Annotated in this window: 35 protein-coding genes and 1 pseudogene (1 of these 36 cut by a window edge); 23 read left to right on the top strand and 13 right to left on the bottom strand. The window is 67.2% G+C overall.

The genetic code is table 11. The annotated features are described in order from the left end of the window. A pseudogene (locus HH110_RS16200) lies at window positions 1-110 on the top strand (IS110 family transposase); the annotation flags it as partial. Between the two features lie 131 nt (window positions 111-241). Here HH110_RS16200 and HH110_RS16195 read toward each other — a convergent pair. Beyond that, window positions 242-1129 carry an energy transducer TonB gene (locus HH110_RS16195; RefSeq protein ID WP_176990624.1) on the bottom strand — a complete coding sequence of 296 codons (888 nt, stop codon included), beginning with the start codon at window positions 1127-1129 and terminating at the stop codon, window positions 242-244. After that, window positions 1126-2076, bottom strand: a complete 951-nt coding sequence (gene gshB, locus HH110_RS16190) for a glutathione synthase (RefSeq protein ID WP_123730425.1) — start codon at window positions 2074-2076, stop codon at window positions 1126-1128. The genes HH110_RS16195 and gshB overlap by 4 nt, the downstream gene beginning before the upstream one ends. 246 nt (window positions 2077-2322) lie before the next feature. Here gshB and pilG point away from each other — a divergent pair, with 246 nt between their 5' ends. From pilG to HH110_RS16155, 7 genes are all read left to right on the top strand, one after another. Then, window positions 2323-2724: a twitching motility response regulator PilG gene (pilG, locus tag HH110_RS16185; protein WP_121039045.1), complete on the top strand. Its 402-nt coding sequence runs from the start codon at window positions 2323-2325 to the stop codon at window positions 2722-2724. An 18-nt stretch (window positions 2725-2742) separates the two neighbouring features. After that, on the top strand, window positions 2743-3105 hold the full coding sequence (locus HH110_RS16180; RefSeq protein WP_123730426.1) for a PleD family two-component system response regulator: 363 nt from the start codon (window positions 2743-2745) through the stop codon (window positions 3103-3105). Continuing rightward, a complete protein-coding gene (locus HH110_RS16175) occupies window positions 3105-3635 on the top strand; it encodes a chemotaxis protein CheW (RefSeq protein WP_176990623.1) in 531 nt (176 codons plus the stop codon). The genes HH110_RS16180 and HH110_RS16175 overlap by 1 nt, the downstream gene beginning before the upstream one ends. 43 nt (window positions 3636-3678) lie before the next feature. Then, window positions 3679-5715, top strand: a complete 2037-nt coding sequence (locus tag HH110_RS16170) for a methyl-accepting chemotaxis protein (protein WP_176990622.1) — start codon at window positions 3679-3681, stop codon at window positions 5713-5715. A gap of 94 nt (window positions 5716-5809) precedes the next feature. Beyond that, window positions 5810-12439: an Hpt domain-containing protein gene (locus HH110_RS16165; protein WP_176990621.1), complete on the top strand. Its 6630-nt coding sequence runs from the start codon at window positions 5810-5812 to the stop codon at window positions 12437-12439. Beyond that, entirely contained in the window at window positions 12405-13745 is a 1341-nt protein-coding gene (locus HH110_RS16160) for a chemotaxis protein CheB (protein WP_176990620.1), read from the top strand. Before HH110_RS16165 ends, HH110_RS16160 begins: the two co-directional genes overlap by 35 nt. 29 nt (window positions 13746-13774) lie before the next feature. Continuing rightward, window positions 13775-14248 carry a chemotaxis protein CheW gene (locus HH110_RS16155; RefSeq protein WP_176990619.1) on the top strand — a complete coding sequence of 158 codons (474 nt, stop codon included), beginning with the start codon at window positions 13775-13777 and terminating at the stop codon, window positions 14246-14248. A gap of 74 nt (window positions 14249-14322) precedes the next feature. On the opposite strand, the gene HH110_RS16150 is transcribed toward HH110_RS16155, so the two are convergent. Together HH110_RS16150 and bioA are read right to left on the bottom strand one after the other, a co-directional pair. After that, window positions 14323-15057: a 16S rRNA (uracil(1498)-N(3))-methyltransferase gene (locus HH110_RS16150; protein WP_176990618.1), complete on the bottom strand. Its 735-nt coding sequence runs from the start codon at window positions 15055-15057 to the stop codon at window positions 14323-14325. Next, complete coding sequence (gene bioA / locus HH110_RS16145; protein WP_176990617.1) at window positions 15048-16439, bottom strand: adenosylmethionine--8-amino-7-oxononanoate transaminase; 1392 nt, start codon at window positions 16437-16439, stop codon at window positions 15048-15050. Before bioA ends, HH110_RS16150 begins: the two co-directional genes overlap by 10 nt. Window positions 16440-16489: 50 nt before the next feature. Between bioA and nudE the strand changes: the two genes are divergently transcribed. The 9 genes from nudE (at window position 16490) to HH110_RS16100 (ending at window position 23676) form a co-directional block, all read left to right on the top strand. Further along, on the top strand, window positions 16490-17038 hold the full coding sequence (nudE, locus tag HH110_RS16140; protein WP_121039027.1) for an ADP compounds hydrolase NudE: 549 nt from the start codon (window positions 16490-16492) through the stop codon (window positions 17036-17038). Then, a complete protein-coding gene (cysQ, locus tag HH110_RS16135; RefSeq protein ID WP_176990616.1) occupies window positions 17035-17838 on the top strand; it encodes a 3'(2'),5'-bisphosphate nucleotidase CysQ in 804 nt (267 codons plus the stop codon). Before nudE ends, cysQ begins: the two co-directional genes overlap by 4 nt. A 16-nt stretch (window positions 17839-17854) precedes the next feature. Further along, window positions 17855-18667 carry a nucleoside triphosphate pyrophosphohydrolase gene (gene mazG / locus HH110_RS16130; protein ID WP_176990615.1) on the top strand — a complete coding sequence of 271 codons (813 nt, stop codon included), beginning with the start codon at window positions 17855-17857 and terminating at the stop codon, window positions 18665-18667. After that, window positions 18664-18987, top strand: a complete 324-nt coding sequence (locus HH110_RS16125) for a YnfA family protein (RefSeq protein WP_176990614.1) — start codon at window positions 18664-18666, stop codon at window positions 18985-18987. The genes mazG and HH110_RS16125 overlap by 4 nt, the downstream gene beginning before the upstream one ends. 95 nt (window positions 18988-19082) lie before the next feature. Beyond that, complete coding sequence (locus HH110_RS16120) at window positions 19083-20045, top strand: SPFH domain-containing protein (protein WP_046272684.1); 963 nt, start codon at window positions 19083-19085, stop codon at window positions 20043-20045. Window position 20046: 1 nt separating this feature from the next. Then, window positions 20047-20478, top strand: coding sequence for an NfeD family protein (locus tag HH110_RS16115; RefSeq protein ID WP_176990613.1), 432 nt, complete (start codon window positions 20047-20049; stop codon window positions 20476-20478). A gap of 85 nt (window positions 20479-20563) precedes the next feature. Beyond that, complete coding sequence (gcvT, locus tag HH110_RS16110; RefSeq protein WP_176990612.1) at window positions 20564-21676, top strand: glycine cleavage system aminomethyltransferase GcvT; 1113 nt, start codon at window positions 20564-20566, stop codon at window positions 21674-21676. A 98-nt stretch (window positions 21677-21774) separates the two neighbouring features. Further along, window positions 21775-22170, top strand: coding sequence for a glycine cleavage system protein GcvH (gene gcvH, locus HH110_RS16105; protein ID WP_176990611.1), 396 nt, complete (start codon window positions 21775-21777; stop codon window positions 22168-22170). Window positions 22171-23097: 927 nt separating this feature from the next. Then, window positions 23098-23676, top strand: coding sequence for a hypothetical protein (locus HH110_RS16100; RefSeq protein WP_176990610.1), 579 nt, complete (start codon window positions 23098-23100; stop codon window positions 23674-23676). Between the two features lie 137 nt (window positions 23677-23813). Here HH110_RS16100 and HH110_RS16095 read toward each other — a convergent pair whose 3' ends face one another. Both HH110_RS16095 and HH110_RS16090 read right to left on the bottom strand, forming a co-directional pair. Next, a complete protein-coding gene (locus HH110_RS16095; RefSeq protein WP_241696606.1) occupies window positions 23814-25151 on the bottom strand; it encodes a serine hydrolase in 1338 nt (445 codons plus the stop codon). A gap of 223 nt (window positions 25152-25374) precedes the next feature. After that, window positions 25375-26964 (bottom strand): GMC family oxidoreductase, encoded by a 1590-nt coding sequence (locus HH110_RS16090; protein ID WP_176990608.1) that lies wholly within the window; start codon window positions 26962-26964, stop codon window positions 25375-25377. A 200-nt stretch (window positions 26965-27164) separates the two neighbouring features. Here HH110_RS16090 and HH110_RS16085 point away from each other — a divergent pair, with 200 nt between their 5' ends. Both HH110_RS16085 and HH110_RS16080 read left to right on the top strand, forming a co-directional pair. Next, window positions 27165-28502 carry an NTP/NDP exchange transporter gene (locus HH110_RS16085; RefSeq protein WP_176990607.1) on the top strand — a complete coding sequence of 446 codons (1338 nt, stop codon included), beginning with the start codon at window positions 27165-27167 and terminating at the stop codon, window positions 28500-28502. A 31-nt stretch (window positions 28503-28533) separates the two neighbouring features. Next, window positions 28534-28890 carry a DUF1304 domain-containing protein gene (locus HH110_RS16080; RefSeq protein ID WP_176990606.1) on the top strand — a complete coding sequence of 119 codons (357 nt, stop codon included), beginning with the start codon at window positions 28534-28536 and terminating at the stop codon, window positions 28888-28890. Between the two features lie 87 nt (window positions 28891-28977). Here the strand turns inward: HH110_RS16080 and HH110_RS16075 are convergent, their stop codons facing one another. The 3 genes from HH110_RS16075 to HH110_RS16065 form a co-directional block, all read right to left on the bottom strand. After that, window positions 28978-29448, bottom strand: a complete 471-nt coding sequence (locus tag HH110_RS16075) for a hotdog fold domain-containing protein (protein WP_176990605.1) — start codon at window positions 29446-29448, stop codon at window positions 28978-28980. A 70-nt stretch (window positions 29449-29518) separates the two neighbouring features. Beyond that, window positions 29519-31996, bottom strand: coding sequence for an acyl-CoA dehydrogenase (locus tag HH110_RS16070; protein ID WP_176990604.1), 2478 nt, complete (start codon window positions 31994-31996; stop codon window positions 29519-29521). Next, window positions 31993-32913, bottom strand: a complete 921-nt coding sequence (locus HH110_RS16065; protein WP_176990603.1) for an alpha/beta fold hydrolase — start codon at window positions 32911-32913, stop codon at window positions 31993-31995. The genes HH110_RS16070 and HH110_RS16065 overlap by 4 nt, the downstream gene beginning before the upstream one ends. A 139-nt stretch (window positions 32914-33052) precedes the next feature. Here HH110_RS16065 and HH110_RS16060 point away from each other — a divergent pair, with 139 nt between their 5' ends. Next, window positions 33053-33655, top strand: coding sequence for a TetR/AcrR family transcriptional regulator (locus HH110_RS16060; RefSeq protein WP_019185113.1), 603 nt, complete (start codon window positions 33053-33055; stop codon window positions 33653-33655). Between the two features lie 129 nt (window positions 33656-33784). On the opposite strand, the gene HH110_RS16055 is transcribed toward HH110_RS16060, so the two are convergent. The 3 genes from HH110_RS16055 to HH110_RS16045 all read right to left on the bottom strand — a co-directional run bounded on the left by HH110_RS16055 (window position 33785) and on the right by HH110_RS16045 (window position 39004). Then, window positions 33785-36613, bottom strand: coding sequence for a TonB-dependent receptor (locus tag HH110_RS16055; protein WP_176990602.1), 2829 nt, complete (start codon window positions 36611-36613; stop codon window positions 33785-33787). 517 nt (window positions 36614-37130) lie between these two features. Continuing rightward, the gene (locus HH110_RS16050; RefSeq protein ID WP_176990627.1) at window positions 37131-37955 is read right to left on the bottom strand and encodes a hypothetical protein; all 825 of its coding nucleotides are present in this window, start codon (window positions 37953-37955) and stop codon (window positions 37131-37133) included. Between the two features lie 152 nt (window positions 37956-38107). After that, window positions 38108-39004, bottom strand: a complete 897-nt coding sequence (locus tag HH110_RS16045) for an Hsp33 family molecular chaperone HslO (protein WP_176990601.1) — start codon at window positions 39002-39004, stop codon at window positions 38108-38110. 79 nt (window positions 39005-39083) lie between these two features. Between HH110_RS16045 and mtgA the strand changes: the two genes are divergently transcribed. Genes mtgA through HH110_RS16030 form a run of 3 tightly spaced genes read left to right on the top strand, consistent with a single transcriptional unit; the run spans window position 39084 to window position 41283 of the window. Continuing rightward, window positions 39084-39833, top strand: a complete 750-nt coding sequence (mtgA, locus tag HH110_RS16040; RefSeq protein WP_176990600.1) for a monofunctional biosynthetic peptidoglycan transglycosylase — start codon at window positions 39084-39086, stop codon at window positions 39831-39833. A 39-nt stretch (window positions 39834-39872) separates the two neighbouring features. After that, window positions 39873-40892 carry a glycosyltransferase family 2 protein gene (locus tag HH110_RS16035; protein ID WP_176990599.1) on the top strand — a complete coding sequence of 340 codons (1020 nt, stop codon included), beginning with the start codon at window positions 39873-39875 and terminating at the stop codon, window positions 40890-40892. After that, on the top strand, window positions 40852-41283 hold the full coding sequence (locus tag HH110_RS16030) for a CBS domain-containing protein (protein ID WP_176990598.1): 432 nt from the start codon (window positions 40852-40854) through the stop codon (window positions 41281-41283). The genes HH110_RS16035 and HH110_RS16030 overlap by 41 nt, the downstream gene beginning before the upstream one ends. Before the next feature lie 63 nt (window positions 41284-41346). Here HH110_RS16030 and HH110_RS16025 read toward each other — a convergent pair whose 3' ends face one another. Continuing rightward, on the bottom strand, window positions 41347-42729 hold the 3' portion of the coding sequence (locus HH110_RS16025) for an AsmA family protein (protein WP_176990597.1). It continues 600 nt past the right edge of the window; only the last 1383 of its 1983 coding nucleotides appear in the window; its start codon lies off the right edge, out of view — the gene reads right to left on this strand; it ends in the stop codon at window positions 41347-41349.

Raw genomic sequence — 42729 nt, 5'->3', positions numbered from 1 at the left:
AAGCCAAAGGCAAGGCGAGCAAGGTGGCGCTGGTAGCGGTCATGCGCAAGATGCTGGTCATCCTCAACGCCCGCAAGCGGGACGCCGAGGCCGCGTTGGTCTGCACCTGATAAGACAGTTGCTACCTGCACATTACGTATCGGGACCTGCGCCCTGCGTATCGGGCTGCGCCTTTCGTATCGGGGGTAGAGCCACGCCATGCGTGGCTGCGCTCTGCGCTTGATCCGGGCCCTGCGCCCGATCAGCGGTCGTCGCGCAGCTCACCACCCGGCAGGAACACCCAGGTGCGGGTCACCTGCAGGATGTCGATCGCATCCTCGGTCTTGGGCAGCGGCGGGAACGGCTGGGCCAGGGTGATCACCCGCAGCGCGGTTTCATCCAGCAACGGCGTGCCGCTGGACTGCAGGATGCGCGCGCTTTCCACCGTGCCATCGCGGCGCACACCGACCGTGATCACGACCTGGCCGCCGAGCCGGCGGGCGCGGGCTTCATCGGGGTAATTCAGATTGCCGACCCGCTCGGCGCGGTCGACCCATGCGCGCAGATAGTTGGCGTAGGCATATTCGCGGGTGCTGGCCGAGACGAACTTGCGGTTCGGGCGCTTGGCGTACTGCGCCGAGCGCAGATGTACTTCGGCCGCCAGCCGCGCCATCTCCACGTCACGCTGCTCGCGCGCGGTCATCGGTGCGTCCGGGCGGGGCTGCTCAGGCAGCGGCTGTGGCTGCGCCTCGGCGATGGTGTCGGTGCCATTGCGGCTGTTGACCACGCGGGTCTGCGGCGGCGGCACGCTGGCTGCCTCCTGGCGCTGCTGCGGCACCGGCGACAGCCCGGCCTGTGCCTGGGGCACGATCCCGGCCTGGTTGTCGCGCGGGCGCTGCGCCTTGTCGTGGTCGCCACCGCCCTGCTGGTTGGCCTGGGCCAGGAAATCGGCCTGCTTGGGCGTCAGCGGGGTCTGGGTCTGGCTGAAGATCACGTCCAGGGTCGGCACCAGCGGCGCGCTGTCGCTGACCGCGAAACCGACGCCGAGGATCAGCAGCGCATGCACGAGCACCGACAGCGTCAGGGTCGCGCCCAGCCGCTGGGATTCGCGCGCCTGCCACGTCGGCACCGGGACGACGCTGGCGCTCATCGCGGCAGGCCGGCCTCGATCGCGTCGAACAGGGTGCCGGCGATGTTCAGCCCGAACTGGGCATCCAGCTCGCGCACGCAGGTGGGGCTGGTGACGTTGACTTCGGTGAGGTAGTCGCCGATCACGTCCAGGCCGACGAAGCGCATGCCGCGGCGCTTCATTTCCGGCCCGACCTGGGCGGCGATCCAGCGGTCGCGCTCGCTCAGCGGGCGGCCTTCGCCGCGGCCGCCGGCGGCCAGGTTGCCGCGGAACTCATCGCCCTGCGGAATCCGTGCCAGGCAATAGTCGACCGGCTCGCCATCGACCAGCAGGATGCGCTTGTCGCCGGCGGTGATGTCCGGGATGAACTTCTGCGCCAGGGCCAGCGTGCGCTCGCCGTCGGTCAGGGTTTCCAGGATCACGTTGAGGTTGGGGTCGCCGGTGCCGCTGCGGAAGATCGACCGCCCGCCCATGCCGTCCAGCGGCTTGAGCACGGCCTGGCCGTGTTCGAGCACGAAGGCCTTCAGGTCGGCGTTGCGGCGGCTGACCAGGGTCGGCGGGCAGCACTGCGGGAACAGCAGGGCGGCCAGCTTCTCGTTGTAGTCGCGCAGGCCCTGCGGGTCGTTGACCACCATCGCACCGGCCTGCTGGGCGACGCTGAGCACGTGGGTGTCGTAGATGAATTCGGCATCGACCGGCGGGTCCTTGCGCATCAGCACGACCTGGCCGGGGCCGAAGACCGTCTGGCTGAACTCGCCCAGGGTGAACCAGTCGTTCTTGTCCTCGCGCACCTGCAGCGGGGCGGTGCGGGCGATGGCCTGGCCGTCGCGCAGGGCCAGCCCGCCGGGGCTGACGTAGTGCAGGGCATGGCCGCGGCGCTGGGCTTCCAGCAGCATCGCGAAGGTGGTGTCCTTGGCAATCTTGATATGGGCGATGGGGTCCATCACCACGATGACATTCAACGGCATGGTCGCAACCTGGCGGGCAGGCCGATGATGGTAGCGACTATGGCCCGGCAATGCCCGCCCCGGGGGCCGGAACGCAGTGTCCGGCCGGCCCGGGTTTGCGCAAACGGCGCGGGGCGGGCGCCGCCCGGGCCGCTGGCGGCGGGGCCGCGGTGGGTCTGCTTGAAGCGCGCGCCGGTATTGGGATATAGATACGCTTTCGCAGCGACGCCGGGGATCTGGCAAGCGTCGCGCGCTTGGGGAAAGGTAATGACTGAATACATGGCTGCGGGTGGGGAACTCGCAGGGCTGCGCGTGATGGTCATCGATGATTCGAAGACCATCCGCAGGACTGCGGAAACCCTGCTGAAGCGGGAAGGCTGCGAGGTGGTGACCGCGACCGATGGTTTCGAGGCCTTGGCCAAGATCGCCGACCAACAGCCGCAGATCATCTTCGTGGACATCATGATGCCGCGGCTGGACGGGTATCAGACCTGTGCGCTGATCAAGGGCAACCAGCTGTTCAAGTCGACGCCGGTGATCATGCTGTCGTCCAAGGACGGCCTGTTCGACAAGGCGCGCGGCCGCATCGTCGGCTCGGAGCAGTACCTGACCAAGCCATTCACGCGTGAAGAACTGCTGGGTGCCATCCGCACATACGTCAACGCCTGACCAGGGGGGAAAGGCACAATGGCTCGAATCGTACTGATCGAGGATTCACCGACCGACCGTGCGGTGTTCACGCAGTGGTTGACCAAGGCCGGTCATGAAGTCCTGGAAGCGGACAACGCCGAGGACGGGCTCAAGCTCGTGCGCGAGCAGTCGCCGCAGCTGGTACTGATGGACGTGGTCCTGCCGGGCATGAGTGGCTTCCAGGCCACCCGTGCGATGGCGCGCGACGCGGCCATCAAGCACATCCCGGTGGTCATCGTCAGCACCAAGGCGATGGAAACCGACAAGGCGTGGGGGCTGCGCCAGGGGGCGGCCGACTACATCGTCAAGCCGCCGCGCGAGGAGGAACTGATCGCGCGGATCAACCAGTTGGTGGTCTGATGCGCTCTCCTTTCGACATCCTCCAGGCTTACGAACGGCGCAGCCTGGCCCATGCCGTGCAGCTGCCCGAGCGGCAGTTTTCGCAGGACCTGTGGCGCGGCGTCGGCTACCGGGTCGGCAAGCGCCGGCTGGTCTCGGACTTCCGCGAGGTGGTGGAAATCGTGCCGATGCCGCCGATCACCCCGGTGCCCGGCGCACAGCCGTGGCTGCTGGGCGTCGGCAACCTGCGCGGCAACCTGTTCCCGGTGGTGGACCTGAAGTTCTTCCTGGAAGGCGAGCGCACCGTGCAGCAGGAGGGCCAGCGCGTGCTGATCATGCGCCAGGCCGGCGGCGACGTGGCGCTGACCATCGATGAACTGTTCGGCCAGCGCAGCTTCGCGCTGGACCAGGACATCGTCGCCGGCGATCTGGCCACCGGCCGCTATGCGCATTTCATCGACCGCGCCTTCCACGGCGATGGCCATGACTGGGGCGTGTTCTCGCTGTCGCTGCTGTCGCGTACCCCCGAATTCAGGCAGGCCGCAGCCTGACCGCAGGCGCCTGTCTCTCCGTATTGAAGATCGAGGTTGAACGATGAGTACTGCTTCGGAATCCGCCAAGGCCGGCAAGCTCGGTTCGGTGGGCACCAATTTCTGGCTCGGCCTGCTGGCCGTGTCGATGATCGTGTTCGGCGTGAACACCGGCGTGGCGACCTGGCAGGGCAGTCGCCTGGCCAGTGCCAGCACCGATGCCGCGAACCTGCAGGTGCTCTCGCAGCAGCTGGCCAACCAGGGCCGTGAAGCGGTCTCGGGCAACGCCCAGGCGTTCACCGCGTTCAAGCTGACCAAGAGCGACATCGAAAGCACCGTCAGCGCCCTGCAGGGCCGCTACGGCGCCGAGACGAACGTGTCCGGCCCGCTCAATGCGCTGATCAAGACCTGGGAGCCGCTCGGCAAGAGCGCCGGCCAGTTGGTTGCCAGCGAACCGGCGGTGCTGGCGCTCGCCGGCAATGCCAACAACTTCGTCAACGGCGTGCCCGCACTGCAGGCACAGCTGAACGAAGTGGTCCGTGCGATGTCGGCCAGTGGCGCGCCGTCTTCGCAGCTCTACAACGCCCTGCAGCAGGTCGTGGTGGTCGGCTCGATGGCCCGCCGCGTGACCGAAATGCGCGCCGGTGGCGCCAATGCCGCGGCCGCGGGTGATGCGCTGGCACGCGACTCGGTGGTGTTCACCCAGGTGCTCGATGCGCTGCGCAACGGCAACGAGGAACTGGGCATCGCCGCGGTCCGCAACGGCCCGGCGCTGGCCGCGCTGGAACAGTCGCAGAAGCAGTGGGACACGATGAAGCAGGACGCCGATGCGATCCTGGCCAGCTCGCGCCAGCTGTTCTCGGCGCAGTCTTCGGCCGCGGCCCTGACCGGTGGCTCGGCGGACATGCTCCGCGACAGCAAGAAGCTGTTCGAGGCGTTCTCCTCGTTCGGCTCGCTGCGCGACACCCGCCTGTTCCCGAACTTCTGGCTGGGCGTGGTGTCCGGCGCGTTCTCGCTGATCGCCATCATCGGCTTCGTCGGCAGCACGGTGCGCAGCCGTTCGCGCGAGCAGGAGCTGCGTTACCAGACCCAGGTCGAGTTCAACAGCCGCAACCAGCAGGCCATCATGCGGCTGCTGGATGAAATCAGCTCACTGGGTGAGGGCGACCTGACGGTGAAGGCCTCGGTGACCGAGGACATGACCGGCGCCATCGCCGACGCCATCAACTACGCCGTGGACGAACTGCGCCACCTGGTGACCACGATCAACGACACCTCGGCCAAGGTCGCCGTGTCGACCCAGGAAACCCAGGCCACCGCCATGCAGCTGGCCGAAGCGGCCGGCCACCAGGCCAACCAGATCACCTCCGCGTCGGACCGGATCGGCGAAATCGCCTCGAGCATCGAACAGGTCTCGCGCAACTCGGCCGAGTCGGCCGAGGTGGCGCAGCGCTCGGTGATCATCGCCGCCGAAGGCGCCGGCGTGGTCCGCGAGACGATCCAGGGCATGGACCAGATCCGCGACCAGATCCAGGAAACCTCCAAGCGCATCAAGCGGCTGGGTGAGTCCTCGCAGGAAATCGGCTCGATCGTGGAACTGATCAACGACATTTCCGAGCAGACCAACATCCTGGCGTTGAACGCCGCGGTGCAGGCGGCGTCGGCCGGTGAGGCCGGCCGCGGTTTCGCCGTGGTGGCCGACGAAGTGCAGCGCCTGGCAGAACGCACGTCCGGTGCGACCCGACGGATCGAGAACCTGGTGCAGGCCATTCAGGCCGATACCAATGAAGCGGTCAGCTCGATGGAGCAGACCACCGCCGAAGTGGTCTCCGGTGCGCGCCTGGCCGAAGACGCCGGTACCGCCCTGACCGAAATCGAGCGCGTCTCCAACGCACTGAACAACCTCATCAAGAACATCTCGATCGCTGCCCAGCAGCAGTCGGCCGCGGCATCGGACATCACCCGCACCATGGGCGTGATCCGTCAGATTACCGGCCAGACCTCGCAGGGCGCGGGACAGACCGCCGAGTCGATCGGCCACCTGGCACAGCTGGCGGCCGACCTGCGCCGCTCGGTTGCCGACTTCAAGCTGCCGGCGTGAGCCGCGGGCAGGGCGGAGAGGGAAGGAACAAGCAGATGATGCATCGCGAGAAATCACCGTACGCCATGTGCGCCGAGCTGCCGGGAGACCTGGCATGAGCACGCTGCGCGATGCCATGAGCCACGCCGCGCTGGGCTGGGTCAAGCCGGAGCTGGACGAGACCCTGCGCCAGGTGCGCAACGAGGTCGAGTACTACGTGGAGGACCCTGCCGATGGCAGCCGCATGCGCTTCTGCGCCGGCTACCTGCACCAGGTGCAGGGGACCCTGCGCATGGTCGAGCTGTACGCCCCGGCGATGGTGGCCGAGGAGCTGGAGCAGCTGGCCAACGCGATCGGTGCCGGCGAAGTGCCGGACCGTGACGAAGCCTGCGCCACGCTGATGCGCGGCAGCGTGCTGCTGCCCGATTACCTGGAGCGGCTGCAGAACGGCCATCGGGACATTCCGATCGTGCTGCTGCCGCTGCTCAATGACATCCGTTCGGCGCGCGCCCTGCCGGGCATCAATGAAAGCGTGCTGTTCGCCTTCGCCCCGGACAGCGCCAGCGCTACCGAGGCCGAGCTGGACCATGCGCGCGGCAGCCTGAGCGGGCGCAACCGCGAACTGCTGGACACCGTCGGCAACGCGGTCAAGGAAGAGCTGCTGCGGATCAAGGACGCGCTGGACCTGCACCTGCGTACCGGTGGCGAGCCGGTGCAGCTGCAGACCCAGGTCAACGAGCTGGGCGCGGTCGCCGACACGCTGGGCATGATGGGCCTGGGCGTGGCCCGCGGCGTGGTCGTGCAGCAGCGCGACGCGCTGCGCGAGGTGGTGGACGGGCAGCAGCAGATCGACGAGAGCCTGCTGCTGGACATCGCCGGTGCGCTGCTCTACGTGGATGCCTCGCTGGACGACCAGGTCGCCCACCTGGGCGCCGGCGGCAGTGGCGAAGACGATCCCAGCGCGGTGGAAAACCGGCGCACGGTGGAGGTGCTGGCGCATGAAGCCATCGCCAACTTCGCCGCCGCGCGCGAGCATTTCGTCGCCTTCATCGAAACCAACTGGAACCACCAGGAACTGCAGGAAGTCCCGCGCCTGCTCGGCGAGGTCGCCGGTGCGCTGCGCATGCTCAATCTGTCGGACCCGGCGGATTACCTGCAGGGCGTGCGCCAGTACATCGCGGTGGAACTGCTGGACAAGCAGCGCGTGCCGAGCGGTCGCCAGCTGGACACCCTGGCCGACGCCATGGCCAGCCTGGAGTACTACCTGGAGGCCCTGCGCGAGCGCCGGCCGGGCCGCGAGGAAATCCTCGACATCACCCGCAGCAGCCTGGAAACCCTGCGTTACTGGCCGCTGCCGGACGCGAACCAGCCGAGTGCCGAGACCGGTCCGGAATCGCTGCCGGTGGCGCCGGAACCTATCGAGCTGACGCCGTGGGACGCACCTGCGCCCGAGCCGATCGCGCTTGGCGTGACGGCCGACGTTCCGCGCCCGGCCAACCTGCCGCCGCCGCTGCCGGACTTCACGTTCGATCCGCCGCCGACGGTCGCAGCGCCGGTGGCGCTGGTGTTCGATGCCTCCACCGCCCCCGTCGCCGCCGATGCGCCGCAGTGGACCCTGGCGGGCAGCGACGACGTGGACACGTTGCCGACCTTCGCCCATTTCGATCCGGTCATTGCCGAAGCACCGGCCGGTGCCACCTGGGACGTGTCGCCGCTGGCGTCCGACCCGCAGGCGGGTGTCGCGGGGCAGGACGCTGCGCGCGACGATGCCGCCGTGGCGTCACCGGAACGTGCCGACGTCGACGACGTACGCGCCTCCGAGGCGTTGCCGGCCTTCGTGGCGACAGGCGACGGATTCGATCCGGTCGCCGCCGAGCACGACACCCTGGAGCTGAGCGACGAGCCGATCGAATTCACCTTCGATGAGGATCTGCACAACGCCGACGATGTGCTGTCGCTGCAGATCGACGACACCGATGCGGCCACCGCTGATGGCGGGGATACCGTTGCCTTCGCGCAGGGCGAGGTGGATGTCGAAGCACTGCCGACCTTCCTGCAGGAAATTCCGGTCGCCGCGGCGGAGGACAGCGCCGAAGCACCGCGCAGCACGTTTACGACGGATCTCGACGCTGCCCCCGACGCCGCCGAGACGACGCTGCCGACGCCGGCCGTGCAGGACGCGGTGATCCGACGTATCGAACTGGACGATGCCTCCACCCGGTTCCTGGCCGAACTGGATGCGGCGGCCGCGCAGTTCCGCCCGGAAGGGGCGCCGATCGATACCCCGGTGAACGCCGCTGCGGCGGTTGCCCCGCCGGTTGCCCCGCTCGCCGGAGACACCAGCATCGAAGCCGGCTTCGAGGACGATGGCGAGAACATCGACCAGGACATCCGCGAGGTCTTCATCGAAGAGTTCGACGAGGAACTGGTGAACCTGGGCAATCTGCTCCCGGCCTGGCGCATCGCGCCGGACAACCTGGACCGCCTGCGCCCGATCCGCCGCGTGTTCCACACCCTGAAGGGCAGTGGTCGTCTGGTCGGTGCACGCACGCTGGGTGAGTTCAGCTGGAAGATCGAGGGCATGCTCAACCGCGTGCTCGACGGGAGCCGCCCGGCCTCGCCGGCCGTGGTCGCGCTGGTCGGCCAGGCCTATGACGTGCTGCCGCAGCTCAATGCCGCGCTGCGCGATGGCAGCCGTGTCACCGCCGATCTGCAGGCCATGCAGGGCATCGCCGATCGCGTGTCCGCGGGCGAAGAAACCTTCCATGTGCCGCTGCCGCGCGCTGCCGCGGTCGCTGTGTCGACGCCGGCAGAGGAGGTGGCTGCGACCGACGCTGCGCCGGTTGTCGAGAGCACGCCTGCCAATATCGACAGCGTCCTGCGCGAGATCCTGGAGGCCGAGGTCGAGGTGCACCAGGCGACGCTGCAGGCGTGGCTGGATGCTGCGACCGATGGCCCGCAGGCGGTCACCGATGGCCTGCTGCGCGCCGTGCACACGATGAATGGCGCGTTCGCGATGACCGACGTGCCCGAGATCACGGCCGTCACCGGCGCCGCGGAAAGCTACATCAAGCGCTCGCTGGCCGCCGATGCGCTGCCGGGTGCGGCCGGGATGGCTGCGCTGGCCGACACCTGCGCCGCGATCACCACCACGATGGCGGCGCTGCAGGACGAGGCACCGCGCGTGCCCGTGCAGAACGCCTTGGCTGCCCGCCTGGTCGCCCTGGCGGATACCCTGCCCGAAGCGCGCTGGCCGGCCTTGGTCGAGGACGATCTGGACCTGCTCGACGAAGCGCTGTACGCCGAAGGGGCGGAGGCCGGACAGGCTGACGGATCGGAGCAGGCCGAACAGGCTGACGAAGCCGACGAAGCCGACGAAGCCACCCCGACGGACGATGCTGCGCCCGTCCTGGCCACGGCCGACGATGTCGCCGGGACCGACGTGCAGCAGGCCGAACTCGAGGCCGACGGACTGAGCGTGATCACGCCGGATCATTCGTCCACGCAGGCTGACGACGAGGATGCACTGGTCGCCATGGAGCTGACCGGCACCGATGACCTGTCGGCCTATTTCGACGCCGAACTGCCCGACGCAGTGCGTGCGGGCGCCGCGCCGCAGACGCTGGATGCGGTGACTGACGAGCCCGAGGACGCCGATCTGGCGTCGGTCCATGCGGGTCTGGAGTCGGTCGAGCTGACCTCCGCCGAGGATCTCTCGCGCTACTTCGATCATCTCGCCGAACCCGCTGCACCGGTCGTGTCCGATACCGAAGCCGAAGTCGAAGCCGAAACCGAAGCCGAAGCCGAAGTCGAAGCCGAAGCCGAAGTCCAAGCCGAAGCCGAAGCCGAAGTCCAAGCCGAAGCCGAAGCCCAAGCCGAAGTCCAAGCCGAAGCAACGCGCGAGGCCGAGTTCGCGACTGACGCCAACACCAGCACCAACACCGACACCGTCCGTGAACCGGACAGCGCCTACGCGGTGTCCGTGGATGACGCCGCCAACGACAGCTGGAGCGACACCGGGCAGGACGACGACGAGGACGCACAGGCACTGGACGAAGTCCTGCCGCCTCCACCGGCGTTTGGCGAGGTAGTAGACGCGCAGCAGGCCGTGGACGATGGTCTGACCGTCGTCGATGCGCCGGATGCCTCCGATACCGGCGTACTGGGTCTGGACGCGACCGACGACAACACCGGCGAAGCCGATGCGTTCGCCGAGGCGATCGAGGCCACCGCGCCCGATGCGTCGGCCGCTGATGCCGCCCCGTCCCGTTTCTTCGAGCTGGAAGACGCGCCCGCCGCGTCCCTTACCCAGGTGCCGCCGCACGACGACGCCTCCGCCGGAGATGTCGTCGACAACGACCACGACAACGACGACGCAGCGCCGGGCGACGCGCTCGATTTCACCCAGCTGGACCAGGAACTGGTCGATATCTTCGTGGAGGAAGGCAAGGACCTGCTCGACCACTGCGATGGCCTGATCAGCGAGCTGCGCGCCGCGCCGCAGGACCGCGACGTGATCGCCGGCCTGCAGCGGGATCTGCACACCCTCAAGGGCGGTGCGCGCATGGCCGGGATCAACCCGATCGGCGACCTGGGCCACGGCATCGAGTCGCTGCTGGAGGCCGTTGCGGCCAACCGGACCGATATCGACCGCAGCGACGTGCACCTGCTGGAACGCGGCTTCGATCGCCTGCACCAGCTGCTGACCCGTACCGGCCAGCACCGCACCGTGGCGATGCCCGACGATCTGATCGCGGCGTTCGAGCAGCGCACCCAGGGTCGGGCCGTGCCCGAGCCGGACGAGACCGTGGGCACCGCGCTGCCGTCCGGTGATGCCCAGGTCGAAGCGGCGATTGCCGCGCTCGTGGCGGCGCCGCTGTCGGCACCGGTGCCACTGGAAACCGTCAGCGAAGACGATGGTCTGCCGCGGCCGCAGCAGGAGCAGGTGCGCGTGCGCGCCGATCTGCTCGACCGCCTGGTCAATCACGCCGGTGAAGTGGCGATCTACCGCTCGCGCCTGGAACAGCAGCTCGGTGCCTTCCGCGGCGCCATGGGCGAACTGGACCGCACCAACGCCCGTCTGCGCGATCAGCTGCGACGACTGGACCTGGAAACCGAAGCGCAGATCGTGGCCCGTTACCAGCGCGAGCAGGAACAGGTCGACCACAAATTCGATCCGCTGGAACTGGACCGCTTCTCCACGCTGCAGCAGCTCAGCCGCGCGCTGAACGAGTCCGCGGCTGACTTGGGCGGCCTGCAGGGGGTGCTGGACGATCTGTCGCGCCAGTACGACGTGCTGCTGCAACAGCAGTCGCGCGTCAGTTCGGAACTGCAGGACGGCCTGATGCGCGCGCGCATGGTGCCGTTCGATGGCCTCGTGCCACGCCTGCGCCGGGTCGTGCGCCAGGCCGGCCAGGACACCGGCAAGCAGGTCCACGTCATCCTCGAAGGGACCCACGGCGAACTGGACCGCAACGTGCTCGACCGCATGGTCGCGCCGCTGGAACACATGCTGCGCAACTCGGTGGCGCACGGTCTGGAAACCCCGGAACAGCGTCGTGCCGCCGGCAAGCCGGAGGAGGGCGAAATCGCCATCCGCCTGCGCCGCGAAGGCTCGGAAATCGTGCTGGAAGTGGCCGACGATGGCGCCGGGCTGGACCGCGCAGCGATCCGTCGCCGCGCCGAACAGCGTGGCCTGATCGCCGCCGATGCCGTGCTGGGCGATGCCGAGCTGGATGCGATGATCTTCTCGCCCGGCTTCAGCACCGCCGACCAGGTCAGCCAGCTGGCCGGCCGTGGCGTGGGCATGGACGTGGTGCACAACGAAGTGCGCCAGCTGGGCGGCTCGGTGGACATCCACTCGGTCAGCGGCCAGGGCGTCACCTTCACCCTGCGCCTGCCGCAGACGCTGGCAGTCACCCAGGCGGTGTTCGTGCAGATCGGCGAAACCACCTTCGCGGTACCGGTCGCCTCTGTCAGTGGTATCGGCCGGATCTCGCGCGAGCGCTTTGAAACCGCCAACGGCGGCTACCATTACGGTGGCGAGGAGTTCGCGCTGCACGATCTGGGCACGCTGATCGGCCAGGCCCAGGCCCGCGCCGAAGGCCAGGCCCAGGTGCCGCTGCTGCTGGTCCGCGCCGGCGACCTGCGCGTGGCCGTGGCGATCGACCAGGTGCTGGGCAACCGCGAAATCGTGGTCAAGCCGGTGGGCCTGCAGATCGCCTCGGTGCCGGGCATCTACGGTGCGACCATCACCGGCGATGGCCGCGTGGTGGTGATCCTGGACGTCGCCCCGCTGGTGCGCCGTTACCTGGCCAACCCGCACAAGCCGATCACCGCTGCCGCCAAGGTCAGCGATCGCGATGTGCCGCTGGTGATGGTGGTCGACGATTCGCTGACCATGCGCAAGGTCACCGGCCGCATCCTGGAGCGCCACAACTTCGAGGTGACGGTCGCCCGCGACGGCATCGAAGCGCTGGAGCGGCTGGAGGAGCGCGTGCCGGACCTGATGCTGCTGGATATCGAAATGCCGCGCATGGACGGCTACGAGCTGGCCAGCGTCATGCGCGCCGATCCGCGCTACCAAGGCGTGCCGATCGTGATGATCACCTCGCGCAGCGGCGACAAGCACCGTCAACGGGCCTTCGAACTCGGTGTCCAGCGCTACCTGGGCAAGCCTTACCAGGAACTGGATCTGATGCGTAACGTGTATGACCTGCTGGGGATCGCCCGTGCACGCGAGTGACACCCCTACGTTGTTGTCGGTGGCCCTGCTGGCCCGTCCCGGCCCGGCGCGGGACCGCCTGCGCGAGGCGCTCGCCCATGCGGGCGCGCGGGTAGTGCTGGAGGACGATCCCAATACGCTCGACCTGCAGTCCCTGCGCGATGCCGATCCGGGCGCGGTGCTGATCGCCCTGGAACCGGCGATCGAAGACGCACTGGAACGGCTGGATCCGGTCCTTGGCTCGCCTTCGCTGACCCTGATCTTCGACGAAGCCGAGCTGGCCGCCCGCCGCGACGGCTGGGAAGCGCAGCGCTGGGCGCGGCATCTGGTGGCCAAGCTGCACGGTCACCAGGACGTGCTGCCGCCGGGCTCGGAACAGGATCAGCAACTGCAGCCCGAACCGGGCCTGCCGGTCACCCCGGCGCAGCTGCATGCCGATGCGCCGCTGGAGTTCCATCTGCGCGAAGCGGAGGACGCGGCGTCCGACCTGCCCGCCGATGGCCTGTACCAGGTGCCGGCGGAGCTGAGCGAGCCGGTGTCGCTGGAAGAGGCATTGGCCGCGCTGCAGCCCGTGGACGCCGATCCGGTCGCCTCACCGATTCCACCGATCCCCGCCTCGACGCCGCCGGCTGCGGCTGCCGTGTCGATCGGCGATCACAGCCGCTGGTCGCTGGTCGAGGAGGATGCCGTCGTTGCCACTTCAACGTCGGCCAGCGGGCCGGCGCTGGAGCCGGAACGCTTCGACACCGAGCGCCTGTCACTGGTCGAGCTTGAACCCGAGGCCGGTCCCGACGGTGGCTGTTCCGGCGCGGTGCTGGTGTTGGCCGGTATCGGTGGGCCGGATGCGCTGCGCCGGTTGCTGGCGTCACTGCCTGCGACGCTGACGACCGCGGTCCTGGTGCATATGCGCCTGGACGGTGGCCGTTACGGCAACCTGGTCAAGCAGATGGCTCGCGTTTCCGCGCTGCCGGTGCTGCTGGCCGAGGATGCCCAGGCCGTGGCGGCGGGGCAGGCCTACATCCTGCCCGACGACATCGGCATCGCCGTGCGCCAGGGCAGCCTGCACTTCATCGCTGACCCGGCCGGCATCCAGATCGAGGCACTGCCGGCCCGGCAAAGTGGCGTGGTCCTGCTCAGTGGTGCGGACGCCGCCCAGGTCGATGCGGTTCTTGCCCTGGCGAGCGCCGGTGCGTGGGTCGCAGGCCAGGTGGGTGAAGGCTGCTACGACCCGACCGCCGCCAGTGCCGTGGTGGTCGCCGGACAGGATGCCGGTGAACCGCCGCAGCTCGCTGCCACCATCGCCGAACGCTGGGGCGTGGACGCGTAAGCGCGCCGCGGACCCTTGAAGGAATCTCCATGAGTTACGCCAGCAACGACGAAATCCGCGGTGTCCTGATCCAGGCCGGGCACGAACGCGTGCTGCTGCCCAACGCCACCGTGGCCGAAATGATGTCCAAGGTGCCGGTCGAAACCGTCCCCGATGCACCGGCCTGGCTGGTCGGGCAGATCGCCTGGCACGGCTGGGACGTCCCGCTGCTGTCGTTCGCCCGGTTGTCCGGGCAGGGCGACGAGCCGGTGGTGGCCAACAACAAGGTGGTGGTGCTCAAGGCGCTGGGGGGCAATCCCCGCCGGCCGTACTTCGCCCTGCTGACCCAGACCTTCCCGCAGCTGATCGCGGTTCCGCGCGACGGCCTGTTGGCCGATGCCTCCGAGGACACCCTGCCGCAGGGCGTGCACATGCGCGTGCTGCTGGGCGAGCAGAGCGCGCTGCTGCCCGATCTGGATGCGCTGGAAGCGGCGCTGGACGAAGCCTTCCCCGTCGCGGGGTGAGAAAAAAACAGGGACGGAGGTAGTTAATCGGCACGATTAACTACCTCCGTCCCCGTTTCTGCTCCGTTTCTGCTTCAGCCCAGATCGCCCAATCGGGCCTGCACGGCGGCGATGGCGGCCAGACCTGCGGTCTCGGTGCGCAGCACGCGCGGGCCCAGCTGCAAGCCCTGGAAGCCCGCTGCGGCCAGCGCCTGGCGATCGCGCGGCGACCAACCGCCTTCGGGGCCGATCGCGATCACTACGCCGCCCGGTGCCGCTGACAGGGTGGACAGGCGGTGCTCGCCCTGCGGATCCAGGGTCAACTTCAATGCCCCGGCTGCGACCCCGTTGGCAGCGTCCTGGAGCGATTGCGGCGTGGCCACGCGGGGCACGCGGGCGCGGCCGGATTGGCCGCAGGCCGAGACCACCACGCTGTGCCAGTGCGCCAGGCGCTTCTCGGCGCGGGCCGCATCCAGCTTCACTTCGGTGCGCTCGGCATTGACCGGCACGAAGGCCTGCACGCCCAGCTCCGTGGCCTTCTGCAGGATCAGGTCCATCTTCTCGCCGCGGGCGATGCCCTGCAGCAGGGTGATGTGCAGCGGCGATTCGTTGTCCAGTGCGGTGGCGCTCTCGATGCGCACCTGCGCATCGCGCTTGCCCACAGTCACCAGGGTGGCGCGGTAATCCTGGCCATCGCCGTTGAACAGCACGCAGCCGTCGCCTTCGCGCAGGCGCATCACGCGGACCAGATGGTTGGCGGCGTCCTCGGGCAGCGCCAGGGTCTGGCCGACCGCCAGCGGATGATCGATATGGCTTCGGGTCACGCGCATGCGACGGCCTCGTCGATGGCGGCCAGCGTGGTCAGGGCAAGCAGATCCAAGTGTTCATCCTCCACGCAGTACGGCGGCATCCAATACAGCACATTGCCCAGCGGGCGCAGCACCACCCCGCGCTTGAGCGCGGCCTTGTAGGCGTGCAGCCCGACCCGGGCGTCGGCCGGGAACGGCGTGTGCTTGTCGCCATTGCGGGTGAGTTCGAAGGCCACCACCATCCCGGCCTGGCGCACATCGGCGACGTGCGCGTGGTCGGCGAACGGCGCGGCCAGGGTACGCATCACCTCGGCGGTGCTGCGATTGCGCGCGATCACGTCCTCCCCGGCGAAGATGTCCAGGGTCGCCAGCGCGGCGACACAGGCCAGCGGATTACCGGTGTAGCTGTGCGAATGCAGGAAGGCGCGCTCGCGCGAATCGTCGAGGAAAGCGTCATACAGGGCCTGCGTGGCCAGCACCGCCGACAGCGGCAGGAACCCGCCGGTCAGGCCCTTGGACAGGCACAGCAGGTCCGGCATCACCCCGGCCTGCTCACAGGCGAACATGGTGCCGGTGCGGCCGAAACCGGTGGCGATCTCATCGGCGATCAGGAACGCACCGTTGGCATCGCACAGCTCGCGCGCACGCTGCAGATAGACCGGGTCGTACATGCGCATGCCACCGGCGCACTGCAGGCGCGGCTCCAGGATCACCGCGCAGATCTCGCCCGGGTGCTGGTCGAACAGCGTGGCCAGCGCATCGGCGGCCTGGTGCGCGCGCTGCGCGGGGCTCTGGCCCGGCTCGGCCAGGTAGGCATCGGGCGACGGGGCGAACAGCGCCTCGGTCAGCAACGGCGCATATACGCGTCGGTACAGCGGGATGTCACCGACCGACAGCGCGCCCAGGGTTTCGCCGTGGTAGCCGTTCTCCAGCGCGACGAAGCGGGTGCGGTGGTTCTCGCCGCGGTTGCGGAAGTAGTGGAACGCCATCTTTAGCGCCACCTCGACCCCGGCCGAGCCGTTGTCGGCATAGAAGACCTTGGCCAGCGGATCGCGCCCGGCCTGGCGCGGGGCAATGGCCAGCAGGCGCTCGGCCAGCCGTACCGCCGGCTCGTGGCTGAAGCCGGCCAGCATCACCTGTTCCAGCCGGGTGGCCTGCTCGGCGATGGCCGCACCGATGCGCGGTTGCGCATGGCCGAACAGATTGGTCCACCAACTGCTCACCGCATCCAGGTAGCGATGACCATCGTGGTCGATCAACCACGGGCCTTCGCCGCGGGCGATCGGCAGCAGGGGCAGGGTGTCGGGGTGCTCGCGCATCTGCGTGCACGGGTGCCACAGCACGGCCAGATCGCGTTGCCGCCACTGATCGGCCAGCGTGAGGGGGGCTGGGTCTGCTAGCATTTCGGGCTCATGAACACGTTTTCACCAGTACCCATTCTAGAGATGCTCGCATGAGCCGTCGCCTGCCCATCATCCACCAGATCACGGACGAGGAAAGCGGGCCGTTCCAGCGCCAGCATCTGGATCTGGAGTTTTCCAACGGCGAACGCCGCCGCTTCGAGCGGCTGGTGACCCGCGGCCACGGCGCCGTGGTGGTGGTGCCGATGCTCGATGACGAGACCGTGCTGCTGGTGCGTGAATACGCCGCCGGCATGCACCGTTACGAGCTGGGCCTGGTGAAAGGCCGCATCGACGCCGGCGAAACGCCCGAACAGGCCGCCGACCGCGAATTGAAGGAAGAGGCCGGGTACGGCGCCCGGCGGGTCGACGTGCTGCGCGCGATGACCCTGGCCCCGACCTACATGAGCCACCAGTCGTGGCTGGTGGTGGCGCGCGATCTGTACCCCGAACGCCTGGTCGGCGACGAGCCGGAGGAGTTGGAGGTGGTGCCGTGGAAACTGGCCGATCTGGACCAGTTGATGCTGCGCGAGGATTTCTCCGAAGGCCGATCGCTGGCGGCGCTGTTCATCGCCCGCGAGTGGCTGGGACGGAAGGAATGATCAAACTCACGACGGATCTGCGCGAAACCGTCATCGCCATCGCCCAGGACGCAGCGGCCGCCATCATGGCGGTGTACGCCACGCCGTTCGATGTGGAGATCAAATCCGACCACAGCCCGGTCACCGCCGCCGATCTCGGTGCCAACCAGGTGATCGAGCGCGGGCTGGCGCAGCTGACCCCGGAGCTGCCGATCCTCTCCGAAGAATCGGCGCAGGTGCCGTGGGACATCCGCCAGCACTGGGGCGCCTACTGGCTGGTCGACCCGCTGGATGGCACCCGCGAATTCGTCAAACGCAATGACGAGTTCAGCGTCAACATCGCGCTGATCTACCAGGGCGCGCCCGCGTTCGGCGTGGTGCTGGCCCCGGCCACCGGCCAAGTCTGGCACGCCATGCGCGGCGAGCTCGCCTACCGCCGCGACGGCATGCGCGATTCGGTGCTGCGCACCCGCACGCCGGCTTCGGCACCGCTGCGGGTGGCCGCCAGCCGCTCGCATCGCAGCGCGCAGACGCAGGCCCTGCTGGACCGCATGGGCGATATCGAGGTGCTCGCCCAGGGCTCCTCGCTGAAGTTCTGCCGGCTGGCCGAAGGCACGCTCGACGTCTACCCGCGGCTGGGCCCGACCTCCGAATGGGATACCGCGGCCGGCCAGTGCGTATTGCACGCGGCCGGTGGCGCTGTGCTCTCGGCCGAGACCGGCAAGCCGTTCCGCTACAACCGCCGCGAAACCCTGTTGAACGGCGATTTCATCGCGCTGGGCGATACCCGCCTGCCGTGGCGCGCGTGGCTGCCCGCCTGACCTGACTGGAGCAACGATGCCTGCCACCCCTGAACTGGACCGCCTGCTGGGCATCATGGCGCGCCTGCGTGATCCGTTGCAGGGCTGCCCCTGGGACCTGCAGCAGGACTTTGCCAGCATCGCGCCCTACACCATCGAGGAAGCCTACGAGGTCGCCGATGCGATCGACCGCGGCGACCTGGACGATCTCAAGGACGAACTCGGCGACCTGCTGCTGCAGGTGGTCTTCCACGCGCAGATGGCGCAGGAGCAGGGCGCCTTTGCGTTCGCCGACGTCGCCCGCGCGATCAGCGACAAGATGGAGCGCCGGCATCCGCATGTGTTCGCCCAGGTCCAGGTCAAGGGGGCCGAGGACGTCAACAGCAACTGGGAGGCGATCAAGCGCGCCGAGCGTGCCGCCAAGGGCCACACCGACACCTCCGCGCTGGCCGGCATCTCGCGCGGGCTGCCGGAATGGCAGCGGGCGGTGAAGCTGCAGGCGCGCGCGGCACGGGTCGGTTTCGACTGGCCGGGCCCGGCGCCGGTGATGGACAAGGTGCGCGAGGAGCTGGACGAGGTTGCCGCGGAATTCGCGCGCGGCCCGGTCGAGGAGAACCACGCGCGCCTGCAGGAAGAACTCGGGGACCTGCTGTTCGTCTGCGCCAATCTGGCCCGTCACGCCCAGGTCGATGTGGGCGCCGCCCTGCGCCTGGCCAACCACAAGTTCGAACGCCGCTTCCGGGCGATGGAAGCGCAGGCCGAGGCCGCGGGGCAGTCGATGGCCGCGCTCGACCTGGACGCGCAGGAAGCGCTCTGGCAGCAGGCCAAGGCGGACGAGCCCAAGCCGTGAAGACGCTGCTGCTGTTCGTGCTGACCGCAGTGGCCGAGATCGTCGGCTGCTACCTGCCGTGGCTGTGGCTGCGCAGGGACGGCAGCGCGTGGCTGCTGCTGCCGGCCGCCGCCAGCCTGGCGTTGTTCGCCTGGCTGCTGACCCTGCACCCGACCGCCAGCGGGCGGGTCTATGCCGCCTATGGCGGGGTCTACATCGGCACCGCGCTGATGTGGCTGTGGCTGGTCGACGGCATCCGCCCCAGCCGTTGGGACCTGCTCGGCGTCGGCCTGTGCCTGGTCGGCATGATGGTCATCATGTTCGCCCCGCGCACCGCCTGATCCCGACGAAACCGGTCGGGGGAAAACCCCTACGGCCGCGTGAAGACGGCGTGGCTATACTCGGACCTACGATTCCGGGGAAAGGGAGTGACCTGATGTTTCCGACCATGCTGTTCTCGCTGGTACTGGCCTTCGTGGCCGTCGTCATCCTGTTCAAGGCCGTGCGGATGGTGCCGCAGGGCTACGAATGGACCGTGGAGCGCTTCGGCCGCTACACCCACACCATGTCGCCCGGCCTGCATTTCCTGATCCCGATCGTGTACGGGGTGGGCCGCAAGGTGAACATGATGGAGCAGGTGCTGGACGTGCCCAGCCAGGAAGTGATCACCAAGGACAACGCCGCCGTGCGCGTGGACGGCGTGGTGTTCTTCCAGGTGCTGGATGCCGCCAAGGCCGCCTACGAGGTCGCCAACCTGGAAGTGGCGATGATCGCCCTGGTGCAGACCAACATCCGCACCGTGATCGGCTCGATGGACCTGGACGAATCGCTCAGCCAGCGCGAGGTGATCAACGCCCAGCTGCTGAGTGTCGTCGACCATGCCACCAACCCGTGGGGCGTGAAGGTCAACCGCATCGAGATCCGCGACATCCAGCCGCCGCGCGACCTGCTCGACGCGATGGCGCGGCAGATGAAGGCCGAGCGCGAGAAGCGCGCGCAGATCCTGGAAGCCGAAGGCTCGCGCCAGTCCGAGATCCTGCGCGCCGAGGGCGAAAAGCAGGCCACCGTGCTGGAGGCCGAGGGCCGCAAGGAAGCCGCCTTCCGCGATGCCGAAGCGCGCGAGCGCCTGGCCGAGGCGGAAGCCAAGGCGACCACGATGGTCTCCGAGGCGATCGCCCAGGGCGACGTGCAGGCGATCAACTACTTCATCGCACAGAAGTATGTGGAAGCATTCAAGGAACTGGCGACCTCGCCGAACCAGAAACTGGTGCTGATGCCGATGGAGGCCAGCGGCGTGATCGGCTCGATCGCCGGTGTGGCTGAACTGGCGCGCGAGGCGTTCGCCAAGCAGGAAGAGAAGAAAGCCACGCGCGGCGTCCCGCCGCGGATCGGAGGCTGACATGCGCTGGGAAGTCGTGGCCTGGGGCGCGCTGGCACTGGTGCTGTTCGCCGCCGAGGCGCTCGCGCCCGGCGCCTTCATGTTGTGGATCGGGATCGGCGCCGCCGCCGTGTTCGTGCTGGTCGCGGTGTTCGCCGACATCCCGCTGCTGTGGCAGGTGGTCGCCTTCGTGGTGCTCAGCGTCGTCTCGATCCAGTGCTACCGGCGTTGGGGGCGATCGCATGATCGCCAGAGCGACCAGCCGCTGTTGAACCGGCGCGCCGAGCAGCTGATAGGACGGGTGGTCGTGCTCGACCAGGCCATCGTGGCCGGCAAGGGCCGGGCCAAGATCGACGATGCGTTCTGGGTGGTGTCCGGGCCGGATCTGCCGGCCGGCAGCCCGGTGCGGGTGGTGGCGGTGGAAGGCATGACGCTGAAGGTGCAGCAGGCCTGATCCGCGGTTTTCCCGCACCGCCGCAGGCGTTGTGAAGGCGGTTCTGGGATAATGCTTTCTTGCCTTCATTCCCCCGGAACCGGTCATGACCCAGAAGACGCTTCTCAACGATACCCACCGCGCACTCGGCGCCAAGATGGTCGATTTCGGTGGCTGGGACATGCCGATTCATTACGGTTCGCAGCTGGACGAGCACCACCTGGTGCGCAGCGATGCCGGCATGTTCGACGTCAGCCACATGACCGTGGTGGACCTGCGCGGTGATCAGGTCAAGCCGTTCCTGCGCACCCTGCTGGCCAACTCGGTGGACAAGCTGAAGGCGACCGGCAAGGCGCTGTATTCGTGCATGCTCAATGCCCGCGGCGGCGTGATCGACGACCTGATCGTCTATTACATGGCCGACGATTTCTTCCGCATGGTGGTCAACGCCTCGACCCGCGAGAAGGACCTGGCCTGGATCCGTGAGCAGGCAGCCGCCTTCAACGTGGAGGTCATCGAACGCGAAGACCTGGCCATCATCGCGGTGCAGGGCCCGACGGCACGCGAGCGGGTGATCGGCCTGCTGGGCGAGAGCGATCGCGCCGCGCTGGAAAAGCTCGGCCGTTTCGCCGCGCTGGAAACCACCGCCGCCGACGGCACCCCGCTGTTCCTGGCGCGTACCGGCTACACCGGTGAAGACGGTTTCGAAATCCTGCTGCCGCAGACCGCCGTGGTCGCGTTCTGGACGGCGCTGACCGCCGCCGGCGTGCGCCCGGCCGGCCTGGGCGCGCGCGACACGCTGCGCCTGGAAGCGGGCATGAATCTCTATGGCCAGGACATGGACGAAGAGATCACCCCGTACGAAGCCGGCCTGGCCTGGACCGTGGCATTGGACGAAGGTCGTGACTTCATCGGGCGCGACGTGCTCGAGGCGCAGAAGGCGGCCGGCAACGCCCGCCAGCTGATCGGCCTGGTGATGGATGAAAAGGGCGTGCTGCGCCACGGCCAGGTCGTGCTGACCGCCAGCGGCGAAGGCGAGATCCTGTCGGGCACCTTCTCGCCGACGCTGGGCAAGGGCATCGCGTTCGCGCGCGTGCCGGGCGGCGACCTGGGCGACGTCCGCGTCGACATCCGCGGCAAGCAGGTTCCGGTGCGCGTGGTGAAGTTCCCGTTCGTGCGCGAAGGGCAGGCCCAGCCCGGCGTGTTGATCGACGGCTGATGCCGTGAAGTACCCGGTGCGGACGCATGCGTATCCGCGCCGGTTGGTTACACTACCCCCGTTTCTTGACCCCCCCTGATATTCCTCGGAGCAGTCCCATGAGCGAGATCCCCGGCGACCTCAAATTCCTCAAGTCCCACGAGTGGGCACGCGTTGAAGGCAACGGCCGTGTCACCGTCGGTATTTCCGACCACGCCCAGGGCCTGCTTGGCGACCTGGTCTATGTTGAACTGCCGGAGGTTGGCCAGGAGGTCAAGGCCGGCGAACAGGCGGCGGTGGTCGAGTCGGTCAAGGCGGCTTCGGACGTGTACAGCCCGATCACCGGCACGGTCGTCGAGGTCAATGAAGCCCTGAGCGACAAGCCGGAAACCATCAACGAAGACGCCTACGGCGACGGCTGGATCTATGTCGTCGAAGTGGCCGGCCTGGACGAAGTCAACGAACTGCTGGGTCCGGACGACTACGCCGAGCTGCTGGAAAACGAAGATCACTGATCGCGTTTCCGGCAGGAAGAACGGCCGCCTGGTGCGGCCGTTTTTTTTTGCCCGCGCGCCGGGTGCGTGTCGATGCCGTTAGCAGTGCGTGAGGGTCGTGCGTGTTGCGGACCTCCATTGCGCGCGAACCAACCGCCTCATGACGATCGGTTCGGTGTCGATGCGTGCCGGTGATCTGGCCCGCGTCGACGACCGACGGCATGCCGATGCGGGATCGATGCGGATGCGTCGGCGACGTTCGAGCGCCGATGCCAGGCGCGAACGCGTCGGTGCCGGACGGTCAAAAGTTTGCGCAGTTACGCGAATCGGGTCGAAAAAAGCGCGGACGGATGTGAAAAGTTTTCCGGTCCGTTTAAGGTCCGCACGGGCAGTCCCGCGGCGGCTGTGATCGAACCCGCCGCGCGTCCACGGTGGTGCCACAGTACACGGCGATGTTGCGATGTCGCGACACGAAAGTGCTTCTTTTAAGTGTTTTTCTTTTCGGCGGTGTCAGCGCCTGCTCGCATGCGGTGCCCGCGCTGGCGATGGCATGGCGCGCCTGCGGGGTGATCACAGGGCGCGGCAGGGGCGTCGCGGCAAGGCGCTGGTGTGAAAATTTTTCGCCGGGGTTGTTGACAGTGAAAAAAAGCGTGATTAGGTTTCGCCTCAGCAGACCTTGCCTGCGAACAGAGTGAGCAGAATCGACATCAAGTCGCGAAGCACAACCTGGACATCCACCTCGCGTCCGATGACGGTGGAGATGGCTTCGCTTCCTTCAGCGAACCGCAAGACCCTTCCTGATCCGATATCTGCCTGGCCGCACATGGCAGGTGTCCCCGTATCCGTCACGACGCGCATGACGCGACGGCGGTCCCCGCGACGCAGCAACGGCGGGTTTGCTTTACCTGGGCGTTTCCACTCCATAGATCACTGACGAGGAGCCATCCCATGGCAACCAAGAAAGCTGCGAAGAAAAAGCCGGCCGCCAAAAAGGCAGCCAAGAAGGTCGCTAAGAAGGCGACTGCCAAGAAGACCGTGAAGAAGGTAGCCAAGAAGGCGGCTGCCAAGAAGACGGTGAAGAAGGCGGCCAAGAAGGCGACCGCCCGCAAGGCGGCCGTGAAGAAGACGGCGAAGAAGGCCGTGAAGAAGACGGCAAAGAAGGCCGCGACCAAGAAGACCGCGAAGAAGGCAGTGAAGAAGACGGCGAAGAAGGCCGTCAAGAAGACTGCGAAGAAGGCAGCCACCAAGAAGACCGCGAAAAAGGCGGTAAAGAAGACGGCCAAGAAGGCGACCCGCAAGGTAGCCAAGAAAGCCGCTCCGAAGAAGGCTGCCAAGAAGACCGCCAAGAAGGCCACCCGCAAGGTAGCCAAGAAGGCCACCGCCAAGAAGGCGACCGCCCGCAAGGCTCCGGCCAAGAAGGCGTCGGCGAAGAAGGCAGTGAAGAAGGTCGCAAAGCGCAAGCCGGCCGTTCGCAAGAAGAAGGCCGCTCCGGTCGCTCTGCCGGCAACCCCGGCACCGCTGATCTAAGTTTTTCCCGATAGCCGTACCTGAGACTCCTTCCCTGGCAGCCCAGCGGGGAAGGAGTTTTTTTATGGGCGACGCGAAAGAACGCACAAAAAAGGCGGCCCTCAGGCCGCCTTTTTCGATGCCGCTCGCGGGCGGGATCAGCGCGGCGAGGCGACCGCACGGTTCGACGAAACGCCCTTGCGCTTGCCCTGCGGGGCGGCGTCTTCGGCCATCAGGTTGTCGCTGCCGAAGTCGGTGTCCACGTCCAGCCAACGTTGGGTCGGCAGGCCCATGGCCTGGTCGAGCACGGTCGGCAGCAGGCCGCTGGGCAGGCTGCTTTCGCCGTTCCACATGATGGCGATGCCGAGGTCACGCTCGGGGATCAGCGCGACCAGGCCGCGATAGCCCTGGACGGCACCGGCGTGGAAGATCACTTCGTGGCCGGCGTAATCGAAGGTTCGCCAGCCGAGGGCATAGCCGGCCGAGTTGAGGCGTTCGCGGCGCCAGCCCGAACGCATTTCGCCCGGAGTGCTGATCAGGCTGGCGTGCAGCGTGGCCAGCAGCGGGGCGGGCAGCACGTCGGGGCGGTGACCGGTGTGGGCCAGCAGCCACTGCGCCATGTCACTGGCGCTGGCGTTGACGCCGGCGGCCGGGGCGAGGCGGTAGTAGGTCGGCTTGGGTGTCAGTGCGACCCAGCCGTTGCGGCTGCGCACATGCGGGCGTGCCCAACGCGAGCTGGCCTGGATGCCGGCGAGGCCGAGGCTGGCGTCGTCCATGCCCAGCGGCTTGAACAGGCGGCGCTCGACGGATTGCTCGTAGAAGCTGCCCGAGGCGGCGTACACCACGTCGCCAATCAGGCTGAAGGCCACGTTCTGGTACGCATAGCAGTCGCCGGGCAGGCACTTGAGCGAGGTGGCGGCCAGCTTGTGGGTGAGCGTGTAGTACTCGGCGTTGGCTTCGACGTCGCGGTCGTAGGCGTTGTAGGGCAGGCCGACGCGGTGGCTGAGCAGGTCGGCCACGGTCAGGCGCTCGGTCGCTTCGGGCGTGCTCAGCTGGAAGCCGGGTACGTAGTCGGTGACCTTGCTGTCCCAGCGCAGCGTGCCGTCGTTGACCAGCAGGCCGGCCATGGTGCCGGCGAAGGCCTTGGACAGCGAGGCGAGGCGGAACACGGTGTGGGCATCGACCTGCTGCGGGTTGTTGACGTCGGTGACGCCGTAACCGCGCGCGCTGAGCACGCGTCCGCCCTGGACGATCGCCACGGCCATGCCGGGCACGCGTTCGCCATAGGTAAGCTGCTGCGCCATCGATTCGATCGCGGCGACGTTGAAGCCCTGCGCAGGCGGCTGCACCTTCAGGCCGGCGGCCGTGGTGCGATATGCGGCAGGCTGGGTGTGCGGGGCGGCGCTGGGCGCCGACTCCTCGATGTTGACCGGCAACGCGGCGGGCGCCGTTGCGGGCGTCTGCGCGGTGGAAGACATGGCGATGGGCATCAACATGCCCAACAACCCGGTGGCCGCCGAACGGATCGGTCGGCGCCTGTTGTTCTGGTTCATCGTGTGGGTGCCCGTGCGCGACTGCTGGGACCGATTCTAGCGCCGCTTTTCGCGATTGCACAAACGAATCGAAGATGAATGCGTATCACATTGAAAACGTGCGGGTTTTGCCGTTCCCGACAGGCTGAGGCCGCGCACGTCGAACGGGGGCGCAGCGCACCCCTGTTCAGCCAGGCGCGGCCGCCCGGATCCAGTGCGCGGCGCGTTCGGCGATCATCAGGGTCGGTGCGTTGGTATTGCCACTGACCAGGCGCGGCATCACCGAAGCATCCACCACCCGCAGCCGCTCGGCGCCATGCACGCGCAGGGTCGGGTCGACCACGGCCTCGGGGTGCCGCCCCATCGCGCAGGTGCCGACCGGGTGGTAGATGGTCTCGGCCTTGGCCCGGATGAAGGCGTCCAGTGCGGCGTCGTCCAGATCGGTGCCGGAGGGAAACACCGGCGCGCCGCGCCAGCGATCGAAGGCGGGTTGCCGCAGGATCTCCCCGGACAGGCGCGCGCATTCGCGCATCATCTTCAAGTCATGGCCGTCGGCATCGCCCAGGTAGTTGGCCTGGATGCGCGGCGGCGAGCGTGCGTCGGCATCGCGCAGGCGCAGCTGGCCACGGCTGCGCGGGTGCAGGGGACAGGCATGCAGGGTGTAGCCATCGCCGGGCAGCCGATGGCGCCCGTGGTTGTCGAGCATCGCCGGGACGAAATGGAACTGCACGTCGGCGCGCGCATCGGTGGCCAGCGACGAACGGGCGAAGCCGCCGGCCTCGGCCAGGTTGCTGGTGCCGGCGCCACGGTGGCCGCGCAGGAAGTAATCGACGGCGATGCGCAGCTCGCTGCTGCGGTCGTAGCTGACGCCCGGCCCGGTGTGCACGACGGTGCAGATGTCGAGATGATCCTGCAGGTTGCGGCCGACCCCGGGCAGGTCCACGCGCGGGGTGATGCCGTGGCAGCGGAGCGCGTCTGCTTCGCCGATGCCGGACAGCATCAGCAGGTGCGGGGAGTGGATGGCGCCGGCGCTGAGGATCACCTCCGCTGCCGCGCGGGCATGCAGGTGGCGACCCGCGCGTCGATAGTGCACACCGGTCGCCGTCGTGCCCTCGAAGCTCAGCGCGGTTGCCTGCGCGCCGGTGAGCACGGTCAGGTTGCGCCGCTGGCGCGCGGGGCGCAGGTAGGCATCGGCGCTCGAACACCGCGCACCGTCGCGTTGGGTGACCTGGTACAGCCCCACGCCGAGCTGCTGGTCGCCATTGAAGTCCGGATTGTGGGCGTGGCCGGCTTCCTGTGCGGCGGCGATGAAGGCGGCCGAGAGGGGATTATGGTGGCGCAGGTCGGAGACCGACAGCGGGCCGGCATCGCCGTGCAGCACGCTGGCACCACGACTGTTGCGCTCGCTGTGCAGGAACCACGGCAGCACCTGCTCCCAGCCCCAGCCGGTGGCGCCGCCGGCTGCCCAGCCGTCGTAGTCGTCAGCCACGCCGCGCACGTAGCACATCGCATTGATCGAACTCGATCCCCCCAACACCTTGCCGCGTGGCCACCACAGGCGCCGGCCGCCGAGCGCGGGCTCCGGCTCGGTCTCCAGGTTCCAGTTGATGCGGCGGTTGTTGACCAGCCGCGCCAGCCCGGCCGGCATGTGGATGAAGGGGTTGGTATCGCGCGGGCCGGCTTCCAGCAGCAGCACCCGGCAGGCCGGGTCTTCGCTGAGCCGGTTGGCCAGCACGCAGCCGGCCGAGCCGGCCCCAATCACGATGTAGTCGTACATGCCGCTCCTTGCCGGGGTGCCCGCCGAGCATAAGACAGGTTGGGGCAGGCCGGGGCTGCGCCGTGGGCCACGCAGCGTTGCGCCGATGGCCGCGCCGGAGGCTGGCGATGTTGCGGTGCATCGTTTACCTTGCGCGCTTCGACGCCCGGAGTTCCCCACATGCTGCCGTTGCAACGCCCCTTGGCCGCAGAGAGCGGGCAATGACCGCGGCGGCCGGAACCGGCGCGGCCGCCAGTGGCATGCTGGGTGCCTGGCGCCGATCGCCCCCGCTGATCTGGGCCTCGATCTACTTCTTCTGCCTGCTCAGCGGCTACTACGTGCTGCGCCCGGTGCGCGAAGCGATGGCGGCGTCTTCCGATCTGCAGACGGTGTTTCCGCTGCCGTTGATCGCGTGGTTCGCCGGCCATGGCATCGCGCTGAAGGACTTCGTGCTGCAGTTCCTGTTCACCTGCGTGTTCTTCATCATGCTGGTGCTGCAGCCGCTGTACGGTGCACTGGTGAGCCGCTATCCGCGCCGGGTGTTCCTGCCGGTGGTGTACGGGTTCTTCATCGTCACCCTGCTCGGGTTCTACGTGATGTTCAAGACCGGCATGCCCGGGCGCGGCATGGCGTTCTTCTTCTGGATCACGGTCTTCAACCTGTTCGCGGTGGCGGTGTTCTGGAGCTTCATGGCCGACGTGTTCTCCAACGTGGAGGCGCGGGCGTATTACGGGTATCTGGGTGCCGCCGGGACGATCGGGGCCTTCCTCGGCCCGATCATCACCTCCGCGCTGGTGCAGACGGTCGGCATCGCCAACCTGATGCTGGTCTCGGCCGGCTTCCTGCTGATCTGCCTGGGCTGCATCTGGCGGCTGCGGCTGTGGGCGGTGGCACGCGAACAGGAGCGGCAGTTGGTCTCGGGCGAAACGCCGATGGGCGGCAGCGTGTTCGATGGCCTGAAGCTGATCGTGCGCGAGCCGATGCTGCGGTGGCTGGCGCTGATGGTGCTGTTCGGCGTGGGCGTGGGCACGATGCTCTACAACGAGCAGGCCTCGATCGTGCGCCGCCTGTACCCCGATGCCGCGGCAAGCACGGCGTTCTTCTCGCGCGTGGATCTGGCGGTGAACACGCTGACCCTGATCATCCAGCTCGGCTTCACGCGCTGGTTGCTGTCCCGCTTCGGCATCACCCCCGCGCTGCTGATTCCGGGCGTGGCGATCATCATCGGGTTCTCGATCCTGGCCGCGTCGCCGCTGCCGCTGATGGTGGCGATGGTGCAGGTGATGACCCGCGCCAGCGAATTCTCACTGGCCAAGCCGGCGCGCGAGACGATCTATACCCGTGTGGACCGCCAGTGGCGCTACAAGGCCGGCGCGGCCATCGACACCGTGGTCTACCGCGGTGGCGACCTGACCTTCGCCTGGGTGCACAAGGGGCTGTCCCTGTTCGGCTCGCACATCGTGTTCCTCGGTGGCCTGGTCGTGGCCGGTGCCATGACCATTGCCGCCCTCGGCGTGCTGCGCGAAGAAAAGAAGCTGCCGGACGAGCGCCCGGAGTAAGCTCTCCGCATTACGTTCTGGAAGCCTGCCCATGTATTGGATCGCGCTGTCGTTGACCCTGCTGGTCGCCCTGCTGCACGTGTATTTCCTGGTCCTGGAAATGTTCCTGTGGACCAAGCCGCTGGGACTGAAGACCTTCCGCAATACGCCGGAGAAAGCGGAGACCACGCGGGTGCTGGCGGCCAACCAGGGCCTGTACAACGGCTTCCTCGCCGCCGGCCTGTTCTGGGGCTTGTTCGATCACCTGCCGATGCTGGTCAACTTCATGCTCGGCTGCGTGATCGTGGCCGGCTGCTATGGCGCGTACAGCGTCAACAAGCGGATCTTCTTCATCCAGGCGGTGCCGGCGATCCTGGCCGTGGCGGCATGGTGGATGGTGCCTGCCTGACAGGCGCCAGCCACGCATGGCGTGGCGCCACCCTGCGACCGATGGATCGGAGGTAGCGCCACCCCATGGGTGGCTGCGCACCAGCGATCAACGCTTGACCGGTGACACCCACATCGCGATCCGCGCCTCGAACACCGCCGTGCCGGCGTCATCGCGTACCTGCACCTTCACTGGCAGCGCGTAGCCGGCCTCGGCGGCGACGATCGGCTGCTCCGGTATCGCCACGGCATGCTGGGTACCGGTCGCCTTGGCCAGGTACTGCACCTCCATGCCCTTCGGGATCCAGCGCATGCCCTTCGGCAGTGACGCATCCACCATCAGCCCTGCAGTGAGTTCGGCCAGGTTGCACAGCGCGATCGCGTGCACGGTGCCGATGTGGTTGGTGACCCTGCGCCGGTGCGCGATGCGCCCTTCGCAGCGGCCCGGTTCAAGCACGGTGATGCGCGGGGAGATGCTGGCGAAGTAGGGTGCCTTGAAACACACCGCACGCGAGAACAGCCAGGGGCCGGCGGGCCAGCGCTGCATGCGCCGGTAAAGATTCAACAGTGGAGCGGACATCCAGGATCTCCCTGCGAAAACGGCGGACCGAAGTCCGCCGTTTTCGTTCACATGATTGCCAGGATCGGGATCACGCGGCTTCGGACTGCGCGTCCTGCTGGGCGCGCTTGTAGTAGCCCGCCGAGCGCAGCTCTTCCGGATCGAAGTCGTCCACGGTGATCGTTTCCAGGGTGAGCGTACGCAGCTCTTCAAGCAGGGTGCGCTCGTCCTGGGTGATCACGCCCTCGGCCACGGCTTCGTCCAGCTGGGTCACGAAGTCCAGTGCCTCGATACCCTTGGTCTTGAGCGCCTTGATGAACTTGCGCTCCACCGGCTCGGCCATGATCGCCTTGGACAGGTAGCTGTTGATGCGGCCACCCGGGTTGTTCTCGCACGGGGTCAGGAACACGCCACTGGCCAGACGGTCACGGGCCTCGTTGGGCGCCATCAGCAGCGCGGCGACGCGGTGGCCCAGGCGGTCACCCGGGGCTTCGGCACGGCGGCCGAACGGGAAGATCAATGCCCACATCAGCCAGCCGATCGGACGCACCGGGAAGTTGCGCAACGCGGCCGACAGCGACAATTCGATCTTGTGCACGCTGTCATGGAAGGCCCAGGCCAGCAGCGGCTGGTCGGCGGTCGGTGCGCCTTCGTCGTGGTAACGCTTGAGCATCGCGCTGGTCATGTAGATGTGGCTCAGCACATCGCCCAGGCGGCCGGACAGCGATTCCTTGAACTTCAGCTTGCCGCCCAGCGTCATCATCGAGATGTCGGCCATCAGCGCCAGGTTGGCCGAGTAACGGTCCAGCTTGCGGAAGTAGCGGCGGGTGTAGGCATCGCCCGGGGCGGCACCGAAACGCGCGCCGGTCAGGCCGAACCAGAACGAACGCACGGCGTTGGAAATGCCGTAGCGGATATGCCCGAACAGGCTGCGGTCGAATTCCTGCAGGCCGGCGCGGGTGTCCGGGTCCTGCGCGGCCTTCATCTCCTTCAGCACCCACGGGTGGCAGAGGATCGCACCCTGGCCGAAGATCAGCAGGCTGCGGGTCATGATGTTGGCGCCTTCGACGGTGATCGCGATCGGCGCGGCCTGCCAGCTGCGGCCGGCGAAGTTGCGCGGCCCCAGGATGATGCCCTTGCCGCCGATCACATCCATCACGTCCGAGATCACTTCACGGCTCATGGTGGTGCAGTGGTACTTGGCGATGGCCGACGGCACCGACGGCACGTCGCCGCGGTCCACCGCCGCCGCCGTGGCCTGGCACAGCGCGCTGATCGCGTAGGCCTTGCCACCGATGCGGGCGAGCGCTTCTTCCACGCCCTCGAAGCGGCCGACCGACAGGCCGAACTGCTTGCGGATGCGCGCATAGGCACCGGTCACCACGGCACCGGCCTTGGCACCGCCACTGGCGGTGGAGGGCAGGGTGATCGAGCGGCCGACGGCCAGGCACTCGTTGAGCATGTTCCAGCCCTTGCCGGCCTTCTCGGCGCCGCCGATCAGCTGGGTCAGCGGGATGAAGACATCCTTGCCGCGGATCGGGCCGTTCTGGAAGGTCGAGTTGAGCGGGAAATGGCGACGGCCGATTTCCACGCCGGCGGTGTCACGCGGCAGCAGGGCCAGGGTGATGCCGATGTCGCGGGTGCTGCCGATCAGCCCATCCGGGTCGTACATGCGGAAGGCCAGGCCGATCAGCGTGGCCACCGGGGCCAGCGTGATGTAGCGCTTGTCGAAGGTGAGCTTGACGCCGAGCACCTGCTCGCCGTTCCACTCGCCCTTGCAGACGATGCCGTAATCGGGAATCGAGGTCGCATCCGAGCCGGCGAACGGACCGGTCAGGCCGAAGCAGGGCACTTCACGGCCATCGGCCAGGCGCGGCAGGTACAGGTCCTTCTGTTCCTGGGTGCCGTAATGGTTGAGCAGTTCACCCGGGCCCAGCGAGTTCGGCACGCCGACGGTGGAGCTGACCACGCTCGACACCGAGGCCAGCTTCTGGATCACCTTGTGGTGGGCCAGCGCGCTGAAGCCCAGGCCGCCGTATTCCTTCGGGATGATCATGCCGAAGAACTTGTTCTTCTTGATGAAGCTCCACAGCTCCGGCGGCAGGTCGGCGTAGACGTGGGTGATTTCCCAGTCGTTGACCATCCTGCACAGCTCTTCGACCGGGCCATCCAGGAAGGCCTGTTCCTCGGCGGTGAGCTGCGGCTTGGGGTAGTTGAGCAGGATGTTCCAGTCCGGATCACCGGTGAACAGCTCGCCTTCGAAACCGACCGAGCCGGTTTCCAGTGCGATGCGTTCGGTCTGCGACAGCGGCGGCAGCACCTTGCGGAACACCTTCATCATCGGCGCGGTCAGCAGCGGCTTGCGGATGAAGGGCAGCAGCAGCGGCACGGCGATGACGGCGACGATGGCCGCCGCCACGATCGTGGCGGTCTGGTTGACGTACGGGATGAACCAGCAGGCGGCCAGCAGCACCAGGCTGATGATCGTCCAGGTGATCAGGCGCATCCGGTGGTAGGCGACGAACGCGCCTGCCAGCAGGATCGCAAGGAAGGGAACGACAATGCTCATGAGCGTGCTCCGGTGACGTGCTCGGTAGTGACGGACGATGCGACGGCGGAGGCCGAGGGCAACACGTCCAGATAGTCCAACACAGTAGCGGTAAAGGCGTTGTTGTCGTCACCGGCGACCATGTGGGTGGCCTCCGGCAGCTGCACGTGGCGTGCATGTGGCACCAACGCGAGGAACTCGGCCACCGTCTGCGGGGTGACCAGGGTGCTGCGGCCACCGCTGACCAGCAGCAGGGGGCATTTCACCTGGCGCGCCGCCTCGGCAAGCGCGTCCTGGTGTTGTTCGCTGTCACGCGCCAGCTCGGCGACCAGACGCGGATCCCAGTGCCAGCGCCAGCGACCGTGACCGTCCTCGCGCAGCAGCGCACGCAGGGCGTCGTCGGACTTGCGCGGGCGGTGCGGCATGTAGGAGGAGATCACGTCGGCGGCCTGGGACAGCGACGCGAAGCCGTCCGGGTGCGCGGTCATGAACATCAGGATCTTTTCGACGCCGGCGGTATCCCAGCGTGGGGTGATGTCCACCAGCACCATCGCCGAGAACAGGCCCGGCCAGCGCGACTCGGCGAGCAGGCCGAACAGGCCGCCCATCGACGCGGCGATCAGGATCGGCGGCTGCGGTTGTTCGCCCGCCAGCACGATCAGGTCATCGGCGAACTGTTCGCCGTGGTAGGCAAGGTCGGCCGGGTTCCAGTCGGAATCGCCGTGGCCGCGCGCGTCGTAGGCCAGGGTCTGGTAGCCGGCCTCGACCAGCGCGTTCGCGGTGGCGTTCCAGGCATGCCGGGTCTGGCCGAAGCCGTGGGCGAACAGGACGGTGCCGCGGCGCCCCGGGCTCGAACGGGTGGCGGCGAGCACGGCGTCATGCGCGCCGGTCAGTCGCTCATCGTCAAAGCGGGGCAGGGTAGAAGAAGGAGTGACCATACTCGTTAGTATGGACCTGCCCTGTGCGATGTCAATACTTCGGAGTATGGTGTCCTCATCCCTTGTGCCAGCAGGCGTGAAGCGGACTTTCGCCGATTCACATACTGCAACCAACCCCGGCGTATGGTTAAATCCACCTATGAATGAACCCGAAGCTTCCGCCGGCGAGCCACGTGCCGGCCGCAACAGCCGCCTCAGTGCCGAAGACTGGGCCCAGGCCGCACTGGATCTGATTGCCGAACAAGGCGTGGGCGCGGTCGCGGTGGAGCCGCTGGCGCGACGTCTTGGTGTCACCAAGGGCAGCTTCTACTGGCACTTCCCCTCGCGCGACGCGTTGCTGCAGGCGGCGCTGGAGCGTTGGGAACTGTTCGAGCAGGAGCAGGTATTCGGCAGCCTGGCCGATGTCACCGATCCGCGCGTGCGCCTGCGCCAGCTGTTCCAGGTGGTCGCCCATGAAGTGCAGCCGCACATCATCTACAGCGAGCTGCTCAAGGCGCTCGATCACCCGATGGTGCGCCCGGTCATCGACCGTGTTTCGCACCGGCGCCTGGAGTATCTGGTCGCCTCGTTCCGGCAGGCCGGCCTGAGCCGCACCGATGCGCAGCACCGTGCGCGGTTGGCCTACGCGGCCTATGTCGGTTTCCTGCAGTTGTCGCTGCAGCTGCAGCAGCCCAAGCAGGCCCGCGAGGATTTCGAAGCCTACGTGGAGCACGTGATCGAGACACTGATTCCGCTCGGTTGATCGGTTCGCCGTGCATATGCAGAAGGCCGCGGAAACGCGGCCTTTTTCATGGGTGTCGTAACGGCAGGCAATAAAAAACCACGGCCCCGAAGGGCCGTGGTTCTGTCTCAGGCTGCTACCTGGCTACGATCAGAACTTCTGGTTGTAGCGCATGTAGAAGAAGCGGCCCGGGATTTCGTACTGCGGGTCGAACGAGTTGGCGAAGGTGGTGTACGCCAGCGGCGGATCGCGGTCGAAGGCGTTGTTGACACCGACGGTGACACGGGCGTTCCACGGCGACTGCCAGTAGGCGCTCAGGTCGGTGTAGGTGACGCTGGCGATCTTGCGCTGCGGATCATCCTGGCCACCGATACCGACGTGGTCACGATCCGAGCACAGCAGGTTGAAGTTGGCGCCACCGAAGGAGGTGCCGGTGCAGTCTTCATTCTGGCTCGAGTAGTAACGGGCCGATGCGGTGGCACCGAAATCACCCAGCTGCCAGGCAACCAGCAGGTTGGAACGCACACGCCAGTAGTTGTCGCGGCTCAGGTAGTTGCCGACGCGGTTGTAGCCTTCGGTCACCGGATCTTCGATCGTGTACTTGGAGGTGTAGGCGGTATCCAGGACGAAGCTGAAGCTGCCGTACGCGGTATCCGGCATACGGTAACCCAGGGTCACGTCCCAGCCTTCCACTTCCATCGTGCCCACGTTGCTCGGCACGGCCAGCAGGTTCGAGATCTGGCCGGTGCTGTCACGTTCGATCAGGTCGCACTGCGACTGCACGCCCTGGTCGTAGCAGGCGTCCAGCGTCTGCTGGGCGGTCTGCGCGTAGATGGCACCTTCGATCTTGATGTTCCACCAGTCGACCGACACGTCCAGGCCCGGTGCGAAGCTCGGGCTGTAGACGAAGCCCAGGGTCTTGGAGGTGGAGGTTTCCGGGCCGAGATCCGGGTTGCCACCGGTGGTCGTACGGATCTGCGAGTTGGACTGGTTGTAAGCCGGCACGCCGGCGCAGCTGGCGGGCGGGGTGTTCGCGTTGCCGGTCTGGACGCCGGCGCAGGGATCGGCCACGTCTTCGAAGGTGTCGCTCACGCCCTGGTACAGCTCGGCGATGGTCGGGGCGCGGAAGCCTTCGGACCAGTTACCACGGATCATCAGGTCGTTGATCGGCTTCCAGCGGAAACCGAACTTGCTGTTCACGGTGTTGCCGAAGTTGCTGTAGTCAGAGAAGCGGGTCGCCACGCTGAAGTCCAGCAGCTGCGCGCCGGTCACGCCGGACAGCAGCGGGATCGCCAGTTCCAGGTACGCTTCGTCCAGCTTGTAGCTGCCGTCGGTCGCGGTACGGGCGTTGCCGGTGGTGTCGCCGGAGTTGATCAGTGCGTCCGGGCCGTCAAAGCCGGATTCTTCACGGTGTTCGGCACCCAGCGAGAAGGCGAACGCGCCGCCCGGCAGGTCGAACAGCTCACCGCCGATGCTGCCGTAGTAGGTCTTCTGCTCGTAACCGTAGACGTCATGCGCGGTGAAACCGGCATAGTCGATCATGTCCTGGGTCAGCGAGCCGGCGCCGCTCAGCATGTTCATCGGCACGCAGCCGTCGATCACGCTGCCTGCGGTACCGCAACGTGCAGCGCCGGTGGCGTCGACGAACGACGGGCCCAGGGCGTTGCGGAGCGCGGAGATGTTGAAGAAGCCGGTGGTGACGTCGGTCTGGTCGTTCTTGCCGTAGAACATGCCGGCTTCCCAGTTCCAGAAGCGGCTGTTCACTTCGAAGTCGCCTTCGAAGGCACCGTTGAACGCGTAGGTCTTCACGTTCTGCTTGTAGATACGACCGCCAGTCTCGTTCGCACGGTACTGGATGTAGTCGATATCACGGCCGGTGTTGTTGTAGATGTTGTCGGCGCTGATGACGATGTTGGAGCCGTTGGTGCCCGGTGCGGCGCGGCCCAGCACGATCGGCATGGCAGCCAGGATCTGCTCGGATTCACGCTCGTTGTAGGTCACCGTGGTCTTGAAGCGGACGTTGTCGGTGATGCTCAGACCGGCGTCGGCGAAGATCGAGGTGCGCTCCTGCGGGGTGACCAGCAGGTTGCCCGGGGCGTGGTTGAAGCTGTCGGCCTGGCCGTAGTTGCGCCAGGTGCTGCCACCGTTGCCGGTGATGAAGTAGCCTTCGCTGCCGTTCGGACGGGCGGCGCCGAAGCGCGGGGAACCGTCCGGATTGGTGCCGACCTGCTGGAAGTAGCCGAAGCGGCCTTCCGGCGTGGTGGAGCTGTTGCCGGTGTACGGCACGGAGCCGAAGACCGGCACCGCCGAGATGGCACGGTCGCCCGCCCACACCGGTTCTTCCTTCACGTAGCCCACGCCCAGGGTGGCGTGCCACTTCTCACCGGCCGAACCGATGGTGAAGTCGTAGGACTCGCGCGAACCGTCGCCCTTGTCGTACTGACCGTAGTAGGCGTTGGCTTCTGCACCGTCGAAGTTCTTGCGCAGGATGATGTTGACCACGCCGGCGATGGCGTCCGAACCGTAGATGGTCGAGGCGCCGTCCTTCAGGACTTCAATGCGCTCGACGGCTGCGGACGGGATGGTGTTCAGATCGACCGCGCCACCCAGGCCGGTACCACCGACCCAACGACGACCGTTGACCAGCACCAGGGTACGGCTGGAACCCAGGTTGCGCAGGTTCACGCGGGTTTCGCCGTTGCCGCCGTTGTTGTAGGTGCTGTTGAGGGTCGAACCGCTGGTGGCGATGTTCTGGATGATGTCGCCGATGGAGGTCTGGCCCTGGGCCTGGATCTGCTCGCGGCTCATCGTGAAGACCGGCTGCGACGATTCCACGTCGGCGCGCTTGATGCGCGAACCGGTGACTTCGATCTTGTCGAGGGTCTGGGTTTCCTGTGCATAGGCTGCACCGGTGCTACCAGCGGTCACCACCAGCGCAAACGCAATGGCGTCGCGCAGCTTGTTTGTCCTGCAATTCATTGGCTCTCTCTCTCCAAATGGACTTGGGTGCTACGGGTTCTGGGATGGGCTTCAGCGCGGAGACGAAAGGCGTCTCCAAGTCGCGAAGCTGACTCGATAGTAACCACGTCTACGGAGAAATTAAAGACCCGTTAATACTTCATGTGATTCAGGTGAAATTCGGCAAAGTCCTTCTGCCACAAGGCGTCCGGGCCGATACCTGCGGAGAAGGCCGGTTGGTCCGGTCCAAGAAGTGATGACTTTTGGCACATTTTTTATGTCGTTTTGTAACTTTTTTACCTGAATGCGGGTCAAGGATCGGACACGGTGGGTCAGATGGGCGGTCTGTAGCGCGTCGTGATTGTCCCGCCGGTGAGTGTTCAGGCACGCCTTATGCTAGGCGGGCGGACGCGGGTGCATGCCATCGGCGGCGGCGGGCGCACACAGAAACGCCGCTACGGGCGAGCGGCGTGGATCAGGGAAACGGGCCCGCCTTCTGCGCGGTCGGGCATCGCGAAGCGGAGCAGGGACGCCTGGCTTACAGGTCCTGCTCGTAGCGGACGTAGGGCACGGTGCCTTCGTCGGTGCTCTCGTTGCGCGGGGCGAACGGATTCTTGCCACGGGTGACCACGTTCTCGGCGCCGACAGTGAGCTGGCCGCTCCAGGGCGTGCGCCAGGTCAGGCCGACGCCCAGGCCTTCCCACTTGCCGGGCTGGCCGGGGACATCGACCACGCGCCCGATGATGTTGCCGCTGAAGTTGCCATAGCCGGCGCCGATGGTGAGGCTCTTGCTGTCCCAGCGGTCGACGATCGCCGGGGAGGCGTCCGCGATCGGGACCAGGCGGGCCTTGGCATAGGTGCCACCGATCGAGACGAAGCCCTCGCGACCGATGTTCTTCTGACCGAACACGGTCAGATCGTTCTGTTCGGCGCGCAGCGACGGCGATTTGTTCGGACCGGCCAGCCAGGCCGGCAGGGTGTCACGGCCGCTGCCGGCGGTGAGGCCGACGCGACCGCCGGGGCGGTTGAACGCGGCGGTGCCGCTGACCCGGCGGCTGAGCGTGTTGTCGTCTTCATCGCCGAGCGTGGCCAGCATGCAATGGCTGGCCAATCCGCTGATGCTGGTGCCGCGGCTGCTGTTGCAGAGCAGGCCCAGCGAGTCACCCGACGACAGCCCGAAGGCCGCATCCAGCGAGCTGCGCCCGAAATGCCAGCGGGCCCCGACGGCCTGCTCGCCGGTCGGTTCCAGGTACAGCAGGGCCTCGACCTTGCCGCTGCCCTTGTTCCAGACCGGCAACACGGTGCCGTCCTGCTTGCCCTTGGCCTGCGCATGCGCGCCCGGGATCGCGCCTAGGGCGATCATCAGGGCCAGCGGTAGACGCAGAAGGGGATGCATGGGAACTCTCAGACAAGCGCAGTGAACACAAGTTCCCGCCGAAGCGGGACATTGATCCTAGGGCGTTTATGATTTCTTAACAAGTCTTCGTTCTCCCCAGAACAAAACTCGCGTCGAGATTACTGAAGCCGTTCAGGTGCCGGCGAGGAAACATCCATTCCGCGGAACAGTATGTCGAATTCCGTCAACGGAAAGTGATACTCCTGCCCGCAGAATTCGCACCGCACCTCGACCGCGCCGCTGGGCTCGGCAGCGGCACGGGCCTCTTCCTCGCCGATGGACTGCAGCATGCCTTCCACCCGCTCGCGCGAACACGAGCAGGCAAAGCGCAGGGCCTTGTCGCCCAGCAGTTCCGGCGTCTCTTCATGGAACAGGCGGTGCAGCAGATCGTGGCCCGGCACGTCCAGCAGTTCCTGCTTGCCCAGAGTCTCGAACAGGGCGCTGGCGCGCGACCAGCCATCCTGGTCGCCTTCGTCGCCGGGCAGCTTCTGCAGCAGCAGGCCCGCGGCGCGGGTGCCATCGGCGGCCAGCAGCAAGCGGGTCGGCAGCTGTTCGGACTGGCGGAAATAATCTTCGAAGGCCTCGTCCAGGCCGGCCGCGGTCAGGCCGACCAGGCTCTGGTACCGCTGCGGTTCGCGCGGGTCCAGGCCGGGGTTTTCGATGGTGATCGCCAGCAGCGCATCCTCGCCCAGCGCGGTCAGGTCGCGCGGCGCGTCGCCGCCGCCGTCAGCCAGCTGGACGATGCCGCGCAGGGTGCCGGCCGCGGTGCATTCGGCGAACAGGGTGCGCATGGCGGTGTTGCTGCGCAGCTGGATCGACAGGCGGCCATCGACCTTGGTGTGCCCGGTGAACAGCGCGGACGCGACGCTCGCCTCGCCGAGCAGTTCAGCGGCGCCCGGCGGATAGACCGCATGGGAGAGGATTTCCCGCCAGGTGTCATCGAGGTGCACATGCACGCCGCGGACGCCGGCATCGGGAAGCAGGAAACGGACAAGGGAGTCGGATTGGGCGGTCATCGGTTCGGTGGCTGCGCGAAAGGAGTGCCGGTTGCCGGATAATGCGCCGACCACCGTGCAAGTAAAGGATGCACCAGTAATGGGGGCAGAGCGCAGCAACCTCAAGGTCGAACCGGACCTGGAACCCTCACGTCCACGACGTTGGCACTGGAAGCGCCTGCTGTGGCTGCCGGTCCTGTTCGTGGGGTTCAGCGTGCTGCAGGTACTGGTCCTGCGCGTCATCGATCCGCCCGTATCCAGCGTGATGCTGTGGCGCTACGGCGAGGCGCTGGGGCAGGGCGACTGGAGCTACCGCCTGCACTACCAGTGGCGTGACCTGGAGCAGATGGCGCCGAGCCTGCCCATCTCGCTGGTGGCCGCCGAGGACCAGCGGTTCCCGGACCACAACGGCTTCGACCTGCAGGCGATCGAGAAGGCGCGCGACCACAATGCGCGCGGCGGTCGCCTGCGCGGCGCCAGCACGATCAGCCAGCAGGTCGCCAAGAACCTGTTCCTGTGGCAGGGCCGCAGCTGGATCCGCAAGGGACTGGAGGTCTGGTACACGGTGTTGATCGAAGCGCTGTGGCCCAAGTCGCGGATCCTGGAGATGTACGCCAACATCGCCGAGTTCGGCGATGGCATCTATGGCGCGCAGGCCGCGTCACGGCAGTACTGGAACAAGGACGCGTCCCGGCTGAGCCCGGCCGAAAGCGCGCGCCTCGCAGCGGTGCTGCCATCGCCCCGGCGTTACAGCGCGGCCAAGCCCGGACCGTACGTGCAGCGTCGCGCGGCATGGATCCAGCGGCAGGCGCGGCAGCTCGGCGGGGATGCCTACCTCGACCGGGACTGAGCATTCATCTACGTGATTGCCTGACGCTACAATCGCCGCATGAACAGCCCACGCCTGACCGTCGTCGTCGCCGCCCACAACGAAGCACTGGCCCTGCCGATGCTGCACCCGCGCCTGCGCGCGGTGCTCGATGGGTTGGAGGGCATCGACGGCCGCGTGCTGTACGTCGATGACGGCAGCACCGATACCACCTGGGCGGTGATGCAGGGTTTGGCCGACGCCGATGCCTGCGTCGGCGCACTGCGGCTGTCGCGCAACTTCGGCAAGGAGGCCGCGCTCACGGCCGGGCTGGATCTGGTCGACGAGGGCGCGGTGATGATCCTCGATGCCGACGGCCAGGATCCGCCCGAGCTGATTCCCGAATTCGTCGCGTTGTGGCAGCAGGGCTACGACAACGTGTATGGCACGCGCCTGGTGCGCGATGGCGAGAGCTGGCTCAAGCGGTCGACGGCCAAGGCCTTCTACCGGGTGATCGGGCGCCTGTCCAAGACCCCGATCCCGGCCGATACCGGCGATTTCCGGCTGCTGTCGCCGCGCGCGCTGCAGGCCCTGGGCCAGTTGCGTGAGCGCCACCGGTTCATGAAAGGGCTGTTCGGCTGGGTCGGCTTCCGCCGCAAGGCCTTGCCCTACCATCGCCATGCGCGGCTGGTCGGCGAGAGCAAGTTCGGTTTCTGGCGGTTGTGGAACTTCGCGCTGGAAGGCATCACCGGATTCTCGACCGCGCCGCTGCGCGTGACCACATACCTGGGCCTGGCCGCGGCGACGTTCGCGTTCGTCTTCGCGCTGGTGGTCGTGTCCAAGGCCGCCCTGTACGGCGACCGCGTCGCCGGCTGGCCGACGATGATGGCGGTGATCCTGTTCCTGGGCGGCATCCAGCTGATCGCGCTGGGCCTGATCGGCGAATACCTGGGCCGGCTGTATGAGGAATCCAAGCAGCGCCCGCTGTACCTGATTGACACCTGGCAACCGCCGTTCGTGGCAGACTCGGCCGTGCATCCCATCGGTGGAGAGCAGCGAGATGACCACGGTACGACAGCTGTTGGAAGGCAAGTCCCCTGAGGTATTCGCCGTCGCCCCGACATCGGCGGTGATCGATGCGGTCCGGCTGATGGCCGAAAAAGGTATCGGCGCGGTGCTGGTGATGGAGGGCCGGCAGCTGGTCGGCATCCTCTCCGAGCGCGATTACGCGCGGAAGATCGTGCTGCACGAGCGCTCCTCGCGGACGACCGAAGTGCGCGAGATCATGACCCCCAAGGTAGTGACCGTCGCCCCTGGCGAACAGGTCGAACACTGCCTGCAACTGGTGACCGATTATCGCATCCGCCACCTGCCGGTGGTCGACGGCACGGGCGTGCTCGGCGTGATCTCGATCGGCGATCTGGTCAAGTCGGTGATCGACGAACAGGCGCAGAAACTGGACCAGCTGCAGCAGTACATCGTCGCTGGCTGAGCGGGCATTCGTGCTGCCGGGCAGGCCGACCCCACGTCGGTACCTGCCCGTGCATCCACGCGCTTACTTGGCGTAGCGACCGCCGCAGTTGCTGTCCTCGCCCGGACCGGTTTCGATCGTCGCCAGCAGCGCCGCCGGCGGCGCGATGCTGCCCAGCGCCAGGGCGATTGCCCCACGGATGCCCAATGCCTTGAAGTCCGGGCGGAACGAAGGATCCTTGAAGGTGCCGCCGATGCGCAGCGGCGAGCGCAGGGCCAGGATGCTCATGTCCTTCGGGCGCGGACGCAGCAGCAGGTCCAGCTGTTCCTGTTTCAGATCCACCTTGCCCTCGCCAAGGATCAGGGTATCGGTGGTATCGAAGGCGAGCGACCGCGATTGCATCACCCCGTTCTCCACGCCGAAGTCGCCCCACGCGCAGCGCAGCGGAATCTGCTTGTCGCCGGTGAACAGGAACTTCACCGATTCGGCGACATCCAGGCCGGCCAGTTCCATGATCAGATTGCCGACGTGCCCGCGGCCGATACCGACCGCCACCGTGCCATCGGAACTGCCCAGCATCGCGGCGATGGAATTGCCCTGGCCCGTCAGTTTGACATCGCCACTGATCCCGCCCGAGGCCTGCTCGGCCAGCTTCGCATCCGGGAACAGCTTGCCCAGCTGCACCTTGCGGATGGTCGCCTGCAGCTGCGTGGAGATCGCCTGTTTGCGCGCATCCATCCGGATCGTGCTGCGGATATCGCCACCGGCCACGCCGAAGTTCAGCGGCTCCAGACGCAGCAGGCCATCGTCGAGCCTGAGGTGGGCATCCATGTCATCCAGCGGCAGCGTCGGCGAATTGATCCGCTGCGCCTTCCAGCGCACATCGGCATCCATCGCGCGCAGCTTGGAGAGGTTGTACGGCGTATCCGGCAGCACCTTGGTGCGCGCGGCCAGCTCGGCGGCCTTCGCTTTCTGCTCGGCATTGGCCGATTCCCCGGCGCCGGTCTTCGGTGGCGCGCCGATGAAGCCGGCAAGATCATCGAAGTCCAACCGCTTGGACACCAGATCCGCCTTCAGGAACGGCCGTTCGCCACTCACGTCGATCTGCGCGGTACCTGCCAGATCGCTGTCGCCGGCCGTGCCGGTGAAATTCTCGTAGCGCCAGATCGCATTGTCGCGCTTCAACCGTCCCTTCAGCCGGTACGGCGGCGTCGACGGAATCGCGATCCCGATCAGCGGGAACAGATCCTCCATGTCCTGCCCGCTGAGCATCAGCTCCAGATCGAACACCCGCAGCTGGAACGGATTGGTCAGCGTCCCGCTCGCGATCGCATGCGTATTCCCGGCACGCCCATCGAGATGGATGCGGAACGGATGCCCGGTATTGGTCAGCTCCAGCGGCGACTCGGTATTGCCATCCAGCGAGAACGCATTGCCCTGCCAGCGCCCTTTGCCCTTCACGAACAG

Origin of the sequence: Stenotrophomonas sp. SAM-B, from assembly GCF_013387485.1 — a bacterium.
GTDB lineage: Bacteria > Pseudomonadota > Gammaproteobacteria > Xanthomonadales > Xanthomonadaceae > Stenotrophomonas > Stenotrophomonas maltophilia_AA.
Note: the sequence above shows the minus strand (reverse complement) of the source record. Positions and strands in the feature narration are given on the sequence as shown.

Bases quoted from the DNA above. Each gene is read 5' to 3' on its own strand.
- HH110_RS16195 (WP_176990624.1), bottom strand. From the start codon at position 1,129: ATGAGCGCCAGCGTCGTCCCGGTGCCGACGTGGCAGGCGCGCGAATCC.
- gshB (WP_123730425.1), bottom strand. From the start codon at position 2,076: ATGCCGTTGAATGTCATCGTGGTGATGGACCCCATCGCCCATATCAAG.
- pilG (WP_121039045.1), top strand. From the start codon at position 2,323: ATGACTGAATACATGGCTGCGGGTGGGGAACTCGCAGGGCTGCGCGTG.
- HH110_RS16180 (WP_123730426.1), top strand. From the start codon at position 2,743: ATGGCTCGAATCGTACTGATCGAGGATTCACCGACCGACCGTGCGGTG.
- HH110_RS16175 (WP_176990623.1), top strand. From the start codon at position 3,105: ATGCGCTCTCCTTTCGACATCCTCCAGGCTTACGAACGGCGCAGCCTG.
- HH110_RS16170 (WP_176990622.1), top strand. From the start codon at position 3,679: ATGAGTACTGCTTCGGAATCCGCCAAGGCCGGCAAGCTCGGTTCGGTG.
- HH110_RS16165 (WP_176990621.1), top strand. From the start codon at position 5,810: ATGAGCACGCTGCGCGATGCCATGAGCCACGCCGCGCTGGGCTGGGTC.
- HH110_RS16160 (WP_176990620.1), top strand. From the start codon at position 12,405: ATGACCTGCTGGGGATCGCCCGTGCACGCGAGTGACACCCCTACGTTG.
- HH110_RS16155 (WP_176990619.1), top strand. From the start codon at position 13,775: ATGAGTTACGCCAGCAACGACGAAATCCGCGGTGTCCTGATCCAGGCC.
- HH110_RS16150 (WP_176990618.1), bottom strand. From the start codon at position 15,057: ATGCGCGTGACCCGAAGCCATATCGATCATCCGCTGGCGGTCGGCCAG.
- bioA (WP_176990617.1), bottom strand. From the start codon at position 16,439: ATGCTAGCAGACCCAGCCCCCCTCACGCTGGCCGATCAGTGGCGGCAA.
- nudE (WP_121039027.1), top strand. From the start codon at position 16,490: ATGAGCCGTCGCCTGCCCATCATCCACCAGATCACGGACGAGGAAAGC.
- cysQ (WP_176990616.1), top strand. From the start codon at position 17,035: ATGATCAAACTCACGACGGATCTGCGCGAAACCGTCATCGCCATCGCC.
- mazG (WP_176990615.1), top strand. From the start codon at position 17,855: ATGCCTGCCACCCCTGAACTGGACCGCCTGCTGGGCATCATGGCGCGC.
- HH110_RS16120 (WP_046272684.1), top strand. From the start codon at position 19,083: ATGTTTCCGACCATGCTGTTCTCGCTGGTACTGGCCTTCGTGGCCGTC.
- HH110_RS16115 (WP_176990613.1), top strand. From the start codon at position 20,047: ATGCGCTGGGAAGTCGTGGCCTGGGGCGCGCTGGCACTGGTGCTGTTC.
- gcvT (WP_176990612.1), top strand. From the start codon at position 20,564: ATGACCCAGAAGACGCTTCTCAACGATACCCACCGCGCACTCGGCGCC.
- gcvH (WP_176990611.1), top strand. From the start codon at position 21,775: ATGAGCGAGATCCCCGGCGACCTCAAATTCCTCAAGTCCCACGAGTGG.
- HH110_RS16100 (WP_176990610.1), top strand. From the start codon at position 23,098: ATGGCAACCAAGAAAGCTGCGAAGAAAAAGCCGGCCGCCAAAAAGGCA.
- HH110_RS16095 (WP_241696606.1), bottom strand. From the start codon at position 25,151: ATGTTGATGCCCATCGCCATGTCTTCCACCGCGCAGACGCCCGCAACG.
- HH110_RS16090 (WP_176990608.1), bottom strand. From the start codon at position 26,964: ATGTACGACTACATCGTGATTGGGGCCGGCTCGGCCGGCTGCGTGCTG.
- HH110_RS16085 (WP_176990607.1), top strand. From the start codon at position 27,165: ATGACCGCGGCGGCCGGAACCGGCGCGGCCGCCAGTGGCATGCTGGGT.
- HH110_RS16080 (WP_176990606.1), top strand. From the start codon at position 28,534: ATGTATTGGATCGCGCTGTCGTTGACCCTGCTGGTCGCCCTGCTGCAC.
- HH110_RS16075 (WP_176990605.1), bottom strand. From the start codon at position 29,448: ATGTCCGCTCCACTGTTGAATCTTTACCGGCGCATGCAGCGCTGGCCC.
- HH110_RS16070 (WP_176990604.1), bottom strand. From the start codon at position 31,996: ATGAGCATTGTCGTTCCCTTCCTTGCGATCCTGCTGGCAGGCGCGTTC.
- HH110_RS16065 (WP_176990603.1), bottom strand. From the start codon at position 32,913: ATGGTCACTCCTTCTTCTACCCTGCCCCGCTTTGACGATGAGCGACTG.
- HH110_RS16060 (WP_019185113.1), top strand. From the start codon at position 33,053: ATGAATGAACCCGAAGCTTCCGCCGGCGAGCCACGTGCCGGCCGCAAC.
- HH110_RS16055 (WP_176990602.1), bottom strand. From the start codon at position 36,613: ATGAATTGCAGGACAAACAAGCTGCGCGACGCCATTGCGTTTGCGCTG.
- HH110_RS16050 (WP_176990627.1), bottom strand. From the start codon at position 37,955: ATGATCGCCCTAGGCGCGATCCCGGGCGCGCATGCGCAGGCCAAGGGC.
- HH110_RS16045 (WP_176990601.1), bottom strand. From the start codon at position 39,004: ATGACCGCCCAATCCGACTCCCTTGTCCGTTTCCTGCTTCCCGATGCC.
- mtgA (WP_176990600.1), top strand. From the start codon at position 39,084: ATGGGGGCAGAGCGCAGCAACCTCAAGGTCGAACCGGACCTGGAACCC.
- HH110_RS16035 (WP_176990599.1), top strand. From the start codon at position 39,873: ATGAACAGCCCACGCCTGACCGTCGTCGTCGCCGCCCACAACGAAGCA.
- HH110_RS16030 (WP_176990598.1), top strand. From the start codon at position 40,852: ATGACCACGGTACGACAGCTGTTGGAAGGCAAGTCCCCTGAGGTATTC.